Source organism: Mesorhizobium sp. M0119 (genome assembly GCF_040322615.1).
Taxonomy (GTDB): domain Bacteria; phylum Pseudomonadota; class Alphaproteobacteria; order Rhizobiales; family Rhizobiaceae; genus Mesorhizobium.
In genome coordinates this window covers 55,872-113,542 of record NZ_JAMYTU010000002.1, presented here as the reverse complement: position 1 = coordinate 113,542, position 57,671 = coordinate 55,872, and the positions used below count along the sequence as shown (strand labels likewise).

Genomic DNA, 57,671 nt, shown 5'->3' with positions numbered 1-57,671 from the left:
CCGCGACGAGGACGAATCGTATCTCGAGCTTGCGGCCTCCTATGGCGCCGAAAGCAAGGTGGAGATCAAGCAACGCCTCGATCTGCGCGAAGGCCTTGTCGGGCAAAGTGCCGCCGACAAGCGCGCCATCATGCTGGACAATGTGCCGCCGAATTTCCTGCGCGTCACCTCTGGCCTTGGCAATGCCGCGCCGGCCAACGTGATCATTCTTCCGGCTCTGTTCGAGGACGAGGTGAAGGCCGTCATCGAACTCGCCTCGTTCAGCGAATTCCGCGACACGCACCAATCGTTCCTCAACCAGCTGATGGAATCCGTCGGCATCGTTCTCAACACCATCGCCGCCACCATGCGCACCGAAGGCCTGCTCAAGCAGTCGCAGCTGCTGACCTCGGAGCTGCAGGCGCGTCAGACCGAGCTGACCAAAAAGCAGGAAGAGCTGCACGCCACCAATGAGGAGCTGCAGGAAAAAGCGCAGCTGCTCGAGAACGAAAAGAAGCAGGTGGAGAACAAGAACCTCGAAATCGAGATGGCGCGACGGGCGCTGGAGGAGAAGGCCGAGCAACTGGCGCTTACCTCGAAATACAAGTCGGAATTCCTCGCCAATATGAGCCACGAACTGCGCACGCCGCTGAACTCGCTGCTCATCCTTTCAAACCTGCTCGCAACCAACCAGCAGGGCAATCTCAACGACAAGCAGGTCGAGTTCGCGCGCACCATCAACTCGGCCGGCACCGACCTTTTGAGCCTCATCAACGACATCCTCGATCTGTCGAAGATCGAATCGGGCACCGTCTCGATCGACATCAACGATATGCCCGTGGTGCATCTTCGCCAGCATATGGAGCGAACCTTCCGGCAGCTGGCGACCGACAAGGGACTTGGCTTCACCATCAATGTCGACCCCGCGCTTCCGGAGACCGTCCGCACCGACGAGAAGCGGTTGCAGCAAATCGTGCTCAACCTTTTGTCGAATGCGTTCAAATTCACCTCGCAAGGCGAGGTCCGTTTGAATTTCCGGGCCGAAAAGACGGGCCGTCACAACGGTTCGGCGCAACCGATGGAGGCGCTCGCGATCGTGGTCAGCGATACCGGCATCGGTATTCCGCAGGACAAGCAGAAGCTGATTTTCGAAGCCTTCCAGCAGGCCGACGGCACCACCAGCCGCAAATATGGCGGCACCGGGCTCGGGCTCTCGATCAGCCGGGAGATCGCCCGGCTGCTCGGCGGCGAATTGCGGGTCGAGAGCACGCCGGGCAAGGGTTAGACGTTCACGCTGGTCATTCCATTCGACGGACCCCGGATGGCCTTGGCCCCGCAAGCGGCGTTGCTGCCGGCGATGGAGGTGGCCGCAACGCCGCTTACGGGGCCAAGCCCGCCGTCCTCCGAATTGCTCGATGACCGCGACACGATCTCGCCGGAAGATCGGGTCGTGCTGATCGTCGAGGACGACCCGACCTTCGGCGGTTTGCTGCTCGGCCTCGCACGTTCGGCCGGGCTGAAAGGCGTCCTGTCGACCGCCGGCTCCGGCACACTGGCGTTGGCGCGCAAGCTGGTTCCCGACGCGATCACGCTGGATCTCGGACTATCGGATATCGACGGCTGGGTGTTGTTCGATCTGCTTCGCCATGACCCGAAAACCAAGGACATTCCCGTCCATGTCATTTCGGGCGCCGAAGATATCGAGGTGCTTGCCCGCAAGGGTGCATCCAGCATTTCAACCAAGCCCGTGTCGTCGGACGAACTGATGAAGGTCTTCCAGGACATTCACTCCAGAAAGCTCCGCGTCCAGCGCCGCGTTCTGATTGCCGATACCGATCCCGAGCGCCGCCTTTCGCTGATCGACGCGATCCGCGACGGCGTCACCTCGGTCACGGCGATCGGCCGCGTCGCGGCGAATGCGGACGATATCGGCATCGCCAACTATGATGCCGTTGTGCTCGGCTTTGGCCGCTCGGCCAAGGACAATGCCCAGATGCTGGATGAGATTGCCGTCCTGTTCGGACAATCGGTGTCGCGACTGCTGTTCTTTGCGCCTCATCCGGAAGCGCTGCAACAGTCGCTCGCCTTGCATCCGGCATTGGCGGATGTCCCGCGGGCGGAGAATTTCGCGCAGCTGGCTCTCCTGATATCGGCAACGCTCCCCGGGCGAGGCCACGAAAACGATGGTGCGGCAGCCGAACAGCCGGACAAGTTCGACCTGGCCGGCGCAAAGGTCCTCATCGTCGACGACGACATCCGCAACATCTATTCGCTTACCAGCGTTCTCGAAACCTATGACATCCAGGTGCTGCACGCGGAACGCGGCCGGGAAGGTATCGCGCTTCTGGAGCAGAGCCCGGACATCGACGCCGCACTGATCGATATCATGATGCCGGAAATGGATGGCTACGAGACGATGCGGCAGATCCGCGGCATGCCGGCGATCGCCCATATCCCGTTGATCTCGGTCACCGCCAAGGCAATGAAGGGCGATCGGCAAAAGTGCCTCGACGCCGGCGCCTCCGACTACATCGCCAAGCCTGTCGACCTCGATCTGCTGCTGGCATTGCTGCGTGTCTGGATCGGCCGCTCGCGATCCCGTGTCCATGGTCCGGAAAAGACGCTCATGGCAGTGAACTGACGGCCGCTCGATGCAGAAACTGTCGAGGCACGGAGCAAGAAAGCTGGAGGTCATGGCGCCGGCAGCGGGGCCGGCAAAGGCGCGCATCCTGGCCGTGGATGACGACGAGCGCAATCTGCTGGCGATCGGCGAGGTTCTGGCTCCTATCGGTGAAGTCGTCTGCGTGCAGTCGGGCGAAGAGGCGCTGCGCGCACTGCTGAAGGAGGATTTCGCCGTCATTCTGCTGGATGTGCTGATGCCGCGGCTGGACGGCTACGAGACGGCGGGACTGATCCGCCAGCGCGAGCAATCCAGGCGAACGCCGATAATTTTTCTCACCGCCATCAACAAGGAAGACGCCCACATGCTGCGCGGCTATGACGCCGGCGCGGTGGATTACGTGTTCAAGCCCTTCGACCCCGCCATGCTGCGTTCCAAGGTCGCCGTGTTCGTCGAGCTTCACGAGAAGACGCTTGAAATCCAGCAAAAGGCGGCTGCCGAGCAACGGCTGCTGGCCCAGGCACTGCAGGCGCAGCAGGAAAAGCTCGAGGCCGAGCGGGCGCTGCGCAGCGCCCAGGAGCGGCAGCATGCCATTTTGAGCTCTCTTCCGGTCTGCTTCCACGCAAGGGCGGCGGAACCGCCGTTCGGCGCCAGCTTTGTCACCGAAGGGGTCGAACGCCTGACCGGCTTTCCTGCCGAAAGCCTGACCTCCGATCCAGGCTTCGGCCTGAGCCGGGTTCATCCCGACGATCTGCCGAGAGTGAGGCAAGCCCTGCTCGCAGCCAAGGCCACCGGCTCCTACACCTGCGAATTCCGCTGGCAATGCGCCGACGGCAATTACCGGATTTTTCTCGACCAGGGCGTCCTGTCGAACGGCTCCGACGGCCGGAGGCCTGAGATCCTCGGCACGTTGCTGGATATTACCGAGCGGCGCGAGCTTGAGAACCAGCTGCTGCAATCGCAGCGCCTCGACGCGATCGGCAAGCTTACCGGCGGCCTGGCGCATGATTTCAACAATCTGCTTGCCGCAATTCTCAGCGGGTTGGGATTGCTCGAGCGCCACGCCGAGTTCGATGGACAGACCAGGCAGGTTCTGGAACTGACACGCCGGTCGGCAAAACAAGGCGCCGAGCTCGTCAACCGCATGCTTGCCTTCTCGCGCCGCCAGACACTGAGGCCGCAGGCCGTGCGCCTCGCCGCGCTCGGCGATACAATGAACGGATTGGTGGCCCCGGTCCTGGGCGGCCTGATCCGTTTCGATTGGCTTGTCGACGACACTGTGTGGCCGGCGCATGTCGATGCCAGCCAGCTGGAGCTGGCGCTGATGAACCTGGTCTTCAACGCGCGCGATGCCATGCCGTCCGGCGGCACGATAATCGTGGAGGCGCAAAATCGAACGCTAGGCAGTGCAGCCGAGGATATTTCGGCGGGCGACTATGTCGTGGTCACCGTCAAGGACACGGGGTCGGGCATACCGGCCGATATTCTCGCCAAGGTCGTCGAACCGTTCTTCACCACAAAACCGGTCGGCAAAGGCACTGGCCTCGGCCTGAGCACGGTGCATGGCTTCGTCAAGCAATCGGGCGGCACGCTTCGCATCGAAAGCACCGTCGGCAGTGGAACATCCGTCCAGCTCTGGCTGCCGCGTTCAATCGAGCGCCCGGTGGAAATCGCCGAGAAATCCGATTCCGACGACACCGTCGTGAATGCCGGCGAGGACTATCCATCGGTCCTGCTGATCGACGACAGCAATGTATTGCGGGAACTGACGGCGCAATCGCTTCGCCAACACGGCTTTGCGGTGACCTGCGCCGGGGGCGGCGCGGAAGCGCTGGCGATGATCGAGCGGGCACCGTACGATTTCGACGTCATCGTCACCGATTTTGCCATGCCGCTCGTCTCAGGCCTCGAGGTCATTCGGTTCGCCCGCAATCTGCGGGCCGATTGGCCGGCGGTGATGATAACCGGATATGCCGATGCCGACGCGATCGCCGACCGGCTCCCTGACGTGCCGCTGCTCGGCAAACCGCTGCGCGAAAAGGACCTGATGGAGAGCATTCTTGCAGCGGCTGCGCGCACCGGCTCGCAGAGGGCCAAGCAGGCCCAGCCGGTGAAGAAGCGGACCATTGGAACCTGACGTACAGGTTGTCGTTGGATAGGTCGTTAGCTGCGTTAGGATCGGAGGAAAGACTGATGGCGACAGCGGACTGGGCTCTTCCTGAACGCTTCACCTTTCAAGGGAACTCGATCGCCTGGGGCGCGATGGGCGAGGGCTCACCCGCGGTATTGCTGCATGGCACGCCTTTCTCATCGTCGGCATGGCGTAGAATTGCGCCTTTGCTCGGCCAACAGAGGCGAATCTATTGCTTTGACATGCTCGGCTATGGTCGATCCGACAAACCCGACAGCGACGTGTCCCGTGGCATGCAGAACGAGCTTTTCGCGGCCCTTTACGATCATTGGGGCCTGCGTGACCCCGATATCGTTGCGCATGATCTCGGCGGCTCAACAGCGTTGCGCGGTCATTTGCTCAACGGGCTCGACTACCGGTCGCTGGTGCTGATCGATCCGGTCGCAATCAGCCCGCAAGGCTCACCACTTGTTCAGGCCGCCAAGAAACACGAGACGGTCTTTTCCGGCCTCCCGCACTACATTCACGAAGCGATCCTGCGCGCCTACATCGGCGGCGCCGTAGCGAATGCGCTGCGCGAGGAAGAGATGGCGCTTTACCTCGCGCCGTGGCTGGGAGCCGAAGGCCAAAAAGCCTTCTGGCGCCAGGTCGCTCAGATGGATGACAAATACTCGCAAGAGGTCGAGTGGCGCTACGGTGAGATTCGTTGCCCCGTTGCCATCCTGTGGGGCGAGGACGACCAGTGGATTCCCATCGCCGACGGTCGCGAGCTCGCGCGCCGCATTTCGAGCGCTTCCTTCCACGTCGTGCCGAACGCGAAGCATCTTATGCAGGAGGACGCGCCGGAAGCGATCGTGGCGACAGTGCTTGGCTTCTGGCGAGACCTGGAGGAGCGGGCAAATGCCCGCAAAAAATCGGCTTCGGCCGCTCGATCTCCACCGCGTCAATGACCGCGTCGGGCGCCTCTATCCGGTAGCCGATGCGAAGGACAGGAATCCACTCCTTAGTGGCAGTCTTGAATCGAAACGGTACGTTTCGTATCGTTGACCTAACAGCATCCAGCCTGTGCGCAACACCGAGCGCCGGCCATGGCGCGCTCGACGGGCTGTGATGCGGTTGATAAGCCCTCTCCCCAAGGAGAGTCGAGACATGACCGTTGCGATCGAGATGGGCCAGACGAGCGCAGGCGCCCCGGCGGCGCTGGATCTTGAAGAACTGCTGGCGACGCGGCTTCTGGTGCAGGGCAATTCGGGTTCCGGCAAATCCCATCTGCTGCGCCGGCTCTTGGAGCAGAGCGCGCCCTGGGTACAGCAGACCATCATCGATCCCGAAGGCGACTTCGTGACGCTCGGCGACCGGTTCGGCCATTTGGTGATCGATGCCGAGGAGCACACCGAGCGCGGCCTGCAGAGCGCCGGCGAGCGGGCGCGCATCCACCGCGTCTCCACGGTGCTCAATCTCGAAGGGCTCGACGCCGAGAACCAGATGCGCCGCGCCGCCGCCTTCCTCGGCGGGCTGTTCGAGGTCGCCCGCGACCACTGGTACCCGATGCTGGTGGTGGTGGACGAGGCGCAGCTGTTCGCGCCGGCGGTTGCCGGCGAGGTTTCGGACGAGGCGCGCAAGCTCTCGCTCGGCGCCATGACCAATTTGATGTGCCGTGGCCGCAAGCGCGGGCTGGCCGGCATCATCGCCACCCAGCGGCTGGCCAAGCTTGCCAAGAATGTCGCCGCCGAGGCGTCCAATTTCCTCATGGGCCGGACCTTTCTTGATATCGACATGGCGCGCGCCGCCGACCTACTCGGCATGGAGCGGCGCCAGGCTGAGGCTTTCCGCGACCTCGAGCGCGGGCAATTCATGGCGCTCGGCCCGGCGCTGTCGCGCCGTCCGCTCGGCTTGCGCATCGGCCCGACCGATACAAGTCCGCGCAACGCGACCCCGCGCCTGATGCCGTTGCCGGAAGCGGCACTGGAGGATGCCCGCGCGATCATCCTGGCGGCCCCGCCGCCGGAAACCGTCCGGCCGCAGCGCCGCTCGTCGCCGGACCTGCTCGATCAGCTGATGGCGGCAAAATCGGCGGCGCTGGAAATCCGCCCCGAACCGGTGGAGCCGCCGATCAGCGCCGAGGATCTGGCGGAGCGGCGCGAGCGCGTCGACCGGGTGCTGCGCGCCGTGCTGGCGCAACCCGATGCCGGCTTCCGCGTCATCGGCGTGCTCTATCAGGAGTTCGTGGTCCGCTGCCGCATCGAGGGCCTCGCCTCGGTCGTGCCGGACCTGCCGGAGTTCCGCCGCATGCTGACGCGCGCCCGCGCCGGCCTCGGCTCCGACATGGCCGACGACGACGCCTGGCAGGACGTCTCGGCGCGCGCTTCGCTGCTGCCCGAGGATATGCAAGGCGTCTTCATGATGATCGCCCGCGCCGCCAAGGAGGGCTGGCCCTGCCCGAGCGACGCGGCGATCGCCCGCGCCTACGGCTCGCACTCGCTACGCCGCGCCCGGCGCTTGCTGACCTACATCGAGGAGCAGGGGCTGATCGTCTGCCAGCTCGACGGGGTTGGAAGGCGGACGGTGACGCTGGTGGAACTGGCCTGGGCAACGGCACCGGGGGATCCCGGTGCTGCGGAGGCGGAGCAGGGGGGTGCGGTGGGGTGATGGACTGATGCGGTTTAGGCGAAAGCTGACGTCGCTCAACATCAGCAAAGCGCCAGGGCGCTCATTGCCGAACCACTACTCAGACGTCGCGTTTTGAGCTGAGCACCCGACGCCTCCACCCCTACCTCTGAAAATGCCCCAACCCGTCCTCATTCAGATAGTCCACCGTCATCACCCGCGCGTGAATGCTGCCGGGGGAACCGACGAACGTCACCGATGACAGCGAGCCGATCGGCGCGTTCTCGCCGCGGGGGGTGAGGGCATAGGTGTCGCCGTCCCAGTGTTCGAGCGTGAATCGCATGGGCTTGGGGCCGAGTTCGAGCACCAGCTTTTCGCCATCAGCCAGCACGTTGGCGGTGTCGAAATAGTTGCTCGTATATTCGCCGGCGTAGAAGGATGGACTGCGCGCCTTGGCGGGGTTCGTCGGCTTGTCCTTGCCGGCGAGGTCGCCCACTGGCTTGTAGTAGCCCATGAACCGCGGCTTGATGTAGGGATACCAGTCGCGGGTCACCTGGCCATATTGCACGATGTCCATAAAGCTGGCGGCGACCGCCTCGGCGGCGCCGACGGGGGAGCCGTTGGTGAGCACGACGATACCGACATCGGCCGAGGGCAAGACCTGGAAGGTGGTGCCGGCGCCGAGCAGGAAGGCGCCGGAATGGCCCATGGTGGTGCGGCCATTGGCGTTCACCCCCACATTGAAGCCATAGCCATAGGAGCTGGCCCGCGTATCGGGCGTCTCGCCGCGGTAGGTCACGATCTGCGGTGTGATGGCCGGCTGCAGGATCTTCGGGTCGATCATGGGCTGGCCGTTATACGCGCCGTCGGCAAGCAGCAGGATCATCCACTTGGCAAGATCCTGGGCGCTGGAGGAGACGCCGCCCGCCGGCGCCTGCTGGTCGGGATCGCGGTCGTAGAGCGGCTTGAAGACATTGTCCGCCACGCGCGCATGCAACAGGGCGCGGTCGTTGCCGGCGGCAATGAAGTCCTTGTGCAGGTAGCTGCTCGAACGCATGCCTAGCGGATCGAACAGCAGGCTCTTGGCCAGCGGCTCCCAAGGCTGTTTCTCGGCATGGGCCACCGCCTCGGCGCCGATCGTCGTGCCGAAGTTGGCGTAGTGATAGGAGATGCGGAAGAGATCGAGCGGCACCATCCATAGGCTGCCGACGATCTGCTTGCGTTGGAAGCCGAGATCCTCGAGCTCGTCGCCCGCCGCCATCGGCAAGCCCGAGCGATGGGCGAAGAAATCGCCGATGGTGGCGCTGCCCGAGACATAGTCGAGATTGAGGCGGAAGCCATCCCAGACCTTGCCGACCGGGGTATCCCAGTCGAAGCTGTGGTCCTTCGTCATGGCGATGGCGGCCACCGTGGCCGAGATCGACTTCGACACCGAGGCGACCTGGAAGATGGTGGTGCTGCTGACCTTAGAGGTGTCGTCCCGGTTGTCGCGAAGGCCATAGCCTTCGTCAAAGATCATCTTGCCGCCATGCACCACCGCCACGGCGAAGCCGGGAACGTTGGATGCGTCCGCGACTTTCTTGACGATGTCCGGCAGGGCGGCCACCGCCTTCTCGACGCCGTCGGGATACAGCTGCATAGCATCCTGCGGCGGCGATGGCCCAAGCTCCGGCACGTAGGACTGCGCGGCTGCCATGGCGGGCAGCATGGTAACGAGAGAAAGTACCAGGAGAGCAGCGACTTTCTTCATTGCATGTCCTCAAACTTGCACCGATGATCGGACCATACGCGGCAAGATGAAAGATGGTCACGGCTATTTTCTACCGATATGTTTAAGTTCCAAAGATCAGACAGAGACGGCGGCTGCGCGTCATGTGATTTCGGGACCTGGTGAAGTATCCGCGTTACCTACGCGGGCGGCAATTGGACGGCGGGAGAACGTCAACATTCCAAGCCCGGGCGGCATCCAATCAGGAGTTGTTCGCCAACGGGCTGGCGGCCAACCAGAAAGTCATCGAAAGCCAATGGCCCATCGCGAGGTCTACGGCCTGCTGCATGGGGTCCTGATGGTCAAGGGGCAGGGGCGCTTCGTCTTGACCGATCTTGCTTGCGGCAAGTGGGCCGAAAGCTGCCCTTCCGCTTTCGGGACGAACGCCTGATTCAGATCCAAACTATTGCACCAAGCCACTCCCGCCCTGCTGCTACTTCTTGCTTAATCAGAGATCTGACCGTGCCCGCATAAGGTTTTGTGCGTTGTCCCATTGCCACGATGAGTTCTAGATTCTCCTTGTAGATGAGGCGGGCAAAGTTAGCCGCTTTCACCTCGCCCTCGGCCTCCGCAGTATTAAACCGTCGATACCAAGCTTCGCAGCGCTCGACCAATTGTACAAGTTGTGCACAGACTTGAGAACGTGCTCGCACTAGGCGGGGCTGTTCGAGGTCGCCCGCGACCACTGGTACCCGATGCTGGTGGTGGTGGACGAGGCGCAGCTGTTCGCGCCGGCGGTTGCCGGCGAGGTTTCGGACGAGGCGCGCAAGCTCTCGCTCGGCGCCATGACCAATTTGATGTGCCGTGGCCGCAAGCGCGGGCTGGCCGGCATCATCGCCACCCAGCGGCTGGCCAAGCTTGCCAAGAATGTCGCCGCCGAGGCGTCCAATTTCCTCATGGGCCGGACCTTTCTTGATATCGACATGGCGCGCGCCGCCGACCTACTCGGCATGGAGCGGCGCCAGGCTGAGGCTTTCCGCGACCTCGAGCGCGGGCAATTCATGGCGCTCGGCCCGGCGCTGTCGCGCCGTCCGCTCGGCTTGCGCATCGGCCCGACCGATACAAGTCCGCGCAACGCGACCCCGCGCCTGATGCCGTTGCCGGAAGCGGCACTGGAGGATGCCCGCGCGATCATCCTGGCGGCCCCGCCGCCGGAAACCGTCCGGCCGCAGCGCCGCTCGTCGCCGGACCTGCTCGATCAGCTGATGGCGGCAAAATCGGCGGCGCTGGAAATCCGCCCCGAACCGGCGGAACCGCCGATCAGCGCCGAGGATCTGGCGGAGCGGCGCGAGCGCGTCGACCGGGTGCTGCGCGCCGTGCTTGGTTTCGTGTCATCGGCGTGCTCTATCAGGAGTTCGTGGTCCGCTGCCGCATCGAGGGCCTCGCCTCGGCCGTGCCGGACCTGCCCGAGTTCCGCCGCATGCTGACGCGCGCCCGCGCCGGCCTCGGCTCCGACATGGCCGGCGACGACGCATGGCAGGACGTCTCGGCGCGCGCCTCGCTGCTGCCCGAGGATATGCAAGGCGTCTTCATGATGATCGCCCGCGCCGCCAAGGAAGGTCGGCCCTGCCCGAGCGACGCGGCGATCGCCCGCGCCTATGGCTCGCACTCGCTACGCCGCGCCCGGCGCCTGCTGACCTATATCGAGGAGAGGGGCTGATCGTGTGCCAGCTCGACGGGGTCGGACGGCGGACGGTGACGCTGGTGGAACTGGCCTGGGCGACGGCGCCGGGCGATCCCGGTGCCGCGGAGGTGGAGCAGGGGAGTCTGGTGGGGTGAGATTGGCGCCACGCTGCTCGGCGCATTGATTGGGATCGAGGTCCGGCGGCGGCTGATCGGCAGAAAGCCGCTACGGCTCTACATTGCCGGCGCGGTCGCGGTGATGATCGGGTACATGCGCCCTGAGGGCATCCATGCCGTCTCCCAGGCGGAGAAAATCCTGATGGTGGCTATTCTGCAGCTTGCCGCCGCCATCGGTGGGACCGTCTACTGGCTGGTGGCGGTCAAATTGCGCGCTATCCTGATACTCTTGCTCAAGTGTCTGCTCTGCGGCGCCAAGTCGCGAGCGGTTTCATGCGCATTTTTCGAACGAGGTTTGCGATGAAAATGTCCCGTTTTTCGAACACCGGCGCTGCGGCATGGCTGGTTGCGGCCCTGCTCAGCCTTGCCGCGCTCGGCGTCGCGAAAGCGGAGGCTGCCGACATGCACCAATTGTGCCGCCAGGTGCGCAACGACGACACGATCCAGGACTATTCGCCCGCGCTTCATGACGAGACGGTCCAGGCGTTCAAGGCGCTGGCTCCGGACGCTCAAATTGCGCCGGACGATTCCGAACTGCGGGCACAGGCCCAATATCGCTGCATGGACGGCAAGGTCATGGTCTGCTTCGTCGGCGCCAACCTGCCCTGCACGAAGATGAACGCGGCACGCGACAATCCTGGTGCGGATGGTTCTGCCGGCAGAATCCAAACGCGCAAGACGTTCCAGCCGTCGCGACGGGTCACGATACCGCTTATTCCTATCGATGCCGCAACGGCCAAGCTGAGATAGCAGACGACTTGTGGGAACTCGACGAACGGGGCTTCGCGAAGAAGCTTTGGGCCGAGCTACCCGATCGCTAAGTCCGCTCACGCTGCTGCGCGCCTGTTTTGGCTAGCCGGAGGATCGGAATGGGTCTCGACGTGGCAGTTTTCAAAAGCGCTTCGACCATGGAGCGGGAATTCCCCGGCTATCGCTTTCAGCGGGAACCGACAACGGGCGAATGCGAGGTGATTCATCCCGAGGGCGTAAATCTCGCCTTGAACGCTGTCACGGTGTGCAACTGGCGTGTCGGAAACATCGCCCACGTCGGCGCGCTTAGGGAGGCGATTGCCGGCCTTCTTGGCGAAGGCTCGGCCTTGGAACGGATTGTCCTCTATTCCGGCAGCCACGCCGGAGACGTGATCGACGAGCCGGGCTTCGGCGAACTCGAGCGCGAATTGACGCTCATCGGTTCCAGCCCCGACGCATGGGTTCGGGAATTTGCCGATGGACTATCGGAATCGATCCGCATGGCACGGCGCGAGAAAAACCCTATCGTGTTTGTGTGACCGGCGAGCCAAGCAGAGCCCCCATGGCCGGATTTTTCTCGATATCGACATGGCGCCGCACAACCCGCTCAGCGCCGTGTCGACGGCGGCATGCCTGCAGATTGCGGCGACGGCCCCGAATTTCGTCCTTCAGGAATTTCCGAACGACACCTGGGACGTTACCGACAAGCGGCCGGACCCCGACAGTTTCCTCGTCGGCGCCGCAGGGCATGACGGCGAGGGTATCCTGACGATCAGCGACGAGCCGGGCATCGGCGTTTCGCTCCGCCCGGATGCCGCTGAGAATTCCCGTACCGGGCAAGGAAGATGCATACCCGGCTCCACAAGGACGGGTCGGTGATGGACCAGTAAGCGGGTGGAGGTAGGATTGTCTGTAAGCAGCAGCAACGCATTGGGCACGCCATAGGCCACACAGGTGCCCAGCCAGACCAGTGCTGGCGGACGGAAAGCGCCTCACGCGGTTCCTTGACGATAGTCGACTTTCCCGAGCTAGATGTGCCGTTGACGATGATTATGCGGCAGCTCGTGTTCGATCATTTCAGACTGTTCCCACCGCTCAGAGGCTAATCCTCTTCGCCAATTTGTACTTCAGCAACATGGCGATGGCCTCCAAAATAGCGGCTCAGTTTGAAGAAGATGAAGCGAGCCGCATCGCTGTGTGGTCAGTCGTAGAGGAGTTGGTTGAGGTGGCCGAGAATACGTTTCGTCGGGCCAGGACGGCGGAAGAGGCTCGGGGCGCAACACACAGCATTGTTCACTCATCAAGCCGGCATCCTATCCCGGCCGGTTGGCCGTCCTTCCTTAAATTCCGTGATCCTGTACGTGTGGTCGAAACGGGGACGGGCGCGGGAGTAATCAGGCGGGGCGGGGCTCGCCCAAATTATTCAGAGGGTGGCTGAATGCATTTTCGACTATGGATAGACGAGCCAATCAAGCCTCGCAAACAGGCATCTCTAGCCGAGATTCACGCTTTGCGCAGGCATATCCACCCCCAGATGAAGCGGCTGTGGGAGCAGTTCCCTCTATCGGGCCACAAAGAATGGCTCAGGACAACGCCCCCTGTGCAAGGAGAAATTGCTGTTCTCGAGCAACGGGGCTCAAAGGAATACGTCCCCCTCGTAACTAGCAAAGCTGCGCTATATTGCTCGCTTGATATTCTGTTTATGCGAACCGAGCCCCCCGGACATCTTATAGGGCACGGCGGTGATATCGATAACCGCCTGAAGACGTTGTTTGATGCCCTCCGAGTGCCTCCCTTAGATCAGATCAATTCACTTGGCTCCGCAACCGAAGGCGACGAAAACCCGCTTTATTGTCTGCTAGAGGACGATGCCCTGATTGCAAACGTCAATGTGACAACGGATCGCTTGCTGATTTCCGATAAGCCACACGACATAAGGGCAATAATCAAGGTTACGCTTCATGGTTCCAAGCTCACTTGGGGCAACATGGATCTGCTCGGGACTTGAATCAGTGTGACGAGTACAGCGCGCAAACCGCAGTCAGGTACGACACTGCGATCATGGCGAGGCCAGCCGACAGGCGGCATCGCGGGCGGGCGGGGATCATGTCTCCCTCCCGCATTGCACAATTCCCCCGCATCAGCAAAATGCATTCATGATCCGCAAATCCCTCACTGTCCTGGTGATCGATGAAAACCACATCCGCGCTTCCATAATCGAAGCAGGACTGCGGGAGGCCGGGCATCAGCAGGTCACGGTCATCCATGACGTCACCGGCATAGCGCGGCGGATCGCCGAGATCGAACCCGACGTGATCGTCATCGACCTCGAAAATCCCAACCGCGACATGCTGGAAAACATGTTCCAGCTTTCGCGCGTGGTGAAGCGGCCGATCGCCATGTTCGTCGACCGCTCGGATCAAGCCTCGATCGAGGCAGCGGTGGAAGCGGGGGTGTCGGCCTATGTCGTCGACGGCCTGCGCCAGGAGCGCGTTAAGCCGATCCTCGACATGGCGATCAGCCGCTTCAACGCGTTTTCGCGCATGGCACGCGAACTGGAAGAGGCCCGCAGCGAATTGGAAAGCCGCAAGGTGATCGATCGCGCCAAGGGCATCCTGATGAAGTCGCGCGGCCTGTCGGAGGACGCGGCCTATACGCTGCTGCGCAAGACCGCCATGAACCAGAACCGCAAGATCGCCGAAATCGCCCAGAGCCTGGTAACGGCGGCAGGCCTTCTGGATCCCGAGGAGAGTTGAGAATGGCGGCCGAGCACCGGATCAATGCTGGCTTCATGCCGCTCTTCGACAGCGCGGTCCTTGTCGCAGCGAAGGAAATCGGTTTCGCCTTGCGCGAAGGCATCGATTTGACGCTCAACCGGGAAACGTCGTGGGCCAACATCCGCGACCGCATTGCCATCGGCCATTTCGATCTCGCGCACATGCTGGGGCCGATGCCGATCGCCTGCAATCTCGGGCTGACGCCGCTCGCCTCCGACACGGTCGTGCCGTTTTCGCTCGGCCTTGGCGGCAATTGCGTCACGGTTTCGAACGCCGTCTGGGCAGGCATGGCCGCGCACGGGGCCCGACCCGACCTCGATCCGGCGCGGGCCGGCAAGGCGTTGGGGGCGCTGATCCGCGAACGGGCGAATGCCGGCGGCGATCCGCTTCGCTTCGCCGTCGTCCATCCCCACTCCGGGCATAATTACGAACTGCGCTACTGGCTCGCCGCCTGCGGCATCGACCCGTCGCATGAGATCGAAATCGTCATCGTGCCACCCCCCTTCATGGCCGACGCGCTCGCCGCCGGCAGGATCGACGGCTACTGCGTCGGCGAACCCTGGAACAGTGCTGCGGTCGTCGCCGGCACCGGCCATATCGCCACGGTCAAGGCGGCCATCTGGAAGACCAGCCCGGAGAAAGTCGTCGGCGTGCGCAAGGCATGGGCGGAGAAACACCCGGACGCGCTTTCGGCCCTGCTGCGCGCGCTGCATCATGCAGCGCGCTGGTGCCAGGATCCGGCAAACCGTGGCGAACTCGCGGCCCTGATGGCGCAGCCGGCCTTCCTTGGCCTTGCGCCGGCGCTGCAGATGCCGATCCTCGGCGGCCATCTTGCGCTCGGCGGCGGCGCGGAACTCAGCGTCGGCGACTTCTTTCTGCCCTTCGACAAGGCGGCGAATTTCCCGTGGAAGAGCCATGCGCTGTGGTTCTACACGCAGATGGTGCGCTGGGGGCAGGTCAAGCACAGCGCCGCCAATATGGCGCTGGCCCGCGACACCTATAGGCCCGACCTCTATCGCGCGGCGCTGAAGCCGCTCGGCGTCGCTCTGCCGGGTGCCAATGCCAAGGTCGAGGGAGCGCTTACCGTTGCCACGCCGGTCGGTTCGGCCGGTGCCAGCCTGGTTCTTGGCCCGGACGGTTTCTTCGATGGTCAGATCTTCGATCCCGACGAGATCGACGCCTACATTGCCGGCCAGAAATTGGCGCGCGCCGAAGCCTGATCATTTCCGCGCCATTCTTGTGCACTGCACAAAAAATGTGCGTGCAAATGCGCTAATGAACAATCTTTGGCTTGCTCGCCCGGCGGGCCGGGGCGCCGAAGATTGTGGCATGTCGTTGATCTCATTGATGTTTGTCGTCCATTCCGAAACTGGCACGGTTCCTGCCTTGTAATAGGCAGACTCTTCTCGGAGTCACGGAATACGCGTCCAATGGCGGGCGCTACAGGCAAAGCTGCCGCTCAGGTCAACACGCGATCCCGGATGGACGGACGCGCGAGGCCTGGCCGGCGGCTTTTTTGTTTTCACGCAATCGACGGCGCCGATCCCAAGCCGCGCCCAACCGGAGATGACGATGACGAAACGCATCAAGAGCCATTCCGCCCAAACGGCGATCAGCCGCCGCGATTTCCTGAGGATCAGCGCGGCCACCGCGGCGACGCTGGCCGCGGCGCGTGCGCTGCTGCCCTCCGGCGCCTATGCGGCACCCGCCGCGCCGGAAGTCACCGGCGCCAAGCTCGGCTTCATTGCGCTGACCGATGCGGCACCGCTGATGATTGCCAAGGAAAAAGGCCTGTTCGAAAAATTCGGCATGCCTGACGCCGAGGTGCTCAAGCAGGCCTCGTGGGGGGCGACGCGCGATAATCTGGTGCTCGGCGGCGAAGCCAATGGCATTGACGGTGCCCATATCCTGACGCCGATGCCCTATCTGATGCACACCGGCAAGGTGACGCAGAACAAGCAGCCGCTGCCGATGGCGATCGTGGCGCGGCTCAACTACGACTGCCAGGGCATTTCTGTCGCCCAGGAATATGCCGCCACCGGCGTCGGCCTCGATGCCTCCAAGCTGAAGGACGCCTTCGCCGCCAAGAAGGCCGCAAGCAAGGAGGTCAAGGCCGCCATGACCTTCCCGGGCGGCACGCACGACCTCTGGCTGCGCTACTGGCTGGCCGCCGGCGGCATCGATCCCGACAAGGACGTCTCGACCATCGTCGTGCCGCCACCGCAGATGGTCGCCAACATGAAGGTCGGTAACATGGACGTGTTCTGTGTCGGCGAGCCGTGGAACGAGCAGCTCGTCCACCAGGGCGTCGGCTTCACCGCCGCCACCACGGGCGAGCTGTGGAAGGGCCATCCGGAAAAGGCGCTCGGCCTGCGCGCCGAATTCATCGACAAGTACCCGAACGCCACCAAGGCGATCCTGATGGCCGTCATGGAAGCCCAGCAATGGTGCGAAGCAAAAGAAAACAAGGACGAGATGGCCGCCATCGTCGGCAAGCGGCAGTGGATGAACGTGCCGACCGCCGACATCATCGGCCGCCTCAAGGGCGACATCGATTACGGCAATGGCCGCGTCGCCAACGGCACCGACCTCTATATGAAGTTCTGGCAGGGCGGCGTGTCCTATCCCTTCAAGAGCCACGACAGCTGGTTCCTCGCCGAGAACATCCGCTGGGGCAAGTTCGCGCCGACCACCGACATCAAGGCGCTGGTCGACAAGGTCAACCGTGAGGATCTGTGGCGCGAGGCGGCCAAGGATCTTGGTGTCGCCGCGGCTGATATCCCGGCGTCTTCGTCGCGCGGCACCGAAACCTTCTTCGACGGCAAGATCTTCGATCCGGAGAACCCGTCGGCCTATCTCGACAGCCTGAAAATCAAGGTGTCGGCCTGACCCTGACATAGACGCGCGCGGCAGGCGGTGGCAACGCCGCCCGTTGTGCACGTGCTGCCAAGGAGTTTTTCGAAAAAATGTCTATCCAAGCCATCGAGGACCGCAAGGTGAAGCCGTTCCCCGCGCCGGCCAAACCCGCCGAAATCATCGCCTTTACCGCCAGGGCGCGGCGCCGCTTCGACCCGGCCGCGATCGCCGCCAAGCTGGCCAGCACGCTGGTGCCGCCGGTCATTGTCATCACCATCATGCTCGTCGTCTGGCAGGTCGCCTGTTCGTCGCCCACAGCCAGCCTGCCACCGCCGAGCCAGGTGTGGAACGAGGCCTATGACCTGATCGCCCACCCGTTCTTCGACAATGGCCCGCAGGACATAGGACTCGCCTGGCGGGTGCTGATCTCGCTGCAGCGCGTCGCCATGGGCTTCGGCCTGGCGGCAATCGTCGGCGTGGCGCTCGGCGCGCTCGTCGGCCAGTCGATCTGGGCGATGCGCGGCCTCGATCCGGTCTTCCAGATCCTGCGCACGGTGCCGCCGCTCGCCTGGCTGCCGCTGTCGCTGGCGGCGTTCCGCGATTCCAGCCCGTCGGCGATCTTCGTCATCTTCATCACCTCGATCTGGCCCATCATCATCAACACCGCGGTCGGTGTCCGCAACATCCCCGATGACTACCGCAACGTCGCCCGTATCCTCCGGCTCAACCAGTTCGAGTTCTTCGTGAAGATCATGGTGCCGGCGGCCGCGCCTTACATCTTCACCGGATTGCGGATCGGCATCGGCCTGTCGTGGCTGGCCATCGTCGCCGCCGAAATGCTGACCGGCGGCGTCGGCATCGGCTTCTTCATCTGGGACGCGTGGAACTCGTCGCGGCTGCCCGACATCATCGTCGCGCTCGCCTATATCGGCGTCACCGGCTTCTGCCTCGACCGCCTGGTCGCGGCGGTCGGCGCCTTCGTCACCCGCGGCACAACGGCAAAGTGAGGAAAGCGCCATGACGGCCTATCTGAAGCTCGACCATATCGACAAATCCTTCGCCCGCGGCAGCCAGGTCAGCGACGTCCTGAAGGACATCCGGCTGACCATCGACAAGGGCGAATTCGTCTCGATCATCGGCCATTCCGGCTGCGGCAAGTCGACCTTGCTCAACCTGATCGCCGGCCTGACCAAGGTCTCGGCCGGCGCCGTTCTGCTCGAGGACAAGGAGGTAGACAGCCCCGGCCCGGAACGCGCCGTGGTGTTCCAGAACCACAGCCTGCTGCCATGGCTGACCGTCTACGAAAACATCAATTTGGCAGTCACGAAGGTCTTTGGCCGGAGCAGGAGCCGGGCCGAGCGGCATGACTGGATCATGCGCAATCTCGATCTCGTGCAGATGGCGCATGCCAAGGACAAACGTCCGGCCGAGATTTCGGGCGGCATGAAGCAGCGCGTCGGCATCGCCCGGGCGCTGGCCATGGAGCCGAAGATCCTGCTGCTCGACGAGCCCTTCGGCGCGCTCGACGCGCTGACACGCGCCCATCTTCAGGACGCGGTGATGGATATCCATTCCAGGCTCGGCTCGACGACGATCATGATCACCCATGATGTCGACGAGGCGGTGCTGTTGTCCGACCGCATCGTCATGATGACCAACGGCCCGGCGGCCACCATCGGCGAGGTTCTTGCCGTGCCGCTGGCCCGGCCGCGTCGGCGCATCGAGCTTTCCTCCGACCGCACCTTCCTGCGCTGCCGCGAGGCGGTGCTGAAATTCCTCTACGAACGCCACCGCTTCGTCGAAGCCGCGGAGTAGGGCAATAACCTGAAAACTCGTCATCATCATTGGCAATCTGCATCGGCAATGGGCAATCTACCGCATTGCACAAATATTATGCTGCTGTGCAAGGCATTCTGACTAATCTTTGATCCGCAGCCGAGCTTGTTCAAAAGTCGCGCGGCTGCGGTTCACATTGGTTTCATTCGATAATTCTGGGCGCTGTCGAATTGGCACGCTTCCTGCTTTTGAAAATGTAGGTCCGCAAGGGCCAAGTGACACGGCGTCCAATGGCGGGCGCCACAGGCAAAGCTGCCGCTCAGGTCCACACGCGCCCCCGGAACCCCGGACGCGAGGACCTGGCCGGCGGCTTTTTTGTTTTGACGCAATCGACGGCGCTGGTCCCAAGCGGCGCCCAACCGGAGACGACGATGACGAAACGGATCGGAACTGGCGCGTCCCTCGCGGACTTCACGCGCCGCGATTTTCTGGCTGTCAGCGCGCTGACCGCGATGCCGCGCCGCTGACAGTCGCGAACGAACAGACAAGGGCGGTGCCTCCCACGCCGCAAACCGGAGCCAGAAAATGACCGCAAATCTCCCAGCAGCGCCCAGCCAGGACAGTGCTCCCCGGCAGGCGCTTGCCATGTCCACCATCGCCTTCACCGTCTGCTTCGCGGTGTGGACGATCTTTTCAATCATCGGCGTGCGCATAAAGCAGGAGCTGGGCCTGAACGAGACGGAGTTCGGCCTGCTCGTCGGCACGCCGATCCTCACCGGCTCGCTCGTGCGTATGGTGTTGGGTGTCTGGACCGACCGTTTTGGCGGACGGCTGGTATACACCGCGACCATGCTTGCGGCGGCGATCGCGACCTTTCTGCTCGCTTTTGCGCACACCTACGGGCAGATGCTGGTCGCTGCGCTAGGCGTTGGGCTCGCCGGCGGTTCCTTCGCCGTCGGTGTCGCCTATGTCTCGCGCTTCTTCCCGGCCGGCAAGCAGGGTACGGCGCTTGGCATTTTCGGTGTCGGCAATGTCGGCGCCGCGGTCACCAAGTTCCTGGCACCGTTCGTGCTTCTCTCCTGGGGCTGGCAGACGGTCGCGCTGATCTGGGCGGCAGCACTCGTCGTCATGGCCGCCATCTTCTGGTTCACGACCGGCGACGATCCGGTCATCCGCGAGCGCCGCGCCGGCAAGGCAGCGCCCGCGAGAAGCTTCTGGCAGGAATTCGCGCCGCTCAAGAACCTGCAGGTCTGGCGCTTCGCCTTTTATTATTTCTTCGCCTTCGGTGCATTCGTGGCGCTCTCGCTGTGGCTGCCTCGCTACCTGATCGGCGTCTACGGCTTCGGGCTTGCGACCGCCGGCATGATCGGGGCGGCCTATTCAATTCCGGCAAGTATTTTCCGCGCCTATGGCGGCGTGCTTTCCGACCGGATCGGCGCGCGCACCGTGCTCTACTGGACCTTCGCCGTCAGTGCCGCCGCGACTCTCGTTCTGTCTCTCCCCTCGGCAGACTACGTCGTGCGCGGTGTCAGCGGGCCGATCGCCTTCCATTTCGAGGTCGGCCCGCTCGCCTTCATAGCCGTTGCCTGTGTGCTCGGCTTCTTCATGAGCCTTGGCAAGGCTGCCGTCTACAAGCACATCCCGGCTTACTATCCGCAGAGTGTCGGCGCGGTCGGCGGCGTTGTCGGCATGATTGGCGGGCTCGGCGGCTTTATCCTGCCAATCGTCTTCGGCGCGCTCAACGACCTCACCGGCGTCTGGTCGAGCTGCTTCATGCTGCTCTTCGTCATCGTCGCCACCTGCTTTGCCTGGATGCATTTTTCCATCCGGCGGATGGAGCGCACGGCGTCTGACGAAGCGTCAGGCCTTTCCTACGCGGCTGAGTGAGACCGGAGTGGATCAGGACATGACCGAGAAACTCGTTATCATCGGCAACGGCATGGCCCCCGGGCGCATGCTGGAGCACCTCCTGGAAAAGGCGCCTGGGCGCTACCAGGTCACCATCTTCAACGCAGAGCCGCGCGTGAACTACGACCGCATCATGCTCTCGCCGGTTCTGTCGGGCGAAAAGGCCTATGAGGAGATCATTATCCATGGCGACGGCTGGTACATCAAGCACGGCATCACCCTCTACAAGGGCCACAAGATCGTCGCCATCGACCGGCAGGCAAAGACCGTCACCTCCGATCATGGCGTGACCGAGCCCTACGACAAGCTCGTCATCGCCACCGGCTCGGTGCCGTTCATCATTCCGGTGCCCGGTCATGATCTGCCCGGCGTGCTCACTTATCGCGATCTGGACGACGTCCGCGCGATGATGCTGGCCGCCCAGTCGCGGGCCAAGGCGGTGGTCATCGGCGGCGGCCTGCTCGGCCTGGAAGCGGCTGCAGGTCTGAACGCGCAAGGTATGGACGTCACCGTGCTGCACGTCATGCCGACGCTGATGGAGCGTCAGCTCGATCCGGCCGCCGGCTATCTCCTGCAGCGCGCCGTCGAGCAGCGCGGCATCAAGGTCATCACCAAGGCCAACACACAGGCGATCACCGGCAACGGCAAGGTCGAGCGGGTGGAGCTTGCCGACGGCACCGTCATTCCGGCGACGCTCGTCGTTATGGCGGTGGGCATCAGGCCGAATGCGGCGCTGGCCAAGGAAGCCGGCATTGCCGTCAATCGCGGCATCGTCGTCGACGCCGGCATGCGCAGCAACGACCCCGACATCTATGCCATCGGCGAATGCGCCGAGGTCAACGGCCAGGTCTACGGGCTGGTCGCGCCGCTCTACGAGATGGCGCGCGTCGCCGCCAGCCATCTGGCCGGCAATGAGGCGGCGGCTTTCGTCCACATGGACACGCCGACCAAGCTCAAGGTCACCGGCATCGAGCTGTTCTCGCTCGGCGACTTCGCCGAGGGCGAGGATCGCCAGGAGATCGTGCTGCGCGATGCCGCAGCCGGCGTCTACAAGCGCCTGGTGCTCAAGGATGACCGCATCATCGGCACCGTGCTTTATGGCGAGACAGCGGACGGCGCCTGGTTCAACGACCTCAAGAAGAAGCAGACCGACATATCCGAGATGCGTGACACGCTCATCTTCGGCCAGTCCTACCAGGGAGGCGCCCCCCTGGACCCTATGGCGGCCGTTGCAGCCTTGCCGGATGATGCGGAAATCTGCGGTTGCAACGGCGTATGCAAGGGAAAGATCACCGGCGCGATCACGGCCAAGGGCCTGACCTCGCTCGACGACGTGCGCGCCCACACCAAGGCGTCCGCGTCCTGCGGCTCCTGCACCGGGTTGGTCGAAAAGCTGATGGTGCTGACCATCGGCGACAAATACAACCCGGCGGCGGTCCAGCCGATGTGCAGCTGCACCACGCTCGGCCATGATGAGGTCCGCCGGCTGATCAAGGCCAAGGGCTTGAAGACCATTCCCGCCGTCATGCAGGAACTGGAGTGGAAGACCTCCTGCGGCTGCGCCAAATGCCGGCCGGCGCTCAACTATTATCTCGTCTGCGACTGGCCCGACGAATACGCTGACGATTACCAGTCGCGCTTCATCAACGAGCGCGTCCACGCCAACATCCAGAAGGACGGCACCTATTCGGTGGTGCCGCGCATGTGGGGGGGCGTCACCAACGCCGCCGAATTACGCGCCATCGCCGACGTTGTCGACAAGTTCGAGATCCCGATGGTCAAGGTCACCGGCGGCCAGCGCATCGACATGCTCGGCATCCGCAAGGAAGACCTGCCGGCGGTATGGGCCGATCTCGGACAGGCTGGCTTCGTCTCCGGCCACGCCTATGCCAAGGGACTGCGCACGGTGAAGACCTGCGTCGGCTCGGACTGGTGCCGCTTCGGCACGCAGGATTCGACCGGCTTGGGCATCCGTATCGAAAAATTCATGTGGGGCTCGTGGACCCCGGCCAAGGTCAAGATGGCGGTGTCGGGCTGTCCGCGAAACTGTGCCGAGGCGACCTGCAAGGATGTCGGCGTGATCTGCGTCGACAGCGGCTACGAGATCCATTTCGCCGGCGCCGCCGGCCTCGACATCAAGGGCACCGAAGTGCTCGGCATGGTCAAGACCGAGGACGAGGCGCTGGAGCATATTGTGGCGTTGACGCAGATGTATCGCGAGCAGGGCCGCTATCTCGAGCGTATCTACAAATGGGCCAAGCGCGTCGGCATCGCCGAGATCAAGCGCCAGATCATGGACGATGGCGAGAAGCGCAAGACCTATTTCGACCGCTTCGTCTTTTCGCAGAAATTCGCCCAGGTCGATCCGTGGTCGGAACGTGCTTCCGGCAAGGACAAGCATGAATTCCGGCCGATGGCTTCGGTCGGTTTCGCGCAGGCGGCGGAGTAGGCGCGTGTTGCCGAAAAGTGGAATGCGGTTTTCGGACAAGAACACGCGCAAAAGAGGAATAGCCACATGAACTGGGTATCTATCGGCTCGATGTCAGACATTCCGCGCCGCGGCGCCCGCTGCGTCGCAACGCCTCAAGGCAAGATCGCCGTCTTCCGCACGGCGGACGATCAGGTCTTCGCCATCGAGGACCATTGCCCGCACAAGGGTGGGCCACTCAGCCAGGGCATCGTCCATGGCACGGCGGTGACCTGTCCCTTGCACAATTGGGTGATCTCGCTGGAAACCGGCAAGGCGCTCGGCGCGGACGAGGGCGTGGTGCGCACCATTGCGGTCCGGATCGACGGCGAGCGGCTGTTCATTGCGCTGGAAGCGCTGGCCAGCCGCGCGGCGTGAACCATGAAGATTGATGAAGCGCGCGAGGTGAGGACCACCTGCCCCTATTGCGGGGTGGGTTGCGGCGTGCTGGCGAAGGTCGCCGCGGACGGCGAAAAAATAACCGTTCGTGGCGACCCGGACCACCCGGCGAATTTCGGCCGGCTCTGCTCCAAGGGCTCGGCGCTGGCCGAGACCACCGACCTCGACGGCAGGTTGCTATATCCGGAGATCCACGGTCGCGGCACCGACTGGGACGAAGCGCTCGACCTTGTCGCTTCGACCTTCTCGCAAACCATTGCCGAGCACGGCCCTGACGCGGTCGCTTTCTACGTCTCCGGCCAGTTGCTGACCGAGGACTATTACGTGGCCAACAAGCTGATGAAGGGCTTCATCGGCTCGGCCAATATCGACACCAATTCGCGCCTGTGCATGGCCTCGTCGGTCGCCGGCCACCGCCGCGCCTTTGGCTCGGACACCGTTCCGGGAAATTACGAGGATCTGGAACTTGCCGACCTGATCGTGCTGGTCGGCTCCAATCTCGCCTGGTGCCATCCGGTGCTCTACCAGCGCATTGCCGCCGCCCGGGAAAAGCGGCCCGAGATGAAGGTGGTGCTGATCGACCCACGCCGCACCATGACCTCAGATATCGCCGACACGCATCTGGCGATCGCGCCCGATGGCGATGTCGCTTTGTTCACAGGGCTGCTCGCCTATCTCGGCCAGCACAACGCGCTGGACCGCACCTATATCACGGCGCACACGACCGGCTTCGGGCATGCGCTTTTCGCCGCCTCGGCGCTCGATCTTGCCGGCATCGCGGCTGCCACGGGTCTCAGTGAGGACGAACTGGCCCGCTTCTACAGCCTGTTTGCCGCGACGGCGAAGGCGGTGACCGTCTACAGCCAGGGCGTGAACCAGTCGTCTTCCGGCACCGACAAGGTCAACGCCATCATCAACTGCCATCTAGCCACCGGTCGCATCGGCAAGCCCGGCGCCGGGCCGTTTTCGGTGACCGGCCAGCCCAACGCCATGGGCGGCCGTGAGGTCGGCGGCATGGCCAACATGCTGGCCGCCCACATGGAGATCGAAAACCCCGAGCACCGCGAACGCTTGCAGCGCTTCTGGAATGCCCCAACCGTCGCCGAAAAACCCGGCCTGAAAGCGGTCGAGATGTTCCAAGCGGTGGCCGACGGACGCATCAAGGCGCTGTGGATCATGGCGACCAATCCGGTCGATTCGATGCCGGATGCCGATGCGGTCGAAGCGGCGATCAAGGCCTGCCCGTTTGTCGTGGTGTCGGACGTGCTGGGCGAGACCGACACGGTCCGCCATGCTCATGTCCGGCTGCCGGCGGCGGCGTGGGGCGAGAAGGACGGCACCGTCACCAATTCGGAGCGCCGCATCTCGCGCCAGCGGGCTTTCTTAGCCAGGCCCGGCGAGGCAAGGCCAGATTGGTGGATCATCGCTGAAGTCGCCAAGCGGATGGGTTTTGGCGAGGCGTTTTCGCATGTGTCGCCGGCCGACATCTTCGCCGAGCATGCCGCGTTGTCGGGCTTCGAGAATGATGGCGCGCGCGATTTTGATATAGGCGCGTATGCCGGGATTGATGCAGGGACGTATGAGAAGTTGGCGCCATTCCAGTGGCCAGCGCCGAGCCAAGGCAGCCCCCTCTGGCCTGCCGGCCATCCCCCCCTCAAGGGGGGAGATTGGATGCCGCCACAGGTTTCGCCAATCGTTACCATTGCTGAAAAGGCGGTGCCGGCAAAACTGCCAATCTCCCCCCTTGAGGGGGAGATGGCCGGCAGGCCAGAGGGGGGTGCCTGGCGCCAGCCGGAGGACAAAAGCACCCGCTTCTTCGCCAACGGCAATTTCTACACGCCCGACGGCAAGGCACGCTTCATTGCCATCCGCCCAGCCGCACAAACCCGCACCAACCCGGACTACCCGTTGGTGCTCAACACCGGGCGAGTTCGCGACCACTGGCACACCATGACGCGGACCGGCAAGAGCCCGCGCTTGTCGCAGCACATGGCCGAACCGTTCGTCGAAATCCACCCGGCGGATGCGCAGCACTATGGCATCGGCGATGCCGACATCGTCCGCGTCTCCACGGCTTATGGCGAGGTGCTAGTCCGCGCGCTGGTGACGGTGCGCCAACGCCGAGGCTCGGTTTTCGTGCCGATGCACTGGACCGATCAGTTCTCCGGCCGCGCGCGTATCGATGCACTGGTCGCGCCGACGACCGATGCGATTTCAGGCCAGCCGGCCTCGAAGAACGTTGCCGCCCACATCGAGCGGTTCGCCGCCACGGCCTTCGGCTTCGCCGTGCTTGCCGAACGGCCCGCATCCATCGACGCCGATTACTGGAGCCTCGCCCGCTGCCCCGCCGGCTGGCGCCTCGAAATTGCGCTGCGGTCCGGCCGCGACTGGACCGGGTTTGCCGCCTCCCTGTTAGGCCTGGAAGGCGAGACGCTCGCCTATCACGACATCGCCGGCGGGCACCATCGCTTCGCCCGGTTCGCGGGCAGTCGGCTGGTCGGCGCGCTCTATCTTGCGCCTACCCCGGTAGCGGTGTCGCGCGGCTGGGCGGCCGAACAACTGGGTGCCGACCATGCCGATCGGCAGGCGCGGTTGGCGATTGTCGCCGGCAGGCCTGGCGGCAAGAGCGTCGACCGCGGTGCCATCGTCTGCGCCTGTTTCGGGGTCGGTGCCAACCAGATCGCGGAAGCGGTGCGCGGCGGCTGCACCAGCGTCGCGGCAATCGGCGCCGCGCTTCACGCCGGCACCAATTGCGGCTCCTGCCGCGCCGAGATCAAGACCATTATCGACGGGCGGCGTCTACAAGCTGCGGAGTGAATGCGCCGAGGAACTCTGCCGCGCCGCTGCACGATGCTTACTAGCAATTTACAAACCATGGGCTACCAACGTTCTGACTTCGATTCGCTCGGAACGGGAACCCTATGAGCAAAGCCCTGACCTCATTCGCGCTTGCCGCCGTGCTGACGGCCTTGCTGATGGCGCTCAGCCTGACGGTGGCCAGGCATGGCTATCCCTATGGCGCGATCGGCGCCAAGCGCTTGAGCGACGTCGCCGATGCGGGGACGTTCATTCCGCTCGCGGCGATCTATTTTTTCAGCGCACTGCTGATGATGGTTCTGCCGATCAGGCTCGCTGGCATCGTCCTGACACATGCCGCCGATGCGATCTTCTGGACGGTCATCGTGTTGTTTGCGGTCATCGTTGGATGTCTCGCCGCGAGACTTGCTTTCGGTCAGCGCGATGTGCTCTCGGCGCTGTTGAACTGGCGGTTCCTGTTTGTCGCAGCCGTCGTCGGATGCCATCTCTTCATCAACGAGCTGCGCCGCAACATCCTGTTGAGAAGCCTGTTCTTCGTCATCTTTGCCGCAGCGACACTGGCCTGCCTGTTTTGGTCCTTCACCGTCTGAGCATGTGCGACCGTCGGCAGACGGCTTAATTCTTGTCGACCGGTTTTGAACGCATTCGCGAAACGGTCTCACGCTCGGCCCGCTTCGAACGCATCGGCGGCAGGCCGCGGTCGATCAGGTCCATGTCTTCCAGCACCATGTCGCCCATCCGCTTGAAGGCGATGTCGAGCGCACCGGCCCGGTGGGCGGAGCGCAGGAATCCCGGCAATGTGCGGACCGGGTCATCCTGGGCCAGCGGTTCCTCAGGAAAAACATCGCTGGCGGCGACGATATGGCCGCTGCGGACGGCGTCCATCAGTGCCGGAAAATCGACCACGCCGGCTCGGCTGAGCAGGATGAAAGCGGCTCCCTTGCGCATCCTGGCAAACGCCTCGGCAGCAAGGAAACCCTGGTTTTCGCTAGTCACCGAAGCGACGATGAAGATGAAATCGCTGTTCGACAGTACGTCGTCGAGAGAGGCCGGCTCGACGCCGTTTTCGATCAGGATCGACGGCGGCAGCCACGGGTCGAAGACTTTTGTCTGCGTGCGAAAGCCCGACAGCAGCCGGTTGAGCGCACGCCCAAGATCGCCGAAGCCGATGATGCCGACATCCGCACCGGAAAGAAGCCGCGCCGTCCGGTTGCCGTCGCCGCCCCACAGCTCCTTGCCCTGACGAAAAGCGAGGTCGGCATCGACGATGCCGCGGGCAAGGTTGAGCGCCATGGCAAGGCCGAGCTCGGCCACCGGTTCGGCAAAGACCAGCCCGGTGGTGACGACATGGATGCCGCGCGAAAACAGCGTCTCATACGGCATGTTGTTGATGAGGTTGCTCTCGACATTGAAGATGCAGCGCAGCGCCTTCATTTTTTCCAGCGTCTCCGGCGGGATAGGTGGCTGGCCGACGATGTAGCGGGCTTCGGCAAGGATATCGGCCGGCAGGGCTCTGACATCTTCGGGCGATGTTTCAACGATGCGGTATTTCGATCGAAATTTCGCCAGCGCAGCCGGCGTGAAGATCAGGTCGAGCGTGCGCGGTTCGGGTGCGCTGATCACCAGCGGCAAGGCGCTGTCGGACATGATACCTTTCCTCCCGTGCGATCCGCGTCGCACCGCACTAGAATCGTCTTTCCCGCCCCGACACCTATCACATGCCTGTCGAGGAGGAGAAGTTTGCCTGCCTTCGGCCTTGCGGTGCGGCGGTCGGTGGTCCAGATAGACGGCGATCGAAGGACGACAAGGAAGACAGCGACATGATCCCGTTTCGAAAGAACCTCATCGATGGCGAGTGGGTAGGCGATGCCGGCTCCCGCAACATCAACCCGTCCAATCTCGATGACGTGGTCGGCGAATATGCGTCGGGGGGCGCCGAGCACGCCCGGCAGGCCATCGCTGCGGCGAAGGCGGCATTTCCGGCATGGTCCCGATCGGGCCTGCTGGCACGCCATGCGGTGCTGAGGAAGGCGTCGGACGAGATCACCGCGCGGAAAGATGAAATCGGCCGGGCCTTGGCGCGCGAGGAAGGCAAGACGCTGGTCGAGGGCATCGGCGAGACTGTCCGCGCCGCCCAGATATTCGACTTCTTCGCCGGCGAGACGCTACGCCTGTCGGGCGAGCTGGTGCCAAGCGTGCGGCCCGGCGTCGGCGTCGAGATCACCCGCGAAGCGGTCGGCGTCGTCGGCATCATCACGCCGTGGAATTTCCCGATCGCCATCCCGGCCTGGAAAATCGCTCCGGCGCTGGCCTACGGCAACACCATCGTCTTCAAGCCGGCGGAACTCGTTCCGGAGAGCGCCTGGACAATTGTCGACATCCTGCACCGCGCCGGGCTGCCCAAGGGCGTGCTCAACCTGGTGATGGGCAAAGGTTCGGTGGTTGGCCAGGCCATGCTCGACAGCCCTGACCTCAACGCCATCACCTTCACCGGCTCTGTCGGCACCGGCAAGCGCGTCGCCGCCGCCAGCGTCGAGCACATGCGCAAGTTCCAGCTCGAAATGGGCGGCAAGAACCCGCTCGTCGTGCTCGACGATGCCGACCTTGCCGTCGCCGTCGACTGCGCGGTCAACGGCGCCTACTTCTCGACCGGCCAGCGCTGCACGGCGTCGTCCCGCCTGGTGGTGACGGACGGCATCCATGACCGCTTCGTCGAGGCGATGAAAGATCGCCTGGGCAAGCTGGTCATCGGCGACGCTCTCGATGCCAAGACCCAGATCGGACCGGTTGTCGACCAGAGCCAGTTGAAACAGGACGAAGACTATATCGCCATCGGCCGTCAGGAAGGCGCGGACCTTGCCTTCGGCGGCGAGCGGCTCGATCGTGAAACCCGCGGCTTCTATTTGCAGCCGGCGCTGTTCACCGAAACCACCAACGCCATGCGCATCTCGCGCGAGGAGATTTTCGGACCGGTCGCCAACGTCATCCGCGTCAAGGATTATGACGAGGCGCTGGCCGTGGCCAACGATACGCCGTTCGGCCTGACATCCGGCATCTGCACCTCGAGCCTCAAGCACGCCACGCATTTCAAGCGCAATTCGGAAGCCGGCATGGTCATGGTCAACCTGCCGACGGCCGGCGTCGACTTCCACGTGCCTTTCGGCGGGCGCAAGGGGTCGAGCTACGGCCCGCGCGAGCAGGGCCGCTATGCCGCAGAGTTCTACACCACGGTGAAGACCGCTTACACGTTTGCCGGCTAAGAAAGGGCGGCGGACCAGCCAGGCAGGCGAGCAAATCGATGACATCTGAGAATACCGACCTGACCTGGCTCAATCCGCCGCCGCACCACGCCTTCGGCAACAATACGGTGGATGTGCGAACCGGCAAGGAGACCGACTTCTGGCGCGAGACGTTCTACGGCTTCTGGCGTGACAATGGCCATTTCCTCTATCGTGAGGTCGAGGGCGATTTCAGCGCCGAAGTCACGGTCAAGGGACACTATGAGGTGCTTTACGATCAGGCCGGGCTTATGGTCCGCCTGAGCGAGACGCACTGGATCAAGGCCGGCATCGAATACACGGACGGGCTGATGTATTTTTCCGTCGTCGTCACCAACGATGCCTCTGACTGGTCGCTGGCCAGCATTCCGGCGGATCCGGACGGGGTCAGGATCCGCCTGACCCGCCATGCCGAGACGATCCGCGTCCAGTATCTGGACGCGACCGACAAGCACTGGAAACCGGTGCGGCTTGCCTATTTCCCGCCGTCGAAAACGGTCGATGTCGGCATGATGTGCTGTTCGCCGCAGCGCGAGGGTTTCGAAGTGACATTCAGCGATTTTTCCATCGGCCCGCCGATCTCGCGAGAGCTTCACGACTGAGGCGCCGCGATCCGGTCGGGCGGTTTGCGTCCGGCCTGCCTCAGTAGGTCGCCCGGCCGCCGGAGACGTCGAAGACGGCAGCCGTCGTGAACGAGCATTCCTCGGACGCGATCCAGCAAATCAGCGCCGCCACCTCCTCGACCTCGCCGAACCGCGCCATCGGTATTTTGGACAGCATGAAGTCGATGTGCTGCTGGCTCATCTGCTGGAAGATCGCGGTGCGCACAGCCGCCGGCGTGACGCAGTTCACCGTCACCTTGGTCTTGGCCAGTTCCTTGCCGAGCGATTTGGTCATGCCGATCACCGCCGCCTTGGAGGTGCTGTAGGCCGAGGCGTTCGGGTTACCTTCCTTGCCGGCAATCGAGGCGATGTTGACGATCCTGCCGTAATTGCGTTCGAGCATATGCGGGACCAGCGCTTTGTTGCAGAAGAAGACGCCGTTGATGTTGATGTCGATGACCCGGCGCCAATCCTCCACCGAATACTCCCAGGCCGTCATGTTCGGTCCGGTGATGGCAGCGCTGGTGACAAGCACATCGACTACGCCAAGCGCTTCGATCGTCTCTCCGGCGGCGGCTTCGACCGCTATGGGGTCGGCGACGTCGAGGGTCACGCTGTGCAGGCCTGGAACACTGGCCTTGGCCTGCTCGATCTGAGCGGCATCGCGATCCCAGACCGAAACACGCCCGCCTTCGTCAGTGATCCTTTGCGCGACCGCCAGGCCGATGCCTGAGGCGCCGCCGGTGATAACAGCAGATCGTCCGGCAAATCGTCCCGCGAAACTCATCGGCATGTGGTCTTCCTCCCAATTGGCGGCGAATGTGAAGTCAACGGCCGACAAGTTCAAGCGCGGACTTGCAACCTCAGAACAGCTTGTGATGGGCCAGCACCGCGCAATTGGACGCCCAGTTGGCATCCGGGTGACAGGCGGCGCCGGATGGGTTATATTGCACTGCACAATGCGAGCGCCTGCAGGCGAGCCTCCCATCGATCCGATGAATCGGCCCATGAGCGGCCCATGAAATCGGCATTGAGCTGCAAGGACGGAAAACCGCTACCGAGATGAAGATTCCAAAATCTCTGTTGATCGATCCGGACAAGAACACGGTCTATGGCAGCTTTGCCGTTGCCGTCTCTATCTGGGCGTTCTCCTACTCGACCATTTTCGGCCAGGCTATGATCCTGGCCTACTATGCAGTCTGGCTGCCGCTCATCCTGGTCGACTACCGGAAGATATTAAGGCACGCTTCCAGCGCCTGGCTTCCGCTGGCCTTTGCAACCTATGTCTGCTTCTCGGTGTTCTGGTCGGCAGCCCCCGGCACGACGGCAAGGACGGCCGTCCAATATTGCTCCCATATCGCCTGCGCCTACATTGCCGCGCGCACCGTCAGCGTCCGGACCTTGACCATAGGCGCCCTGATCGGGATTTTCGTCGTCCTGCTCTACTCGCTCAAGGTCGCGAGTTATTCCTATGACGTTCTCGATGGCACGTATAATTTCGTCGGCGCGTTCAGCTCCAAGAACCAGATCGGCTTTGTCGCATCGCTTGGCATCTATTTCTGCGTTGTCTACCTCGCCTTTCTCAGGCGCGGCAGGATAAGCTTTTTGTTGATCGTACCGATTGTCCTTCTGTCGGGCTATCTGCTGGTCGTGTCGCATTCGGCCACTTCGATGGCATCGACCCCGGCGGTTCTGGCTCTGGTCGCCCTGCTTTCCATCGGCAAGCTGCTTTCGCTCCGACATCGCCGGGTGATTTTCATGATCGGTGCGGGCGCGCTGGTCGCCTGTACCGTGATTGCGCTGAATCTCGGGCTGATGGACTTTGTCCTTGGCCTTTTCGGCAAGGATTCGACGCTCACCGGACGAACCTACCTCTGGCAACAGGGCTGGAATGCCGCGCAGCAATCGCCCATCCTCGGCGTCGGCTACGCGGCCTATTGGGTGCAGGGCTTCTCCGAGGCCGAGCGGCTGTGGAACGAATTCTACATCGCCGCGCGAAGCGGCTTCCACTTCCACAACACCTACATCGAGACCTTGGTGGAACTCGGCTTCGTCGGTGCGACACTGCTTTCGCTGATCATCCTGCGCACGCTCTGGGGGCACGTCTCGGCGCTGATATTCAGGACATGGCAAGCCGACTCGGTGATTCTTGCCGGCGTCATGGTGCTTCTGTTCATCCGCTCCTTCGTCGAGGTCGAGACCCTCAATCCCTACATCATGGGATCGTTCCTGCTGTATTACAGCTACTTCAAGCTGGTGAGGGTGCCGGCCGTCGCTCCTTCCCGGTGGAACGCCGTGAACCATATCGAGGAACCGGACGCCGTGCGAGGGTAGAGCGGGCGGATCCAGGCGGTTCGTTGCCCGAAGGCTGCCTTGTTTTCTGATCCATAAGATACCAAGCCCAAAAACCCGCAGACCGCTGCCTGCGGGGTTGGTGCTTCGCTCCGGTGGAAAGAAGCTACTGGATGGCCAGGGGCGCCGGTTTGACCTTGATCACGTCCCCTGGCAGCACCGGTGTGTCTTCATCGGCGGTGATTTCGCTGGTCTTCCCGTCGACCACCCGCACCAGGGAAAATGACAAGGCCGCTGGTTCGTTGTTGCCGTAGAATTGCGGCATGGGGCTGCCCGACAAGGCTTCGGACATCAAGGCCTTTTCCATATTCAGCTTCAGCGTCACCTCGTTGAGATCGGCTTCCGTCTGTTGCCGGTCGGTCGCGAGGCTGGAGTTCTGGGTGTTCTCCAGATCGATGGCGTCCTGGGTGGCCTTGCTGATCGACTGCTTGGCCGTGAGAATCGCCGTCTCGTAATCCAGGATCTGGCCTTCAAGGTCGGCGATGGTTTGCTGCGAGTTCAAAACCCGCGTGTTGACGACCAGGCCTTTTTGCGCCAGCGAGCCGATGCCGTTGAGCTGCTCCTTCGCCAGATCGACCTGCTTCTGCTGGTTGACGATCTTTTTCTGCAGCGAATCGATCTCGCTCTGCAGCAGCGCCTTCAAATCGTCGAGCGCCTGCAAGCGCAGCTTGAGTTTCTTCTGGTCGGCCGCCAGGATCGCCGTCTCATCGGCAACGATGCTGGGCAGCTTTGGATCGTCGGCCACCTCTTTCGGCACCGCGAATGTCGGCTTGTCCGCCAGTTCCGCTTCGACGCGGGCGCGCTTGACGGTCAGCCTGACCAATTGGTCTTGTAGTACGTCGAAATTGCCTTTGGCATTGATCAGGTCGCGGTCGAAGCGCTGCCCGCTCTCCGGGTTCCGCCGGGCTCCGCCGGCAATGCTCATCGCTTTCAGCACGGACAACCCAGGCACACAAGGGTACTGGCCGGGCGATTGCACCTCGCCAGAGATGTAGAATGGCCGGTACTGCGCCATTTCGACGGAAGCCTCCGGCTTGTCGGCCAGAGCGAGCTTGCGCTGCAGCGCCTCGCCGAGCGATGCCGCGATCTCCGAAGTCGACTTGCCGGATGCGGGCATCTCACCGACGAACGGCACCGACAAGGTTCCAGCGGGGCCGACTGTGTATTCTCCATTGATGGCCGACCAGTCACGGAACGTGCCTTCGACGGTCTGCCATTCCGCCACGCGAATGGTCAGCTTGTCCTGTGCTCCTAGCCGATAGTCGTCGGCGAAGGCAAACTGTGGCAGGGCTAGCGACAGCGTCACGCCGGTCGCCATTGTGAGGCAAATCGTCAAAAGCCGTACTCGCCGCATGCGTCTGGAGAGAATGCCGGTGCAAAAGATATCGATTATATCTGCTTTCAACTGAGCGTTTCCGATCTGGTTTGCCCCGCCCGATGAGCTGCCGATGCCTGAGTTAGGGGCCCGAGTTCTAGGCCCGAATTCTGGACAGTCGCTCCTCGATGCACGGCCAGCAAGCGGCCGTCAGTAGCAGCCTCGCGACATCCAGACCGCAGGTACGGTCTTGATGATGATGCGAATGTCTTCGAACATCGACCAGTTCTCGACATAGTGCCTGTCGAATGCGACGCGGCTGTCGTAGGAAACATCGTTGCGTCCGCTGACCTGCCAGAGCCCGGTCAGGCCGGGGCGCGATTTCAGGTAATAGACGGCCGAATTGCCATAGATCTCCAGCTCATCGCGCACCACGGGACGGGGCCCCACCAGGCTCATATCCCCCTGCAGGATATTGATGATCTGCGGCAGCTCATCGAGGCTGAGCTTCCTCAGCACCGCTCCGACGCGCGTGATCCGCGGGTCGTTCTTCAACTTGCGGGTCGCTATCCATTCGGCGTTGGCCTCCGGATTCGAGGCGAGATAGGCAGCAAGCACCCGCTCGCCGTCTGGAACCATGGTGCGGAACTTGAGGCACGGAAAAATCCGTCCTCCGCGGCCGATCCGGCTGTGGCCATAGAAAATCGGCCCGCCATCGGAAAACCTGACAAGCAGCGCTATCATCACGAACAGCGGGCTGAGAGCGATCAGGCCGATCAGCGAACCGGCAATATCGAAGCTGCGTTTGAGCAGGCCGCCGATCGGTGGCGGAAAATCGACGCCGGCCTGCGAAAAATCCGCATCGGCCGGCTTGGCTACGTCCCTCATGCGTAAACTCCATACGTTGAACGGATGGTTTACCGCACGATACCAAAAAAATGTTGCAGCGCAACACACAATTTCCCAGACGGCTGTAATAGTCGCGTCATGAACTGACTAAATAATAAACTCGTCCTGCACAAAATTTCGCCTTTATGTCGCAAAAGAGACAGATTATGGGCAATTTTGGAAAAGCTAGTCCAATTTTGGGGCTGATTTTAGGCCAATCGCTCTTTATACCCTGCTGTGGAGCTTTGCCATCATTTAGAATTTCAAAATATCGACTGATGTTATGCTAAAATACTGGCCAATATTATAAATCTTACTGGAGCGAGTCGATATCCGGCAATCAGTGGTGATGCCGACGTGTGCATTGCACCATGGCAGAGTCGATCCCGAGGATTCGTTTAAAATTATTCCGCAGCTGCCCTTGCCGCCTATTGCGCGGGTCAATAGAGTTGCAAATTGTTGCTGTCGGACTATGGACAGATTGGGCTAGGCCGGAAGCAACCGGCCAGATGCGGGCAACCTAAATAAGCTCGCAGAGTTTAAGGGAGGTGCTCGGGGTGGGCTTGTCGACATTTTTTCCCGAGCCGGTTGATGGGCTATCGGGTATGTCACTGCCAAAGTTCATTATCGGAATGTGTTTTGCGCTGGCGATCGTGATCGTCTGGTCGTATTTGGGCGGCGCCTCGCTCGGTACGACGCTTTTTCGTGTCATCGGCTGCGCTATAGTCATCCAACTGGGTTATTTTCTGCTGGTCTTTGCCATGATCGCCAGAAATGCCCCGACCCCGGCCGACAAAATTCGCGACGCTGAACGAAAGCTGAGTTCGAACGAAGCGGCCGAAGGCGAGAAGTTCAGCGCCAGAAGGGGCCTTCACTGATTTCAGGCATGGCCGCGGTCTGCGATGTCCATGTGACCTGTGGCTAAGCTTGCCGGTCCTCTGACGGATTGCTCGCCTCAACAACACCGGCTGTCGGCATTCCTGTCCTTTCAACTGCTTGACACTGCCGGCCTCGACGCGCTCGCTCTGCGTCACCGCCATCCGGTCGGCGAGGACCAGCAACTGGTTTCCGCCAGTCGAGCGCTCTGATGGAGCGTGCAGGAACGGCTCTGCCAAGCGGCGCATTTCTGGAGCCATCCCGATCGAGGCTCGCCGCCCGCCCACCCGCGCCATAACACCAGCAAATGAAAAACTGGACTGCGCCGATGATTTTGGCGATGCTTGCTTCGCACTTGCAGCATAGGCGTTTGGGCCGATGCATTTCAGACGGGCGGTGAGGCATTGAACGGGGAGGGCGAAGAAATCAGCAACGACTTCTGCAATCGAGAGGCATGTCCATGACATCATCCCAGGTCTGCGTGATCATCGCCGCGCGCAATGCGGCGCGGACAATCCCGGCTGCCATTGCATCGGCATTACGCGAGCCGGAGGTTGCGGAAGTTGTCGTCGTCGACGACGCGTCCACCGACGATACCGCGAAAGTCGCCCACGCAGCCGACGACGGCACGGGCCGCCTTTCCGTCATCCGCTTCGACGTCAATCGCGGCCCCTCCTTTGCCCGCAACGCCGCGATAGCCGGTTCCAGGTCGCCGTTCATCAGCATTCTGGACGCTGATGATTTCTTTTTCGAAGGCAGGTTTCACAGACTGTTCGCCAGCACCGATTGGGATTTCGCTGCAGACAACATCATGCTTGTCAGGGATGACGCGGCAACCGACGTTTCGAAAATCGTTGCTCCACCGTTCTCTCCCGAACCGGAATTCCTCGATTTCGAGGGTTTCATCGACGCCAACATCTCCAGGCGCCGTGTGCAACGAGGGGAACTGGGCTTCCTCAAGCCAGTGATCAGCCGCGCCTTCCTCGATCGGCATGGGCTGCGCTACGACGAGAAGCTGCGCCTGGGTGAAGACTATGAACTCTATGCGCGCGCGGTTGCCCACGGCGCGCGCTTCAAGGTCATCAAATCCTGTGGCTACGGCGCGATCGTGCGCGCCGATTCGCTTAGCGGACGGCACAAGACCCAGGACCTGAAGCATCTGGCCGATGCCGACCTGGCACTGCTTGCGATCGACAGTTTGCCGGAGGCATCGAAGGCTGCGCTGAGAAGGCACGAGCGGCACATCCGCGACAAATACCGGTTGCGGAAGTTTTTAGACGTGAAGGCTGAGCGCGGGCTGGCGCCGGCTGCGGCCTACGCCTTGGCCGGCTCGTCCAACCTCACAGCTATCGTCCGCGGCGTTGCCTCCGACAAGCTGGATGCGCTGTTTCGCCGCGCTGGACTCGCCGCGAAGCGTCAGCATGTGCCGCCGCTGCGCTTCCTCATGGCCGGAACCAGCACGGCCAGCGAAAGCTAGGCCCCTCAACGTGCGATCGCGGTAGCAACTCCCTTACCCTTCGGTCGGCTCGCACCATTTCAACGAGATTCATGAGTTTACGATCTAGGTGGTTGCCTATGCGCGCAGGGAATGGCAATCTATGTTGCGGTGCAGCAATTTTGGACGGCCAACCGAACTGGCCCGAGACATCCCTGTCGGAGGAGCTGGACAATGCAAGAAATGCCTTTTGAATGTGGATTGGCGCCAAGGCCGGTCACCAGCTCGACGATGATGGGGCGCTGACTACATGGCCTCGATCTTTCGCTTCCGATCGAGAGATCCGGCGCGCGACACGCAGACCGACACCTCGCGCCTCGATCGGTTGGCAAAGCTGCTGGACCAGATCGCGGCCGAAGTCGAGGCGGAGAAGAGCGGACTTGAGAACCGCTACAGGACGACGGCCACCAATGCCGCCTTTCTGGTCGAGGCCATGGAGAACGGAGCGGTCTCCTCTCGCAGGTCTTCCGAAGTCGGCGAACTGACCAGGTCGATCCTGAATTGCGAGCGGCGCATCGCTGCGCTGTCGCGCCAGATGCAGATGATGAAGGATCTCCGTCATTCGCTGGATGAAATCTTCGAGGAGAAGCGGCAGAACGGTCCCGACATAAGGACCGATTTTGTGAAGCCCGCCGATTCCGGCACAGGCTGAGCGAACACCCCGGGTCGGCGCAATGGTTTTAGGCACAACACGGAGCTTGGGAGCGACAGAGGTCAAGATCAGGTTGTTTCGTCACGGTTCGAACGATCGCTTTGGGGGCGCACAGCACAAAGGTGAGTTTGATATGAATGCAGATCCTAAAAGCACGTCCGCCCCGGCAACCCGCGGCACCCCGTTCACGCGCCCGATCCCAGGCAAGCTGCGGCGGCTCCGTTCAGACGGCGCGTTTCTGCTGATCGTTCTCGTCAGCTTGGTTGCGGGCCTGGTGCCCGTCCGCGCCCAGGATCTCCCAACCGCGCCGTCCTTTGTCGATGATTTCACCAGCCTCAGTCGCGCGCGCTGGTTCATTTCCGACGGCTGGACGAACGGCAAGCATCAGAACTGCACCTGGTCCAAAAGCCTGATCGGGCTTTCCGACGGCATGCTGACGCTCGGTTTCGAGAAGCGCAAGCTGAAGGATCGCGAATTCGCCTGCGCCGAGATCCAGACCAAGCAGCGCTTCGGCTACGGCACCTACGAGGCGCGGATGAAGACCGACACGGGCTCCGGCGTCAATGCGGCATTCTTCAGCTTCGTCGGCGATGCCGACAAGCAGCCGCATGATGAAATCGACTTCGAGGTGCTGACCAAGGACACGTCCAAGGTCCAGGTCAACGCCTACATAGCCGGCAAAGGCAAGAACGAGAAACTGGTCGACGTCGCCGGCGGCACCGACAAGGCCTTCAACGACTACGCCTTCGTCTGGGAAAAGGACCGGCTGCGCTGGTACGTCAATGGCAAGCTTGTCCACGAGATCACCGATCCGGCGAAGCTGCCCACCCATTCGCAAAGGATCTATTTCAGCCTGTGGGGCAGCGATACGATGAAGGGCTGGATGGGGCCGTTCTCGGATCCCGGCCGCAAGCTCACCATGCAGGTGGATCGCGTTGCATTCACCGCACTCGGCCAGCCCTGCCAATTCCCGGAATCGCTGGCATGCAACACAAACTAGAAGCGCATCTGAACCGGCCGGGCCGAAGGTGGTCGGAAAACCGAAGCTCGAACAGGCCCGAAGCCTTGAACAGGAATGAAACCGAATGAATTTGACTGTCTTTGGAATCGGCTATGTCGGTCTTGTACAGGCGGCGGTGCTTGCCGAAGTCGGCCATCAGGTGGTCTGCGTCGACATCGATGCAAAAAAGGTCGAGCGGCTCAACCAGGGTCATGTCCCGATCTTCGAGCCCGGGCTCGAAAACATGGTCAAGGAGAACCATGCCGCCGGCCGCATCAAGTTCACCACCGACGCCGCCGCGGCGATCAAGCATGGCCAGATTCAGATGATCGCCGTCGGCACGCCTCCGGGCGAGGATGGTTCGGCAGACCTCAAATATGTGCTGGCCGTCGCCGAGGCCATCGGTCGTGAGATGGACGCGCCCAAGATCGTCGTCGGCAAGTCGACCGTGCCGGTCGGCACCTGCGAAAGGATAAAGGCAAGGATCGCCGAGACGCTGAAGGCGCGCGGGCGCGAGGATCTGGCTTTCGACGTCACCTCCAATCCGGAATTCCTCAAGGAAGGGTCCGCTGTGAGCGACTGCATGAAGCCCGACCGCATCATCGTCGGCACCAGCAACGAGGACACCGAGGCGGTGATGCGCGAGCTCTACGCGCCGTTCAACCGCAACCACGAAAAGATGATCGTGATGGATGTGCGCAGTGCCGAGTTCACCAAATACGCGGCCAATTGCATGCTGGCGACCAAGATCAGCTTCATGAATGAAATGGCCAATTTGGCCGAGCAACTGGGCGCCGACATCGAGGAGGTCCGCAAGGGCATCGGCAGCGACCCGCGGATCGGCTACCACTTCATCTATCCGGGCCTCGGCTATGGCGGCTCGTGCTTCCCGAAGGATGTGCGTGCCCTTATCAAGACCGCCGAGGCCGTCAAGTTCGACGCCAAGCTGCTGCGTGCCGTCGAGGAACGCAACAACCAGCAAAAGTCGGTCCTGTTCGAGAAGGTGGACCGCTATTTCAAGGGCAATCTCAAAGGCAAGACCTTTGCGCTGTGGGGCTTGGCCTTCAAACCCAATACCGACGACATGCGCGAGGCCCCGTCCCGCACGCTGATGGAGGCGCTCTGGGCCGCCGGGGCCAATGTTCAGGCCTACGATCCCGAGGCGATGCAGGAATGCCAGGCGATCTACGGGCTGCGCGACGACCTGCAGCTGTGCGGCACCAAGGAGGCTGCGCTGCGAGGCGCCGACGCGCTTTTGATCGTAACCGAGTGGAAAAGCTTCAGCGCGCCGTCCTTCGATGCGCTGAAGAACGCGCTGACCACGCCCGTCATCTTCGACGGACGCAATCTCTACGACCCCAAGGTCATCGCCCGCCACGGCATCGAATACCACAGCATCGGCAGAATGGCGGCGTGACGCTAGGGCGGTCCAGCAAGGAGCCAGGTCCATGAAAGTTCTGTTTGCAGGCGGCAACGGCTACACGCCGCAGTTCAGCGGTGGCGTTCAGTCGAGCACGCACCATCTGGTCGAGCAGCTGCGCGAGCACGGTCATGACGCCTCGGTTCTGGCGGCGCTGTTTGGTGACGGCATGTTCGGCTTCAAGGCGCGCGCCAAGATGAAGTTGCTTCGCCAGCGTGCGGTCATCGACAGCTATCCGGGCTATCCGGTCGTGCGGGCGTGGTTTCCCTGGGAGGCGGCGCGCTTCGCGGTCGAACGGCTCGATCCCGATGTCGCCGTCGTGCAGTGCCACAAATCGGTGCCGATCGGAAAGGCGCTGCAGGCGCTCGGCGTGCCGCTGGTGGTCTATCTGCGGAACGTCGAATTCCACGAACTGGCCGGCGACCTGCGCGAATTGCATTCGGCGCTTTATATCGCCAACTCCGAATTCACCGCGCACACCTATAAGGAAAAGTTCGGCATCGATTCGACCGTGATCCCGCCGACCATCAATCCCGGGCTCTACAGCACGCCGTCGACCGGTGAATTCGTCACGCTGATCAATCCTTACAATGAAAAAGGGTTCGAACTCGCCGTGCGCATCGCCGGCCAATGCCCCGAAATTCCGTTCCTGTTCGTCGAAAGCTGGAAGCTCGACGACGACCACCGGGCGCAGATCGAACGGATCATCGCGCCGCTGCGCAACGTCAGGCTGGAAAGCCGCACCAGCGACATGAAGACCGTCTATGGCCGCACCAAGATCCTGCTGGCGCCCAGCAAATGGGAAGAAGCTTGGGGGCGGGTGGCATCCGAGGCCCATTGCAGCGGTATTCCGGTCGTCGGGTCCCGCCGCGGCGGCCTGCCGGAAGCAATTGGCGCCGGCGGCGTTGTGCTCGACTACGACGCACCGCTCGACGACTGGGTCGCCGCGGTCAGGCGGCTATGGAGCGACAAGGCCGAGTACGATCGGCTGTCGGCGGCGGCGCAGCTGTTTTCGGAGCGGCCGCAGATGAATCCAGACATTCAGTTCGCGACCTTCCTCGGCGTTCTCGACAACGCCAGGCAAGGCGCACTGGAGCGTGCCGCCTGATGCATTTCGTCCAAAAGCATGCACGTTGCCCAAAAGCCGGCTCTCGCGCCTGACCGGGGTGGGAGCTGCTTTGGGACAACGACACGCAAAACACCAGACGCTTGAAGCGCCTCGCACGGCGGCGACGGGCGTCAGCCCTCATCCGCGCGAGCAGATCGCCGACCGGCCTCGAAAGATCGTCCATTCGATGAAGATTTGCTTCGTAGTTGATAAGTTCCCCTCTTTGTCGGAGACCTTCGTCCTCGATCAGATAGAAGGGTGCCTCGAGCGCGGCATGCAGGTCGGCGTCATCTGCAACGAGACGTCCTTCGGCAAGGACAGCAACATCGACGATCGCCGCTGGCAGGCGCTACCTGGCAAGGTCGTCTGCTGGTGGGGCGGACTGGGGCGCTTTCGCCCGATGCTCAGGAAATGGTCCGGCAGGTTCTGGGATAAACTCTCGACCGCTATCGACATCGCCTTTGCGCGCAAACTGCAGAATGCCGACGTGATTGTCGCGCATTTCGGCAATAACGGCATGCGCGTCGCCCGGGCCATGAAACGAGGCCGGATTTCCGCTCCTTTGGTGACCATATTCCATGGCCGCGATGTCGGCGAACCGCTGCATGACAACACGCTCACGCGCTACAAGGTCGTCTTCGAAAAGGGCATTCTCCAGCTCCCGGTGAACGCGTTTTTCCGCGACGCCCTGATCGGCGTCGGCGCACCCCCCGCCCAAGTCATGGTTCACCATATGGGCGTGCGGCCCGGTGAGATCGGCTACCATTGGCGTTCCTGGGACCGGGACACGCTGTCCTTCATCTCGGTCTGCCGGCTGACCGAAAAGAAGGGCATCGAATTCGCCCTTCGGGCGCTCGCCAGCCTGCCGAGGCGCGATTGGGTCTATACGGTAATTGGCGGCGGCGAATTGCTGGAGGAGTTGAAGAAGCTCGCCGCAAGTCTCGGCATTGCCGAACGGGTGACTTTCCTCGGGCCGCGCCCGCACGCCGAGGTCAAGCAGCGCCTGCGCAATGCCCACGTATTCCTCCTGCCCAGCGTTGCCGCACAGGACGGCGATCTCGAGGGTATTCCGGTGGCGCTGATGGAGGCTATGGCCGCCGGGCTGATCGTGGTCAGCACCTATCACTCGGGCATTCCCGAGTTGATCGAGGATCAGGAGACAGGCTTCCTCGCACCGGAGCGAGACGTTGCGGCGTTGGCCCGCAAGCTTGTCTGGGTGGCCGAGAATCCGGACAAATGCGAGCGCATCGCACGTGCGGCGCGCCGCAAGATCGAGCAGGATTTCAACGCGGACGTACTCAACGAACGTTTTGCGCAGATCGTTGCCCAGCTGGCCGAAGCCAGGCACCCGGCATGAACGCCAACCCGCCCCCCCAGTTCGGTCGCGTCGCCCTGCGCGGCGGCGTGGTGACGATCGGCGCGCAAGGCTTCAAGATGGCGATCCAGTTTCTCTCGGTCATCGTGCTTGCCCGTTTGCTCGTGCCCGAGGATTTCGGCCTGGTGGCTTCCGTCGGGCCGATCGTGGCCTTTGTCGGGCTGCTTCAAAACCTTGGCCTGCAACAGGCTGTGGTCCAGCGCAAGGACATCAGCACCGAGCAGCTCAACCAGGTATTCTGGATCAGTGCGCTGGTGGGGCTGGGCAGTGCCGTGGTGGTTGCATGCCTGGCGCCCGCCATCGCTGCCTTCTATGGCGATCAACGCATGGTCGGGATCACCATCGGCTCTGCCTTGCCGCTGCTTCTTGGCAGTCTCGCCGCGGTGCCGCTGGCGCTGATGAACCGCCATTTGCGCTTTGGCCAGCTCGCACTGAACGATGTGATCACCGCCGCTGCCGGACTTGCGACTACCGCAGTCGCCGCCTATGCGGGGCTGGGCTACTGGTCGCTGGTCATCGGCCCGGCGGTTTCGGCTGTTGTCGCGCTGGCGGCGGCGTGGCAGGTGGCGCGCTGGACGCCGTCGCGGCCGGACCTGAAGGTCGATACCGACATATTGTCCTTCGGCGCCAATCTGACCGGCTTCAATCTGGCCAACTTCTTCTCGCGCAATCTCGACAACATCCTGATCGGAAAATATTCGGGCCCGATCGAGCTCGGCTACTATGACCGCGCCTACAAGCTCCTGCTGTTCCCGCTGCAGAACATCAACCAGCCGCTGACACGCGTGATGGTGCCGCTGCTGAGCCGCATCCATGAGGACAAGGCGCGGTTTCGCGACATCTATGTGCGAACCAATTGGATGCTGGCGGCCATCACCATGCCCGGCATCGCGGCGCTGACGCTGACGTCGGACCAGGTCGTCGGGCTTCTCTTCGGCGAGCGCTGGACAGCGGTGGCGCCGATCTTCGCCTGGCTGGGCATCGCCAGCCTGATCCAGTCGGTCTCGAGCACCACCGGCTGGATCTTCATCTGCCAGGGCAAGACCAAGACCATGTTCCACTGGGGCATCTACTCGTCGCTGACGACGGTTGCAGCCTTCATCATCGGCCTGCACTGGGGCGCCGTCGGTGTCGCGGCGGCCTACGCGATCAGCGGCTATGTGCTGCGCGTCCCGGTACTTGCCGTTCTTGTCCACCGGGTCGGCCCGGTGACCGCAGCCGACTTCCTGGTCATGCAGGGGCTTTTTATCGCGTCATCGCTGCTTGCCTGGTCCGTGTACCGGGAGTTGCCGGCATCGCTGACCGGCCAGTCAGACCTGCTCGCGGTGGTCCTTGCGGTTGCCCTCAATTATTCGATCGGCCTGATCCTCATGCTTGCCCTTCGCCAGTCGCGCAGTGCGTTGTTCACCACGCTTTCCAGCGCCATGCGCAACGCCCGCTAGGCGAGCGATCACGGGCACCAAAAGTTCACCTGCCGACATCGCCGACGCATGCTCCTCAAGCACTGCCTGAAGGCTCGTCCTGCGATAGAGGTCGAGATTGGCGGTAAGTCTGCCGAGCTTCTCGCTCGCTTCCTCGGGCGTCACCGTGTCGATGTCGAGCAGCAGGTCGGCGACGCCGATCCGCTTGGCGAGTTCCTTGGTCTTGAATTCATAGGCGATCGGCAGCACCGGCGTGCCGACGCAGAGCGACATGATCATCATGTGCATGCGCGTCGCGACGACGAAGTCGAAGCCTTTCACCAGGGTCATCAGTTGCTCCGGCGTGTGGAACGAAGCGTCCACGCTGACATGCTTGGCGATCTCCGGATCGAGTTCGGCAACGATAGCCCTCGCCGTCTTGGAATCGTCATGGGCGTATTCCGGCACGCCCTGGCAGGTGGAGACGAAGGTGACCTCCTTGGCGTGGTCCCTGACCAGGATGGTCGCGATCTCGCGGATCGAGTCGATGTAGCGGCGCATGCCGCCCTCGCCGTCGCTGACATAGTTCCAGTGACGGACGGAAATGGCGACGCGGCCGGTGACCGTCGCCGAGTGGCTGGAGGCCAGAAAGTTTCCGATCCTGTCGGTATCGGCCAGGGCAAAGACGGCGTCGGCCACGACGTGGCATTTGCCGGGGTCTTTCACCATGTCCACAATGTGGTCTCGCGAACGTTCGTCGCGCAGCAGGATAAGCGGGCTACGGTCGAAGATCGGGCTCAACTCCTGGCGATTGTAACTTTTGTTGAACGGGCCAAGCGATTGCGTGAAGAAGACAGGGTCCTTGCCCAGAATCGCGTCGATCCTGAATTGATTGAGGCGCCGCTCCAGATTGTAGGTCTCGACGAGATAGGTTCCGCCTGTCGTGACCACGAGGTCGGCCTCTCTGTAGATCTCGAGACCACGGCGATTGCTTGAGCTGAACAAACGCCCGAGAACGCCACGGATGCCGAACCGCTGCAGGGCATTGAGGACGAGCCGATTGTAGATCGGCTTGAACAGGTTCTTCAGCCCGCTGCCGTATTTGTAGCGGAACAGCGATTCCGACAGCAGCTTGTGGAATTCGAGATCCGGATAGTCCTTCTTCGTGTAGAGCCTCGCCGCCACCTCCGGCTGGCTGTCGAAGACGTAGAACTGGATATCGTCTTGCACGATCGTCTTGAAAACATGGCGAATCGCCAGGAGAATCGCTGCATCCCCGGTATTCAGGCAGACGGTGTTTTCAACCGCGATCTTCATGGAATGACCTCATTTCGTGAGTAGTCCCGTGGTTCCGTCGACGATTGCCAAAGGAAGCGGATTGCGGCGGGTTGGCCGAAAATGCTGCACGCCAGGATGGTCCTCGCGTCGTGATTATTGGCGCGCAGCCGGATGGCAGGCCAACGCGCGGTCCATGCGGCCCAAGCAGAGCGAGATTAACCCATCGATTTTGCAGTGCAACAAAAAATGTGGAACTTTGCTACGCTGCAACCAAAAATGTTGCGATGCAGCAAGAGCTGTACTAGCATCGTCGCGGGCGGGCCAACAGCGGTCGAGTTTTCATGCTGCATGTCTTGTACTTGGTACACGACGTCTCCGACCCGGCAGTGCGCCGGCGGATCATAATGCTCAAGGCAGGCGGCGCCCAGGTTACGCTGGCGGGCTTTCGTCGTACGGCAAGCGCAGTTGCTGATGTCGAGGGCTTGCAGCCGATCGATCTCGGCCCGACTCGTGATGGTCGATTCGCCCAGCGTCTGGCGGCGATCATGAAGGCGGTGGTCTCGACCGGCTCGAAGCTGGGCTCAATGCCACGGCCCGACCTCATTATCGCGCGCAATCTGGAAATGCTGGCGCTTGCCCGCCGGGCCAGGTCGGCCTTCCAGGCAACAGTGCCGATCGTCTACGAGTGCCTGGACATCCATCGCCTGCTGCTTCGCGACGATCCGCTGGGCTGGGCGATGCGCGGCGCGGAACGCTTCCTGGCCAGGGATGTGAAGCTTCTGGTGACGAGCTCTCCGGCCTTCATCGCCAACTATTTCAAGCCGTTCGGACAGATTGCCGCGCCGGTCGAGCTGCTCGAAAACAAGTATTTCGAGCCGGCCGCGGCCTCGCTGGATGACCGCGCGGCGCCGGAGAACCCCGTTGCGCCGCCTTGGCGGATCGGCTGGTTCGGGGCGCTTCGCTGCCGTCGCTCCCTGGAACTTTTGGCCGAATTTTCGCGCCGCCTCGACGGCCGCTTTGAAATCGTCCTCAGGGGCCGCCCGGCGCTGTCCGAATTTCCCGATTTCCATGGTTTCGTTGAATCGGAACCCTGGCTGTCGTTTGGCGGGCCCTACCGCAATCCCGAGGATATGGCGGCGATCTACCGCGAGGTTCACTTTTCCTGGGCCATCGACTTTTTTGAGCAGGGCCTGAACTCCGAATGGCTGCTGCCCAACCGGCTATATGAGGGCTGCCGCTTCGGAGCCGTGCCGATTTCGATGGGAAACACCGAAACCGGCCGGTTCCTCGACCGGCAAGGCATAGGGGTTCTTTTGCCAGAAGCCACGCCCGAGGCGCTCGAAGCCGCCGTCGGCACGATGGAGCAGCATCGGTTCGAGACATTGAGGGAGCGTGTTCTCGCCCGCAATCCGCGCATATGGAGCTACGACCGCGCCGATTGCCGGGCGCTCGTCGAAAAACTCCGCGGCCTGGCCACGGCGCCCGGTCCATATGCTGCCGAAGCATTGGCATAGAAGGAATGCCGATGACGCAAACCGAAACGCTCCCGTCCTGCATGATCGTGGTTCCGTGCCTGAACGAAGCGGCCCATATCGGCGCATTGCTTCGAGAGCTTCGCCCTGCGGCCGAGAGGCTGGGCGCCGTGATCATCGTTGCCGATGGCGGCAGCACGGACGGCACCAGGACGATCGTCGCAGATATCGCCGCAAAAGATCGGCGGGTGATCCTGCTCCACAATGAAAAGCGCTTGCAGAGCGCGGCGATCAATCTTGCCGTCGCCAGATTCGGGGACGGCGTCAACTATCTCATTCGCATCGACGCGCATGGCGGCTATCCCGCGGATTATTGCGACCGGCTGGTCGAAGAAGCGCAGGCCACCGGCGCGGATTCGGTCGTCGTCTCGATGCTGACCAGTGGCAGCGGCATGGTGCAGAAAGCAGCGGCAGCGGCGCAGAACTCCAGGCTCGGCACCGGCGGCTCCAAGCACCGGCACCTTTCGGCGGGGGAATGGGTCGATCATGGCCACCATGCGCTGATGCGGATATCGGCTTTCATCGCGGTCGGCGGCTATGACGAGACGTTCAGCCACAACGAGGATGCCGAGCTCGACTATCGGCTCCGCCAGGACGGCTACCGCATCTGGATGACCGGCAAGACGCAAATGGTCTACTACCCGCGCTCCTCGCTGAAGGGCCTCTATTTTCAGTATCTCGGCTATGGCCGTGGCCGGGCGAAGAACGTTCTCAAGCACCGCATGATCCCGAAGATCCGGCAGATGGTGCCGCTTCTGGTGTTCCCCGTGGTTCTTCTCGCCGCCTTTTCCTTCGTCCATTGGCTGGCGGCCGTGCCACTTTTGCTATGGGCGTCGGTCTGCCTCGGCTACGGCTTTTGGACCGCCCTCAGTCAGCGCAAACCCGACATTGCACTTGCTGGGGTCTCCGCAATGGTCATGCATTTCGGTTGGTCGGTCGGTTTCTGGCTGCAACTGCTCGCACCGCGACCGCAGCGCGGGGTAGCGTGATGGACCCGGTCAGGAAAAATCTAAGCATCGATATCTGCGTCTGCACATTTCGCCGGCCGGAGCTTGCCGACACGCTTCGCTCCGTAGCAGCCATGGATATGCCTGCGGGATACAATGTCGGTATCGTCATTGCCGACAACGACGATACGCCGACGGCCGAACCGCTGGTCGCCAAGCTGGCAGGGGAGCTGAAGCTGCCGGTGACCTACCGGCACGCCCCGGCCCGCAACATCTCGATCGCGCGCAACGCTTGCCTCGATGCCAGTGCGTCGGATTTCGTCGCCTTTATCGACGACGACGAGACGGCCACCGCTGGCTGGCTTGCCGAACTGGTTGCGACGGCGGAAGCAACTGGTGCTGCGGCGGTGCTTGGGCCGGTGCAAGCCCGTTACCAGCCGGATGCGCCCGCCTGGATGCGCAAAGGCGATTTCCACTCGACCTCGCCGGTCTGGGTGCGCGGCGAAATCCGCACCGGCTACACCTGCAACGTCCTGCTCAGGATTGGCGCTGAGAGCCTGCGCGGCCGGCGCTTCAGCCTGGCACGTGGCCAGACCGGCGGCGAAGATACGGAATTCTTCGACCAGATGGTCAAGGACGGCGGCCGCATCGCCTTTTCGCCGGAGGCTTGGGTCGACGAAGCGGTGCCGCCTGCCAGGGCGGCATTCGACTGGCTCGGCCGGCGCCGGTTCCGCGTCGGGCAGACGCACGGTCATCTTCTGGGGCGCAACGCACACGGCCTTGCCCGGCTCAAGCAGGTTGGCATTGCCGCGGCAAAGGCCGCCTACAGTTTCCTGTCGGCAATTCCGGTTGCCATCGACCCCGTACGCCGGAACCGCAGCGTGCTTCGCGGCATTATGCATGCCGGCGTCGTCAGCGGCCTCGTCGGGGTTCGTGAAATCCGCCAATACGGCCTGTCTTCGCCGCAGCAAGGGGGCAAGCGTGCAGCCTGACGTGAGCTTCGTGATTGCCGCCTACAATGCCGAGGCGACCATCGATCGGGCGATTGCCAGCGCCGTCGCCCAGCGCAATGTCAGCGTCGAGGTCATCGTCGTCGACGACAAGTCGCGCGACCGGACGCTCGACCTGGCGAGATCCTACCCCGAAGACATCGTACGCGTTGTCGCGCTTGAGCAAAACCGTGGCCCCGGCGGTGCCAGGAACGCCGGCCTTGAGCTTGCCCGCGGCAGGTGGGTCGCGGTCCTCGATTCCGACGACGCGGTCTATCCCGGGCGAATCTGCACCATGATCGAACGCGCGGAGAAAGCGGGCGCCGAGATCGCGGTCGATAATCTGCAGGTCGTTCGCGAGGATGGCGTTGCCGAAGAGACGATGTTCCCGGCCGACTATCTGGAAGGCCTCGGTGAAATCTCGCTGGCGGATTTCGTCGGCGGCAATGTCCTCTTCGAATCGAGGTTCAATCTCGGCTACCTCAAGCCGATCTTCCAGCGCCGGTTCCTGAACGAGAACGGGCTTCGTTACGATGAAAGCCTGATCATTGGCGAAGACTATATACTCCTGGCCAGTGCTCTGGCTAAAGGCGGCAAATGCGTGGTCGAGCCGACGACGGGCTATATCTACCACATTCGCACCAGTTCCATCTCCCGGGTGCTCGAACTTCATCACGTCGAGGCGATGCGCAGGGCCGATGCCACCTTCGCCGCGACCCATTCCATGGATGCTGCGGCCGCGGCGGCCTTCGCCAGGCGCGCTCGCAGCCTGCGGCGGGCGGCATCATTCCTGTCGCTGGTCCAGCACATCAAGGCGCGGTCCCCGCTCAAGGCGATATGGACGGCGCTCAGCGATCCGGCGGCGGTTCGGCATATGAGCATGCCGATCGCCGTGCGGCTGCGAAGGGTGGCGGCACAGTTTGCCGTGGTGGCGGGGAGGTGAAGGGTTGCAGGCGAATGGATGAAGACAGTTTTCGCCGCCTGCGACAGGTTGAAATCGATCTCCTCAGAAGGAACATGCAATGAAAAAAGTCAGGAAGGCAGTCATACCGGTGGCGGGGCTTGGAACGCGGTTCCTGCCGGCGACCAAGTCCATGCCGAAGGAAATGCTGCCGGTGGTCGACAGGCCTGTCGTGCAATATGCGGTTGACGAGGCGTTCGAGGCCGGCATCGAGCACATCGTCTTCGTCACCGGCCGCAACAAGGCGGTGATCGAGGACTATTTCGACCTGCATCCTGAACTGATCGGAACCCTGGAGCAGAGCGGCAAGAAGGCGCAACTCGAATCGCTGGAAAGCCTGCTTCCCGTCGCCGGCGCGACGAGCTTCATCCGCCAGCAGTCGCCACAAGGCCTCGGCCATGCCGTCTGGTGCGCACGCGAAGTCATCGGTGACGAGCCCTTCGCATTGCTTTTGCCGGACATGGTGTCCTTCGGCGGGCGCGGGTGTCTCGCCGAGGTCGCCGATCTTTATGCGCAGACTGGCGCAAACGTTATCGCCGTCGAGCGTTGCGATCCGACCGAGACCAGCAAATACGGCATTGTCGGGCGCGGCGCTGATGTCGGCACGGGCTTCGAGGTGACGGCCATGGTCGAAAAGCCGGCTCCTGCCAACGCGCCATCGAACTTCTACATCAACGGCCGCTACATCCTGCAGCCCGAGATATTCTCGTTGCTGGCCAGCCAGCAGCGCGGCGCCGGCAACGAGATCCAGCTGACCGACGCAATGGTGCGCCTCGCACAGACGCAGGCCTTCTTCGCCCAGCCTTTCAATGGCCGCATGTTCGACTGCGGTTCGAAGGAGGGCTTCATCCAGGCCAATGTCGCTTTCGCGCTGGCGCGAGAGGACATGAAGGGCCCGATCTTCGAGATGCTGCAGGAATTCGTCCGGTCGCATCAGCGTCGGGAAGAAGCCGCATAATGTCCATTTTTTCGAGGCATTGTGGGTGCGGCCGATTACGCAGGACAGGCCGTTGCGCCGCGCGTAACGCGCACTGTCCGGCGCAAGGTTTGCACCCTATGTCCCGACCTTCGAGGCGGTAGCGCCTGCAAACTAGAATTGGACCGAAGATGAACTATGCCAATTTTCCTGTCGACAAGAGGACGCCATTGCCCGCTTCAAATGCGGCAAACGCCGAAGACTTCATCGACATCGAGCGCCTGCTTGGCATGGCCGCGCGGCAGGCGAAAGTGGTTGCCGCCTGCGCCGTCATCGGTCTCTTTCTCGGCGTGCTCTATTTACAGACCACGCCTGCTACCTATGTAGCGACGAGCAGCGTGCTGATCGACGAAGGATTGAACAAGGTCGTCGACGACATTTCGGCGGCGTCGGTCAGCATGCAGACCGACTCCGCCGTTCTGAGCCAGATCGAAATTCTGCAGTCGGCCAGGCTGGCGGGGGTGGTCGTCGACAAGCTGAAGCTCGATCAGAACGACGCTTTCATGAACCCTCCGACATCGGCCATGTCGAAAGTGTCAGGCTTTGTACGCGGTATTATCCAGTCGGTCCGCCCCAAGCGCGCCGCTAGCACAACCGATGTCACTCAGCTTGATGCTGCGACGCGTGACGCGATCACCGCATCGTCGTCGCCCCGCGACTATGCAATCTTCAAACTGCAGAACCAACTCGACGCCGAGCGGATCGGCCGAAGCTTTGTCATCAGCATCTCCTTTCAGGCGACGGATCCGGCGCTCGCGACCGCCATCACCAAGGCCTATGCCGACGCGTATCTCGCCGATCAGCTCGATGCCAGCTTCGACGCGACCGAGCGGGCGGCGGTCTGGCTGCAAGGCCGGCTGACCGAGCTTCGTGAGAGCTCCCAGGCGGCCGCACTCGCGGTCGAAAAGTTCAGGGCCGAACATGGATTGGCGGTCAATGACGGCCAGCTGATCAGCGACAAGCAATTGTCCGATCTCAACACCCAGCTGATCGTCGCGCAGGCCGATACCGCACGTGCCGGCGCCCGCTATCAGCAGTACAAGTCGATCGTCGAAAGCGGCTCGGATAATGCGTTCAAAGACGCAGCGATATCGAACGACCAGCCGAGCAGCTCCGTCATCACGACGCTGAAGAACCGCTATCTCACCGTCGCCAAGCGGCAGCAGGACGTCGAAGCGAATTTCGGCCCGCAACATCCGCAGGCCGTCGCGCTCGCCAAGGAGAAGGCCGACATATCGGCGCAGATTTTCGGCGAGCTGAAGCAACTGACCGAAAGCTACCGCAACGAATACGAGGTCGCTCTGGCGCGCGAAACCGCGCTCCGCGCAAATGTCGCCTTAGCGGCTGGCAAGAGCTCCATCGACAACCAGTCGCAGGTCAAGCTGCGTGAGCTGGACCAGAAGGCGACGGCGCTGTCGACGCTCTACCAGACGTTCCTGAACCGCTATGAGGAGGCCGCCCAGCAGCAATCCTTCCCGGTCGGCAAGATCCGGGTCATCTCGGACGCGACGATGCCGCAGTCGGCCGCAACCCCGCGAACGGCCATCGTGCTGGGGCTTTCGCTGGCGCTTGGCATAATGATGGGGGCAGGGGTTGGTGGTCTGAATGAATTCAGGGAACGCTTCTTCAGGACCGGCGAGGATGTGCGCGACCGTGTCGGCCTCAAATTCCTCGGCTATCTCCCGGTCATCGGCAAGGCTGGCAAGGATGAGCAACGCAATGGCGGTCAGCCTGACGTCAAAGTCGTTGAATCCAAGACCGCCAAGTCCTCCAAATCCCCGCCCTCCAAAACATTGTCGGCGGCCGAAAAACGTGCGCGGATGCGGGTAACCGTCGACGCACCGGCATCGATGTTCTCCGAGACGCTGCGCAACGCAAAGATCGCCTTCGACGTCGTCATGGAGGGCCAGGGCAGCCGGGTCATCGGCGTGGTCTCGGTCCTTCCCGGCGAAGGCAAGTCGACGGTGGCGGCCAATCTTGCCGGGCTGCTTGCCGTCAACGGATCGAAAACGCTGCTGATCGACGGCGACCTGCGCAATCCCGGCCTCAGCCGCAGCCTCGGTATGGAGGCCGAGCAGGGCCTGATGGAAGCTGTGGTGACCGGGCAGACATGGCAGTCGGTCGGCAAGATCGACCGGCAGACCAAGCTGGCTATCATCCCGGCCGTCCTGCGTGGGCAGTTTTCGCATACCAGCGAGCTTCTGTCTTCGGCCGGCATGCGGCGTTTCATCGATAACGCCAAGGAAACCTTCGAATACATTATCGTCGATCTGCCGCCGCTCGGGCCTGTCGTCGACGCCAAGGCCTTCGCTCCGCTTGTCGACGGCTTCGTGCTGGTCACCGAGTGGGGACGCACGCCGCGTGCGATGGTGCAATCCGTGCTCAGCTCGGAGCCCTACATCGCCAAGAAGATCATTGGCGCGGTGCTGAACAAGGTCGAACTGAAGAAGCTGGCCAAGTATGGCGCGATCGGCGGCTCGGAAAAATTCTTCGACAAATATTCGAGCTACTATCTGGAAAAATCGGAAGCGCGTACTAAGGCAGCCGCCTGAGCGACGATATCGCGCTCAGGAAAATATCAACCTGGCGCGGTTGTCCACGATCCTGAGGGCGGTGAGCTGGCCGCTTTGGAAGGCGCCGGTGTCTATGCCAAGCCGGCGTCCCTCGAGCTTCGGAAACTCGACCGGCGTATGTCCGTGCACGACATAGCGGTCGAGAAGATGCGCAGCGTCGAAGAAGTCCGAACGGATATTCAGCAGGTCGTCCTCGTCCTGCGCGGCGAGGTCGATGCCGGGCCTGATGCCGGCATGAACGAACACGAATTTCGCCGAACAGACCATGACCGGCAGCGCGCGCATGAAGCTAATGTGGTCGGCTGGAATGACTTCCCGAATGCGCTTGTCGACCTCCTCGCTTGAACCGTAGAGATCGGCCATGCGCGACGGATCCACGCCGTAGGAAAACAGCGTTTGCAGGCCACCTATCGCCAGCCACGACTCTCTCGAAATGATCCCGTCGAGATAGTTCAGCATCACGACTTCGTGATTGCCGGCAAGGCAGATGCGCTGGAAACCATGGAGCGGCGGCGCCAGCAGATGATCGAGCACACGCGCCGACTGGGGTCCACGATCGACATAGTCGCCAAGCATGATGATGAGCTTGCGCCCTTCGAAGGGCGCCGAATCGAGCAGGATCTTCTGCTCCAGGGCGCGGAGTTCCTTGTAGCAGCCATGCACGTCGCCGATCGCATAGACGACTGTGCCCCGCATATCGATCTCCAGCCGCTGGCGCGCCGCGGCCTGGGGCTTTCTCGATCGCTGGAACAGGGTCACGTATGGCATCTCGCATGGCTGTGGGTGCGCCTCGATTTCGGAACAACATGGCGACACACCGCGTGGATACCATGTCCAGCGCCGGTCGTTCCATACCGGAGCTTCGGACGCAACTCGGCTTCGACGTCCCTACAGGGCGATGCCGCGGCGGTTCAGCGCGGCGGTGATTTCGTCGAGGATGGCCGGGTCGTCGATCGTTGCCGGCATGGCCCATTCCTCCTTGTCGGCGATCTTCTGCATGGTGCCGCGCAGGATCTTGCCGGAGCGCGTCTTCGGCAGGCGCTTGATCGTCACCACCGTCTTGAAGGCAGCGACCGGGCCGATCCGTTCGCGCACTAGCGTGACCACCTCGTTTTCGATGATGCCGGCGTCGCGGTCGACGCCGGCATTCAGCACGACGAAGCCGAGTGGAACCTGGCCTTTCATCGCATCGGCAATGCCGACGACGGCGCATTCGGCAACATCGGGATGCGCGGCCAGCACCTCCTCCATGGCGCCGGTCGACAGCCGGTGGCCGGCGACATTGATGATGTCGTCGGTGCGGGCCATGACATAGAGATAACCGTCCTCGTCCATCATGCCGGCATCCGCGGTTTTGTAGAAGCCGGGGAACTCCTCGAGATAGGCTTGGCGAAACCGCCCGTCGGCATTCCACAGCGTCGGCAGGCAGCCGGGGGGCAACGGCAATTTCACCACGACATTGCCAAGCGTGCCGCGCTTGACCTCATGCCCGGCATCGTCCAGCACGCGGATGTCGTAGCCAGGCATCGGCACGCCGGGCGAGCCGGATTTGACCGGCAACAGGCCCAGTCCGGCGGGGTTGATGCTCATCGGCGAGCCGGTCTCCGTCTGCCACCAATGATCGATCACCGGCACGTTCAATTTCTGCTCCGCCCATTTGATGGTTTCCGGATCGGCGCGCTCGCCGGCGAGGAACAGCGTGCGGAATTTGGACAGATCGTATTTCGGGACGAATTCGCCTTTCGGGTCCTGTCCTTTGATGGCGCGAAAGGCGGTTGGTGCGGTGAACAGCGCGACCACGCCATGCTCTGCGATCACACGCCAATAGGTGCCGGCGTCGGGCGTGCCGACCGGCTTGCCTTCAAACAGCACGGTCGTGCAGCCATGCAGCAGCGGGCCGTAGACGATGTAGGAATGGCCGACCACCCAGCCGACATCGGAAGCCGCCCAGAACACTTCGCCCGGTTTGACGCCGAACTCGTTTTCCATCGACCATTTCAGCGCGACCATATGGCCGCCATTGTCGCGCACGATGCCCTTCGGCTGGCCGGTCGTGCCGGACGTGTAGATGATATAGAGCGGATCGGTGGCAAGCACCGGAACACAGTCGACATTGGCGCCGGCGGCCCGCTCACGCGCCACGGCGTCGGCATAGTCGATGTCGTAATTTTCCCTGAGCTCGCAGCGCAACTGGTCGCGCTGCAGGATAAGGCAGCTTTCGGGCTTGTGCCGCGACATTTCGATCGCCTTGTCGAGCAGCGGCTTATAGGCAACGACGCGCCCTGGCTCCAGGCCGCAGGACGCCGAGATGATCAGCTTCGGCTTGGCATCGTCGATGCGGGTCGCGAGCTCATGCGAGGCAAAGCCGCCGAAGACCACCGAGTGCACGGCGCCGATCCGCGCGCAGGCAAGCATGGCGAAGGCTGCTTCCGGCACCATCGGCATGTAGATGATGACGCGATCGCCTTTTCGAATGCCACGATTCTTGAGCACCGAGGTCAGCGCGACCACCTCGCGCTTCAACTCGGCATACGTGAATTTCCTGATTGTGCCCGAAATCGCGCTATCATGGATCAACGCGATCTGGTCGGCACGGCCGCCCGCCACATGACGATCGACGGCATTGAAGCAGGTGTTGCAGGAAGCGCCATTGAACCATCGGCCATAGACGCCGGCATTGGCGTCGAACACCGTCTCGAAGGGCGAGAACCAGTCGATTGCACTCGCCGCATCGGCCCAGAATTTTTCCGGGTCGCGTTTCCAGCCGTCATAGACCTCATGGTAGCGTGACGCCATCCAGCTTCCTCCCCAGGAATGTTTGCTGTCCTTGAAATAGCGTATGCTGGTTTGTGTAACCACGTATTTGTGCGTTTCGTTTGCCGTCGTTCTAACTTGGCCGCAAGTGCGGGTCATGGTGGTCTGCGGGGCTGATATCGGCCGAATTTTCGACATTGGGGGCAGGGCGCGATGAAATTGCGATACGGGCTTGAATTTGCCGCGGTTGCGACGCTGGCGTTGGTGCTCGCTTCAGCTGCTCAGGCCGGCGACGCGGCGGCCCGGCGCGTCATCGGCTTTTCGCCCGACGGCAACTACTTCGCCTTCGAACAGTACGGCACGCTCGATGCCGGTGCTTCGGATTCGGGCTGGTCGGAGATCGACATCATCGACACGCGCACCGATGAGTTCGTCGGCGGTAAGCCGATCGTCATCGTCGACGAGACGGAGGATGCGACACTGACGCTTGCGCAGGCGCGCGAGCGTGCCGCGGCGCAGGCGGCGCCCTTGCTGGCCAAATACGCCATAGCGCCGCGCGGCGAGCGGACGGGCTTAGACAAATTCACCTTTCCCGACGACTTGGTCGCCTACAACGACATTGCGCGCCTCGAGCAGGTTTCGCAGAAATGGCTTTCGCCGGCTTATGACGAGCTTGGCATTTCGACCATCCAGCTCGAGCAGATCCTTGCCGATAGTACTGCGGATTGTTCAGCGAGTTTCGACGGGACGCAGCAAGGCGAGACGATCGGCAAGGCGCTCGGCTTTCGCCTGACGCTGCAGGGTCAGGACGACAAGCCGATCAAGCTGCTCCATGAGGACAAGGCGGTGCCCGGTTCGAGGAATTGCCCGACTTCCTACAGCCTGTCGGAATCTTACGCATTCACCCCGGATGGAAAACCGGGCGTGCTTGTCGTGCTCGTGCAGCGCTTCAGTCAGGGATTTGAAGGGCGCGACCGCCGTTTCATCGCCGTGACTGGCCAGGCGCGCTGAGGCAACGCGCTGAGAAGTAGTCCGCTACCCGAGTTGTTGTCCCTAGAGCGGGAGGGCAGCGAGCATAAGGCCGACCCCACCGGCGATCAGCAAGCCGGCTGCCAGCATCTTTCCGTGGCGCTCGAAACCCGTCGGCGCCCGATCCCAATTGTAACGCATGCTCCACTCCCCAAACCCGCCGATTCTTTATCTTACGCAGGGTGAGGAGGGCAACAGTCTGGCTAGGCACCACGC

The 57,671-nt window shown here is 62.6% G+C and carries 44 protein-coding genes and 3 pseudogenes (1 of these 47 only partly in view); 39 read left to right on the top strand and 8 right to left on the bottom strand.

The window, feature by feature from the left end:
- The 4 genes and pseudogenes from NKJ40_RS02400 to NKJ40_RS02385 form a co-directional block, all read left to right on the top strand.
- Positions 1–2,620, top strand: a pseudogene (locus NKJ40_RS02400) (HAMP domain-containing protein); it begins 3,095 nt to the left of the window's first position.
- 52 nt (positions 2,621–2,672) lie between these two features.
- Positions 2,673–4,736: a PAS domain-containing hybrid sensor histidine kinase/response regulator gene (locus NKJ40_RS02395; RefSeq protein ID WP_352464434.1), complete on the top strand. Its 2,064-nt coding sequence runs from the start codon at positions 2,673–2,675 to the stop codon at positions 4,734–4,736.
- A 56-nt stretch (positions 4,737–4,792) separates the two neighbouring features.
- Positions 4,793–5,680, top strand: coding sequence for an alpha/beta fold hydrolase (locus tag NKJ40_RS02390; RefSeq protein WP_352464432.1), 888 nt, complete (start codon positions 4,793–4,795; stop codon positions 5,678–5,680).
- Between the two features lie 199 nt (positions 5,681–5,879).
- Positions 5,880–7,379 carry a helicase HerA domain-containing protein gene (locus NKJ40_RS02385; protein ID WP_352464430.1) on the top strand — a complete coding sequence of 500 codons (1,500 nt, stop codon included), beginning with the start codon at positions 5,880–5,882 and terminating at the stop codon, positions 7,377–7,379.
- A gap of 121 nt (positions 7,380–7,500) precedes the next feature.
- Here the strand turns inward: NKJ40_RS02385 and NKJ40_RS02380 are convergent, their stop codons facing one another.
- Positions 7,501–9,087: a serine hydrolase gene (locus tag NKJ40_RS02380; protein WP_352464428.1), complete on the bottom strand. Its 1,587-nt coding sequence runs from the start codon at positions 9,085–9,087 to the stop codon at positions 7,501–7,503.
- Between the two features lie 274 nt (positions 9,088–9,361).
- Between NKJ40_RS02380 and NKJ40_RS02375 the strand changes: the two genes are divergently transcribed.
- The 17 genes and pseudogenes from NKJ40_RS02375 (at position 9,362) to NKJ40_RS02295 (ending at position 27,245) form a co-directional block, all read left to right on the top strand.
- Entirely contained in the window at positions 9,362–9,496 is a 135-nt protein-coding gene (locus NKJ40_RS02375; RefSeq protein WP_352464426.1) for a hypothetical protein, read from the top strand.
- 268 nt (positions 9,497–9,764) lie between these two features.
- Positions 9,765–10,884: pseudogene (locus NKJ40_RS02370) on the top strand (ATP-binding protein); the annotation flags it as partial.
- Entirely contained in the window at positions 10,847–11,209 is a 363-nt protein-coding gene (locus NKJ40_RS02365) for a hypothetical protein (RefSeq protein WP_352464424.1), read from the top strand. The pseudogene NKJ40_RS02370 and the gene NKJ40_RS02365, both read left to right, overlap by 38 nt.
- Entirely contained in the window at positions 11,206–11,655 is a 450-nt protein-coding gene (locus NKJ40_RS02360) for a hypothetical protein (protein ID WP_352464422.1), read from the top strand. The genes NKJ40_RS02365 and NKJ40_RS02360 overlap by 4 nt, the downstream gene beginning before the upstream one ends.
- Positions 11,656–11,774: 119 nt before the next feature.
- Positions 11,775–12,194, top strand: coding sequence for a hypothetical protein (locus NKJ40_RS02355; RefSeq protein WP_352464420.1), 420 nt, complete (start codon positions 11,775–11,777; stop codon positions 12,192–12,194).
- Positions 12,195–12,243: 49 nt separating this feature from the next.
- Entirely contained in the window at positions 12,244–12,534 is a 291-nt protein-coding gene (locus tag NKJ40_RS02350) for an enolase C-terminal domain-like protein (protein WP_352464418.1), read from the top strand.
- A 559-nt stretch (positions 12,535–13,093) separates the two neighbouring features.
- Positions 13,094–13,663 (top strand): hypothetical protein, encoded by a 570-nt coding sequence (locus NKJ40_RS02345; protein ID WP_352464416.1) that lies wholly within the window; start codon positions 13,094–13,096, stop codon positions 13,661–13,663.
- A gap of 148 nt (positions 13,664–13,811) precedes the next feature.
- Positions 13,812–14,411 (top strand): ANTAR domain-containing response regulator, encoded by a 600-nt coding sequence (locus tag NKJ40_RS02340; RefSeq protein ID WP_352464414.1) that lies wholly within the window; start codon positions 13,812–13,814, stop codon positions 14,409–14,411.
- 2 nt (positions 14,412–14,413) lie between these two features.
- Entirely contained in the window at positions 14,414–15,652 is a 1,239-nt protein-coding gene (locus NKJ40_RS02335; RefSeq protein ID WP_352464413.1) for a CmpA/NrtA family ABC transporter substrate-binding protein, read from the top strand.
- A gap of 352 nt (positions 15,653–16,004) precedes the next feature.
- Positions 16,005–17,321: a CmpA/NrtA family ABC transporter substrate-binding protein gene (locus NKJ40_RS02330; protein ID WP_352464411.1), complete on the top strand. Its 1,317-nt coding sequence runs from the start codon at positions 16,005–16,007 to the stop codon at positions 17,319–17,321.
- 77 nt (positions 17,322–17,398) lie between these two features.
- Entirely contained in the window at positions 17,399–18,295 is an 897-nt protein-coding gene (gene ntrB / locus NKJ40_RS02325; RefSeq protein WP_352464409.1) for a nitrate ABC transporter permease, read from the top strand.
- 10 nt (positions 18,296–18,305) lie between these two features.
- Positions 18,306–19,103, top strand: a complete 798-nt coding sequence (locus NKJ40_RS02320; RefSeq protein WP_352464407.1) for an ABC transporter ATP-binding protein — start codon at positions 18,306–18,308, stop codon at positions 19,101–19,103.
- Between the two features lie 546 nt (positions 19,104–19,649).
- Positions 19,650–20,951 carry an MFS transporter gene (locus tag NKJ40_RS02315; RefSeq protein ID WP_352464405.1) on the top strand — a complete coding sequence of 434 codons (1,302 nt, stop codon included), beginning with the start codon at positions 19,650–19,652 and terminating at the stop codon, positions 20,949–20,951.
- A gap of 19 nt (positions 20,952–20,970) precedes the next feature.
- The gene (gene nirB, locus NKJ40_RS02310; RefSeq protein WP_352464403.1) at positions 20,971–23,421 is read left to right on the top strand and encodes a nitrite reductase large subunit NirB; all 2,451 of its coding nucleotides are present in this window, start codon (positions 20,971–20,973) and stop codon (positions 23,419–23,421) included.
- A 66-nt stretch (positions 23,422–23,487) separates the two neighbouring features.
- Positions 23,488–23,817 carry a nitrite reductase small subunit NirD gene (gene nirD, locus NKJ40_RS02305; RefSeq protein ID WP_352464402.1) on the top strand — a complete coding sequence of 110 codons (330 nt, stop codon included), beginning with the start codon at positions 23,488–23,490 and terminating at the stop codon, positions 23,815–23,817.
- Positions 23,818–23,820: 3 nt separating this feature from the next.
- Complete coding sequence (locus NKJ40_RS02300; RefSeq protein ID WP_352464400.1) at positions 23,821–26,655, top strand: nitrate reductase; 2,835 nt, start codon at positions 23,821–23,823, stop codon at positions 26,653–26,655.
- 104 nt (positions 26,656–26,759) lie between these two features.
- A complete protein-coding gene (locus tag NKJ40_RS02295; RefSeq protein ID WP_352464398.1) occupies positions 26,760–27,245 on the top strand; it encodes a hypothetical protein in 486 nt (161 codons plus the stop codon).
- 25 nt (positions 27,246–27,270) lie between these two features.
- On the opposite strand, the gene NKJ40_RS02290 is transcribed toward NKJ40_RS02295, so the two are convergent.
- On the bottom strand, positions 27,271–28,302 hold the full coding sequence (locus NKJ40_RS02290; protein WP_352464396.1) for a hydroxyacid dehydrogenase: 1,032 nt from the start codon (positions 28,300–28,302) through the stop codon (positions 27,271–27,273).
- A gap of 176 nt (positions 28,303–28,478) precedes the next feature.
- Here NKJ40_RS02290 and NKJ40_RS02285 point away from each other — a divergent pair, with 176 nt between their 5' ends.
- Positions 28,479–29,915, top strand: a complete 1,437-nt coding sequence (locus NKJ40_RS02285; RefSeq protein WP_352464773.1) for an aldehyde dehydrogenase family protein — start codon at positions 28,479–28,481, stop codon at positions 29,913–29,915.
- 38 nt (positions 29,916–29,953) lie between these two features.
- On the top strand, positions 29,954–30,535 hold the full coding sequence (locus NKJ40_RS02280; RefSeq protein ID WP_352464395.1) for a DUF1349 domain-containing protein: 582 nt from the start codon (positions 29,954–29,956) through the stop codon (positions 30,533–30,535).
- 40 nt (positions 30,536–30,575) lie between these two features.
- On the opposite strand, the gene NKJ40_RS02275 is transcribed toward NKJ40_RS02280, so the two are convergent.
- A complete protein-coding gene (locus NKJ40_RS02275) occupies positions 30,576–31,328 on the bottom strand; it encodes an SDR family NAD(P)-dependent oxidoreductase (RefSeq protein ID WP_352464393.1) in 753 nt (250 codons plus the stop codon).
- A 269-nt stretch (positions 31,329–31,597) separates the two neighbouring features.
- On the opposite strand from NKJ40_RS02275, the gene NKJ40_RS02270 reads away from it, so the two are divergent.
- Positions 31,598–32,869, top strand: a complete 1,272-nt coding sequence (locus NKJ40_RS02270) for an O-antigen ligase family protein (RefSeq protein ID WP_352464391.1) — start codon at positions 31,598–31,600, stop codon at positions 32,867–32,869.
- 124 nt (positions 32,870–32,993) lie between these two features.
- On the opposite strand, the gene NKJ40_RS02265 is transcribed toward NKJ40_RS02270, so the two are convergent.
- Positions 32,994–34,241, bottom strand: coding sequence for a polysaccharide biosynthesis/export family protein (locus NKJ40_RS02265; RefSeq protein WP_502903686.1), 1,248 nt, complete (start codon positions 34,239–34,241; stop codon positions 32,994–32,996).
- Between the two features lie 171 nt (positions 34,242–34,412).
- Positions 34,413–35,090: a sugar transferase gene (locus tag NKJ40_RS02260; protein WP_352464389.1), complete on the bottom strand. Its 678-nt coding sequence runs from the start codon at positions 35,088–35,090 to the stop codon at positions 34,413–34,415.
- Positions 35,091–35,695: 605 nt separating this feature from the next.
- Between NKJ40_RS02260 and NKJ40_RS31860 the strand changes: the two genes are divergently transcribed.
- The 8 genes from NKJ40_RS31860 (at position 35,696) to NKJ40_RS02220 (ending at position 44,458) form a co-directional block, all read left to right on the top strand.
- Positions 35,696–35,968, top strand: coding sequence for an exopolysaccharide production repressor protein (locus tag NKJ40_RS31860; RefSeq protein ID WP_502903685.1), 273 nt, complete (start codon positions 35,696–35,698; stop codon positions 35,966–35,968).
- A gap of 452 nt (positions 35,969–36,420) precedes the next feature.
- Entirely contained in the window at positions 36,421–37,443 is a 1,023-nt protein-coding gene (locus tag NKJ40_RS02250) for a glycosyltransferase family 2 protein (protein ID WP_352464385.1), read from the top strand.
- Positions 37,444–37,711: 268 nt separating this feature from the next.
- On the top strand, positions 37,712–38,113 hold the full coding sequence (locus NKJ40_RS02245; protein WP_352464384.1) for a hypothetical protein: 402 nt from the start codon (positions 37,712–37,714) through the stop codon (positions 38,111–38,113).
- Between the two features lie 133 nt (positions 38,114–38,246).
- A complete protein-coding gene (gene exoK / locus NKJ40_RS02240) occupies positions 38,247–39,113 on the top strand; it encodes an endo-1,3-1,4-beta-glycanase ExoK (protein ID WP_352464382.1) in 867 nt (288 codons plus the stop codon).
- 85 nt (positions 39,114–39,198) lie between these two features.
- Positions 39,199–40,530, top strand: coding sequence for a UDP-glucose dehydrogenase family protein (locus NKJ40_RS02235; protein WP_352464380.1), 1,332 nt, complete (start codon positions 39,199–39,201; stop codon positions 40,528–40,530).
- 31 nt (positions 40,531–40,561) lie between these two features.
- Positions 40,562–41,641: a glycosyltransferase gene (locus NKJ40_RS02230; protein WP_352464379.1), complete on the top strand. Its 1,080-nt coding sequence runs from the start codon at positions 40,562–40,564 to the stop codon at positions 41,639–41,641.
- A 70-nt stretch (positions 41,642–41,711) separates the two neighbouring features.
- Entirely contained in the window at positions 41,712–42,998 is a 1,287-nt protein-coding gene (locus NKJ40_RS02225; protein ID WP_352464378.1) for a glycosyltransferase, read from the top strand.
- Complete coding sequence (locus NKJ40_RS02220) at positions 42,995–44,458, top strand: lipopolysaccharide biosynthesis protein (protein WP_352464376.1); 1,464 nt, start codon at positions 42,995–42,997, stop codon at positions 44,456–44,458. The genes NKJ40_RS02225 and NKJ40_RS02220 overlap by 4 nt, the downstream gene beginning before the upstream one ends.
- A 222-nt stretch (positions 44,459–44,680) precedes the next feature.
- On the opposite strand, the pseudogene NKJ40_RS02215 reads toward NKJ40_RS02220, so the two are convergent.
- A pseudogene (locus tag NKJ40_RS02215) lies at positions 44,681–45,733 on the bottom strand (polysaccharide pyruvyl transferase family protein); the annotation flags it as partial.
- Between the two features lie 302 nt (positions 45,734–46,035).
- Between NKJ40_RS02215 and NKJ40_RS02210 the strand changes: the two are divergent.
- From NKJ40_RS02210 to NKJ40_RS02185, 6 genes are all read left to right on the top strand, one after another.
- The gene (locus NKJ40_RS02210; protein ID WP_352464374.1) at positions 46,036–47,208 is read left to right on the top strand and encodes a glycosyltransferase family protein; all 1,173 of its coding nucleotides are present in this window, start codon (positions 46,036–46,038) and stop codon (positions 47,206–47,208) included.
- Between the two features lie 11 nt (positions 47,209–47,219).
- Positions 47,220–48,215, top strand: coding sequence for a glycosyltransferase family 2 protein (locus tag NKJ40_RS02205; RefSeq protein WP_352464373.1), 996 nt, complete (start codon positions 47,220–47,222; stop codon positions 48,213–48,215).
- On the top strand, positions 48,215–49,165 hold the full coding sequence (locus NKJ40_RS02200; protein WP_352464372.1) for a glycosyltransferase family 2 protein: 951 nt from the start codon (positions 48,215–48,217) through the stop codon (positions 49,163–49,165). Before NKJ40_RS02205 ends, NKJ40_RS02200 begins: the two co-directional genes overlap by 1 nt.
- Positions 49,155–50,105, top strand: a complete 951-nt coding sequence (locus tag NKJ40_RS02195; protein ID WP_352464371.1) for a glycosyltransferase family 2 protein — start codon at positions 49,155–49,157, stop codon at positions 50,103–50,105. The genes NKJ40_RS02200 and NKJ40_RS02195 overlap by 11 nt, the downstream gene beginning before the upstream one ends.
- A 79-nt stretch (positions 50,106–50,184) precedes the next feature.
- A complete protein-coding gene (gene galU, locus NKJ40_RS02190) occupies positions 50,185–51,081 on the top strand; it encodes a UTP--glucose-1-phosphate uridylyltransferase GalU (protein WP_352464370.1) in 897 nt (298 codons plus the stop codon).
- 149 nt (positions 51,082–51,230) lie between these two features.
- Complete coding sequence (locus tag NKJ40_RS02185; protein ID WP_352464369.1) at positions 51,231–53,651, top strand: polysaccharide biosynthesis tyrosine autokinase; 2,421 nt, start codon at positions 51,231–51,233, stop codon at positions 53,649–53,651.
- 15 nt (positions 53,652–53,666) lie between these two features.
- Here NKJ40_RS02185 and NKJ40_RS02180 read toward each other — a convergent pair whose 3' ends face one another.
- Positions 53,667–54,440, bottom strand: coding sequence for a metallophosphoesterase family protein (locus tag NKJ40_RS02180; RefSeq protein WP_352464368.1), 774 nt, complete (start codon positions 54,438–54,440; stop codon positions 53,667–53,669).
- A 120-nt stretch (positions 54,441–54,560) separates the two neighbouring features.
- Entirely contained in the window at positions 54,561–56,468 is a 1,908-nt protein-coding gene (locus NKJ40_RS02175) for a propionyl-CoA synthetase (RefSeq protein ID WP_352464367.1), read from the bottom strand.
- 171 nt (positions 56,469–56,639) lie between these two features.
- Here NKJ40_RS02175 and NKJ40_RS02170 point away from each other — a divergent pair, with 171 nt between their 5' ends.
- Positions 56,640–57,437, top strand: coding sequence for a DUF2259 domain-containing protein (locus NKJ40_RS02170; RefSeq protein WP_352464366.1), 798 nt, complete (start codon positions 56,640–56,642; stop codon positions 57,435–57,437).
- Positions 57,438–57,671 lie beyond the last annotated feature (234 nt).

Coding starts and splice junctions, on each gene's coding strand:
- NKJ40_RS02395 (WP_352464434.1), top strand. CDS start 2,673: ATGGCGCCGGCAGCGGGGCCGGCAAAGGCGCGCATCCTGGCCGTGGAT.
- NKJ40_RS02390 (WP_352464432.1), top strand. CDS start 4,793: ATGGCGACAGCGGACTGGGCTCTTCCTGAACGCTTCACCTTTCAAGGG.
- NKJ40_RS02385 (WP_352464430.1), top strand. CDS start 5,880: ATGACCGTTGCGATCGAGATGGGCCAGACGAGCGCAGGCGCCCCGGCG.
- NKJ40_RS02380 (WP_352464428.1), bottom strand. CDS start 9,087: ATGAAGAAAGTCGCTGCTCTCCTGGTACTTTCTCTCGTTACCATGCTG.
- NKJ40_RS02375 (WP_352464426.1), top strand. CDS start 9,362: ATGGCCCATCGCGAGGTCTACGGCCTGCTGCATGGGGTCCTGATGGTC.
- NKJ40_RS02360 (WP_352464422.1), top strand. CDS start 11,206: ATGAAAATGTCCCGTTTTTCGAACACCGGCGCTGCGGCATGGCTGGTT.
- NKJ40_RS02355 (WP_352464420.1), top strand. CDS start 11,775: ATGGGTCTCGACGTGGCAGTTTTCAAAAGCGCTTCGACCATGGAGCGG.
- NKJ40_RS02350 (WP_352464418.1), top strand. CDS start 12,244: ATGGCGCCGCACAACCCGCTCAGCGCCGTGTCGACGGCGGCATGCCTG.
- NKJ40_RS02345 (WP_352464416.1), top strand. CDS start 13,094: ATGCATTTTCGACTATGGATAGACGAGCCAATCAAGCCTCGCAAACAG.
- NKJ40_RS02340 (WP_352464414.1), top strand. CDS start 13,812: ATGATCCGCAAATCCCTCACTGTCCTGGTGATCGATGAAAACCACATC.
- NKJ40_RS02335 (WP_352464413.1), top strand. CDS start 14,414: ATGGCGGCCGAGCACCGGATCAATGCTGGCTTCATGCCGCTCTTCGAC.
- NKJ40_RS02330 (WP_352464411.1), top strand. CDS start 16,005: ATGACGAAACGCATCAAGAGCCATTCCGCCCAAACGGCGATCAGCCGC.
- ntrB (WP_352464409.1), top strand. CDS start 17,399: ATGTCTATCCAAGCCATCGAGGACCGCAAGGTGAAGCCGTTCCCCGCG.
- NKJ40_RS02320 (WP_352464407.1), top strand. CDS start 18,306: ATGACGGCCTATCTGAAGCTCGACCATATCGACAAATCCTTCGCCCGC.
- NKJ40_RS02315 (WP_352464405.1), top strand. CDS start 19,650: ATGACCGCAAATCTCCCAGCAGCGCCCAGCCAGGACAGTGCTCCCCGG.
- nirB (WP_352464403.1), top strand. CDS start 20,971: ATGACCGAGAAACTCGTTATCATCGGCAACGGCATGGCCCCCGGGCGC.
- nirD (WP_352464402.1), top strand. CDS start 23,488: ATGAACTGGGTATCTATCGGCTCGATGTCAGACATTCCGCGCCGCGGC.
- NKJ40_RS02300 (WP_352464400.1), top strand. CDS start 23,821: ATGAAGATTGATGAAGCGCGCGAGGTGAGGACCACCTGCCCCTATTGC.
- NKJ40_RS02295 (WP_352464398.1), top strand. CDS start 26,760: ATGAGCAAAGCCCTGACCTCATTCGCGCTTGCCGCCGTGCTGACGGCC.
- NKJ40_RS02290 (WP_352464396.1), bottom strand. CDS start 28,302: ATGTCCGACAGCGCCTTGCCGCTGGTGATCAGCGCACCCGAACCGCGC.
- NKJ40_RS02280 (WP_352464395.1), top strand. CDS start 29,954: ATGACATCTGAGAATACCGACCTGACCTGGCTCAATCCGCCGCCGCAC.
- NKJ40_RS02275 (WP_352464393.1), bottom strand. CDS start 31,328: ATGCCGATGAGTTTCGCGGGACGATTTGCCGGACGATCTGCTGTTATC.
- NKJ40_RS02270 (WP_352464391.1), top strand. CDS start 31,598: ATGAAGATTCCAAAATCTCTGTTGATCGATCCGGACAAGAACACGGTC.
- NKJ40_RS02265 (WP_502903686.1), bottom strand. CDS start 34,241: ATGCGGCGAGTACGGCTTTTGACGATTTGCCTCACAATGGCGACCGGC.
- NKJ40_RS02260 (WP_352464389.1), bottom strand. CDS start 35,090: ATGAGGGACGTAGCCAAGCCGGCCGATGCGGATTTTTCGCAGGCCGGC.
- NKJ40_RS31860 (WP_502903685.1), top strand. CDS start 35,696: ATGTCACTGCCAAAGTTCATTATCGGAATGTGTTTTGCGCTGGCGATC.
- NKJ40_RS02250 (WP_352464385.1), top strand. CDS start 36,421: ATGTCCATGACATCATCCCAGGTCTGCGTGATCATCGCCGCGCGCAAT.
- NKJ40_RS02245 (WP_352464384.1), top strand. CDS start 37,712: ATGGCCTCGATCTTTCGCTTCCGATCGAGAGATCCGGCGCGCGACACG.
- exoK (WP_352464382.1), top strand. CDS start 38,247: ATGAATGCAGATCCTAAAAGCACGTCCGCCCCGGCAACCCGCGGCACC.
- NKJ40_RS02235 (WP_352464380.1), top strand. CDS start 39,199: ATGAATTTGACTGTCTTTGGAATCGGCTATGTCGGTCTTGTACAGGCG.
- NKJ40_RS02230 (WP_352464379.1), top strand. CDS start 40,562: ATGAAAGTTCTGTTTGCAGGCGGCAACGGCTACACGCCGCAGTTCAGC.
- NKJ40_RS02220 (WP_352464376.1), top strand. CDS start 42,995: ATGAACGCCAACCCGCCCCCCCAGTTCGGTCGCGTCGCCCTGCGCGGC.
- NKJ40_RS02210 (WP_352464374.1), top strand. CDS start 46,036: ATGCTGCATGTCTTGTACTTGGTACACGACGTCTCCGACCCGGCAGTG.
- NKJ40_RS02205 (WP_352464373.1), top strand. CDS start 47,220: ATGACGCAAACCGAAACGCTCCCGTCCTGCATGATCGTGGTTCCGTGC.
- NKJ40_RS02200 (WP_352464372.1), top strand. CDS start 48,215: ATGGACCCGGTCAGGAAAAATCTAAGCATCGATATCTGCGTCTGCACA.
- galU (WP_352464370.1), top strand. CDS start 50,185: ATGAAAAAAGTCAGGAAGGCAGTCATACCGGTGGCGGGGCTTGGAACG.
- NKJ40_RS02185 (WP_352464369.1), top strand. CDS start 51,231: ATGAACTATGCCAATTTTCCTGTCGACAAGAGGACGCCATTGCCCGCT.
- NKJ40_RS02180 (WP_352464368.1), bottom strand. CDS start 54,440: ATGCCATACGTGACCCTGTTCCAGCGATCGAGAAAGCCCCAGGCCGCG.
- NKJ40_RS02175 (WP_352464367.1), bottom strand. CDS start 56,468: ATGGCGTCACGCTACCATGAGGTCTATGACGGCTGGAAACGCGACCCG.
- NKJ40_RS02170 (WP_352464366.1), top strand. CDS start 56,640: ATGAAATTGCGATACGGGCTTGAATTTGCCGCGGTTGCGACGCTGGCG.